Origin of the sequence: Deferribacter thermophilus (genome assembly GCF_049472675.1) — a bacterium.
Taxonomy (GTDB): domain Bacteria; phylum Chrysiogenota; class Deferribacteres; order Deferribacterales; family Deferribacteraceae; genus Deferribacter; species Deferribacter thermophilus.
On sequence record NZ_JAPNXM010000005.1, the window covers coordinates 115343 to 173013 of the forward strand.

56 protein-coding genes (2 of these 56 running past the window's edge) are annotated in these 57671 nt (G+C 30.2%); 37 read left to right on the forward strand and 19 right to left on the reverse strand.

Annotated elements, in window-relative coordinates:
- From OWM07_RS06275 to OWM07_RS06290, 4 genes are all read right to left on the reverse strand, one after another.
- Positions 1–1404: the 5' portion of a RelA/SpoT family protein gene (locus OWM07_RS06275; protein WP_423302823.1), read on the reverse strand. The gene continues 729 nt to the left of window position 1, outside the view; only the first 1404 of its 2133 coding nucleotides appear in the window; it begins with the start codon at positions 1402–1404; the stop codon falls past the left edge of the window.
- A 1-nt stretch (position 1405) separates the two neighbouring features.
- The gene (recJ, locus tag OWM07_RS06280; RefSeq protein WP_423302824.1) at positions 1406–3154 is read right to left on the reverse strand and encodes a single-stranded-DNA-specific exonuclease RecJ; all 1749 of its coding nucleotides are present in this window, start codon (positions 3152–3154) and stop codon (positions 1406–1408) included.
- A 165-nt stretch (positions 3155–3319) separates the two neighbouring features.
- On the reverse strand, positions 3320–5896 hold the full coding sequence (gene secA / locus OWM07_RS06285) for a preprotein translocase subunit SecA (RefSeq protein ID WP_423302825.1): 2577 nt from the start codon (positions 5894–5896) through the stop codon (positions 3320–3322).
- Positions 5893–6804, reverse strand: coding sequence for a phosphate-starvation-inducible PsiE family protein (locus tag OWM07_RS06290; protein ID WP_423302826.1), 912 nt, complete (start codon positions 6802–6804; stop codon positions 5893–5895). Before OWM07_RS06290 ends, secA begins: the two co-directional genes overlap by 4 nt.
- Positions 6805–6906: 102 nt before the next feature.
- On the opposite strand from OWM07_RS06290, the gene hisB reads away from it, so the two are divergent.
- The 23 genes from hisB to OWM07_RS06405 all read left to right on the forward strand — a co-directional run bounded on the left by hisB (position 6907) and on the right by OWM07_RS06405 (position 26020).
- Entirely contained in the window at positions 6907–7488 is a 582-nt protein-coding gene (gene hisB, locus OWM07_RS06295; protein WP_423302827.1) for an imidazoleglycerol-phosphate dehydratase HisB, read from the forward strand.
- A gap of 1 nt (position 7489) precedes the next feature.
- Complete coding sequence (hisH, locus tag OWM07_RS06300) at positions 7490–8104, forward strand: imidazole glycerol phosphate synthase subunit HisH (protein ID WP_423302828.1); 615 nt, start codon at positions 7490–7492, stop codon at positions 8102–8104.
- Positions 8092–8814 (forward strand): 1-(5-phosphoribosyl)-5-[(5-phosphoribosylamino)methylideneamino]imidazole-4-carboxamide isomerase, encoded by a 723-nt coding sequence (hisA, locus tag OWM07_RS06305; RefSeq protein WP_423302829.1) that lies wholly within the window; start codon positions 8092–8094, stop codon positions 8812–8814. Before hisH ends, hisA begins: the two co-directional genes overlap by 13 nt.
- Before the next feature lie 9 nt (positions 8815–8823).
- Entirely contained in the window at positions 8824–9273 is a 450-nt protein-coding gene (locus OWM07_RS06310) for a phosphatidylglycerophosphatase A family protein (RefSeq protein ID WP_423302830.1), read from the forward strand.
- On the forward strand, positions 9270–10487 hold the full coding sequence (locus tag OWM07_RS06315) for a competence/damage-inducible protein A (protein ID WP_423302831.1): 1218 nt from the start codon (positions 9270–9272) through the stop codon (positions 10485–10487). Before OWM07_RS06310 ends, OWM07_RS06315 begins: the two co-directional genes overlap by 4 nt.
- Positions 10477–11034, forward strand: coding sequence for an RNA 2',3'-cyclic phosphodiesterase (gene thpR, locus OWM07_RS06320; protein WP_423302832.1), 558 nt, complete (start codon positions 10477–10479; stop codon positions 11032–11034). Before OWM07_RS06315 ends, thpR begins: the two co-directional genes overlap by 11 nt.
- A 13-nt stretch (positions 11035–11047) precedes the next feature.
- The gene (gene recA / locus OWM07_RS06325; RefSeq protein WP_423302833.1) at positions 11048–12061 is read left to right on the forward strand and encodes a recombinase RecA; all 1014 of its coding nucleotides are present in this window, start codon (positions 11048–11050) and stop codon (positions 12059–12061) included.
- Positions 12058–13176 carry a type IV pilus twitching motility protein PilT gene (locus tag OWM07_RS06330; protein WP_423302834.1) on the forward strand — a complete coding sequence of 373 codons (1119 nt, stop codon included), beginning with the start codon at positions 12058–12060 and terminating at the stop codon, positions 13174–13176. The genes recA and OWM07_RS06330 overlap by 4 nt, the downstream gene beginning before the upstream one ends.
- Positions 13160–13564, forward strand: coding sequence for a regulatory protein RecX (locus OWM07_RS06335; protein ID WP_423302835.1), 405 nt, complete (start codon positions 13160–13162; stop codon positions 13562–13564). Before OWM07_RS06330 ends, OWM07_RS06335 begins: the two co-directional genes overlap by 17 nt.
- Positions 13537–13638, forward strand: coding sequence for a hypothetical protein (locus OWM07_RS06340; RefSeq protein WP_423302906.1), 102 nt, complete (start codon positions 13537–13539; stop codon positions 13636–13638). Before OWM07_RS06335 ends, OWM07_RS06340 begins: the two co-directional genes overlap by 28 nt.
- Positions 13619–14065, forward strand: a complete 447-nt coding sequence (gene rplI, locus OWM07_RS06345) for a 50S ribosomal protein L9 (protein ID WP_423302836.1) — start codon at positions 13619–13621, stop codon at positions 14063–14065. The genes OWM07_RS06340 and rplI overlap by 20 nt, the downstream gene beginning before the upstream one ends.
- Positions 14052–15383 (forward strand): replicative DNA helicase, encoded by a 1332-nt coding sequence (dnaB, locus tag OWM07_RS06350; RefSeq protein ID WP_423302837.1) that lies wholly within the window; start codon positions 14052–14054, stop codon positions 15381–15383. The genes rplI and dnaB overlap by 14 nt, the downstream gene beginning before the upstream one ends.
- Positions 15384–15545: 162 nt before the next feature.
- Positions 15546–16454 (forward strand): UDP-3-O-acyl-N-acetylglucosamine deacetylase, encoded by a 909-nt coding sequence (gene lpxC, locus OWM07_RS06355; protein ID WP_423302838.1) that lies wholly within the window; start codon positions 15546–15548, stop codon positions 16452–16454.
- Positions 16455–16643: 189 nt separating this feature from the next.
- Positions 16644–17402, forward strand: coding sequence for a DUF4198 domain-containing protein (locus OWM07_RS06360; protein WP_423302839.1), 759 nt, complete (start codon positions 16644–16646; stop codon positions 17400–17402).
- 2 nt (positions 17403–17404) lie between these two features.
- Entirely contained in the window at positions 17405–17971 is a 567-nt protein-coding gene (gene cbiM, locus OWM07_RS06365; protein WP_423302840.1) for a cobalt transporter CbiM, read from the forward strand.
- The gene (locus tag OWM07_RS06370; RefSeq protein ID WP_423302841.1) at positions 17968–18462 is read left to right on the forward strand and encodes a hypothetical protein; all 495 of its coding nucleotides are present in this window, start codon (positions 17968–17970) and stop codon (positions 18460–18462) included. Before cbiM ends, OWM07_RS06370 begins: the two co-directional genes overlap by 4 nt.
- Positions 18459–19112, forward strand: coding sequence for an energy-coupling factor transporter transmembrane component T family protein (locus OWM07_RS06375; protein WP_423302842.1), 654 nt, complete (start codon positions 18459–18461; stop codon positions 19110–19112). The genes OWM07_RS06370 and OWM07_RS06375 overlap by 4 nt, the downstream gene beginning before the upstream one ends.
- On the forward strand, positions 19109–19768 hold the full coding sequence (locus OWM07_RS06380; RefSeq protein WP_423302843.1) for an energy-coupling factor ABC transporter ATP-binding protein: 660 nt from the start codon (positions 19109–19111) through the stop codon (positions 19766–19768). Before OWM07_RS06375 ends, OWM07_RS06380 begins: the two co-directional genes overlap by 4 nt.
- 37 nt (positions 19769–19805) lie before the next feature.
- Positions 19806–20537, forward strand: coding sequence for a DUF547 domain-containing protein (locus OWM07_RS06385; protein WP_423302844.1), 732 nt, complete (start codon positions 19806–19808; stop codon positions 20535–20537).
- Positions 20538–20545: 8 nt separating this feature from the next.
- Positions 20546–22567: a methyltransferase domain-containing protein gene (locus tag OWM07_RS06390; RefSeq protein ID WP_423302845.1), complete on the forward strand. Its 2022-nt coding sequence runs from the start codon at positions 20546–20548 to the stop codon at positions 22565–22567.
- The gene (locus OWM07_RS06395; RefSeq protein WP_423302846.1) at positions 22568–23230 is read left to right on the forward strand and encodes a TVP38/TMEM64 family protein; all 663 of its coding nucleotides are present in this window, start codon (positions 22568–22570) and stop codon (positions 23228–23230) included. It begins immediately after the preceding gene.
- Positions 23217–24737, forward strand: a complete 1521-nt coding sequence (locus tag OWM07_RS06400) for a mercuric reductase (protein WP_423302847.1) — start codon at positions 23217–23219, stop codon at positions 24735–24737. The genes OWM07_RS06395 and OWM07_RS06400 overlap by 14 nt, the downstream gene beginning before the upstream one ends.
- A complete protein-coding gene (locus OWM07_RS06405) occupies positions 24713–26020 on the forward strand; it encodes a TIGR04283 family arsenosugar biosynthesis glycosyltransferase (protein WP_423302848.1) in 1308 nt (435 codons plus the stop codon). Before OWM07_RS06400 ends, OWM07_RS06405 begins: the two co-directional genes overlap by 25 nt.
- Positions 26021–26206: 186 nt before the next feature.
- On the opposite strand, the gene OWM07_RS06410 is transcribed toward OWM07_RS06405, so the two are convergent.
- Positions 26207–28120: a peptidase associated/transthyretin-like domain-containing protein gene (locus tag OWM07_RS06410; protein ID WP_423302849.1), complete on the reverse strand. Its 1914-nt coding sequence runs from the start codon at positions 28118–28120 to the stop codon at positions 26207–26209.
- Positions 28117–28821, reverse strand: a complete 705-nt coding sequence (locus tag OWM07_RS06415; protein ID WP_423302850.1) for an acyl-[acyl-carrier-protein] thioesterase — start codon at positions 28819–28821, stop codon at positions 28117–28119. Before OWM07_RS06415 ends, OWM07_RS06410 begins: the two co-directional genes overlap by 4 nt.
- 51 nt (positions 28822–28872) lie before the next feature.
- Between OWM07_RS06415 and OWM07_RS06420 the strand changes: the two genes are divergently transcribed.
- Genes OWM07_RS06420 through OWM07_RS06485 form a run of 14 tightly spaced genes read left to right on the forward strand, consistent with a single transcriptional unit; the run spans position 28873 to position 39307 of the window.
- Positions 28873–29358: a roadblock/LC7 domain-containing protein gene (locus tag OWM07_RS06420; RefSeq protein WP_423302851.1), complete on the forward strand. Its 486-nt coding sequence runs from the start codon at positions 28873–28875 to the stop codon at positions 29356–29358.
- Positions 29358–29939 carry a GTP-binding protein gene (locus OWM07_RS06425; RefSeq protein ID WP_423302852.1) on the forward strand — a complete coding sequence of 194 codons (582 nt, stop codon included), beginning with the start codon at positions 29358–29360 and terminating at the stop codon, positions 29937–29939. Before OWM07_RS06420 ends, OWM07_RS06425 begins: the two co-directional genes overlap by 1 nt.
- A gap of 14 nt (positions 29940–29953) precedes the next feature.
- Entirely contained in the window at positions 29954–31477 is a 1524-nt protein-coding gene (locus OWM07_RS06430; RefSeq protein WP_423302853.1) for an Rne/Rng family ribonuclease, read from the forward strand.
- A gap of 13 nt (positions 31478–31490) precedes the next feature.
- Entirely contained in the window at positions 31491–32084 is a 594-nt protein-coding gene (locus OWM07_RS06435; protein WP_423302854.1) for an RlmE family RNA methyltransferase, read from the forward strand.
- Complete coding sequence (gene larB / locus OWM07_RS06440) at positions 32077–32838, forward strand: nickel pincer cofactor biosynthesis protein LarB (protein ID WP_423302855.1); 762 nt, start codon at positions 32077–32079, stop codon at positions 32836–32838. Before OWM07_RS06435 ends, larB begins: the two co-directional genes overlap by 8 nt.
- The gene (locus OWM07_RS06445; protein ID WP_423302856.1) at positions 32828–33076 is read left to right on the forward strand and encodes a hypothetical protein; all 249 of its coding nucleotides are present in this window, start codon (positions 32828–32830) and stop codon (positions 33074–33076) included. Before larB ends, OWM07_RS06445 begins: the two co-directional genes overlap by 11 nt.
- A 54-nt stretch (positions 33077–33130) precedes the next feature.
- The gene (locus tag OWM07_RS06450; protein WP_423302857.1) at positions 33131–33628 is read left to right on the forward strand and encodes a rubrerythrin family protein; all 498 of its coding nucleotides are present in this window, start codon (positions 33131–33133) and stop codon (positions 33626–33628) included.
- Positions 33629–33643: 15 nt separating this feature from the next.
- Positions 33644–33949, forward strand: a complete 306-nt coding sequence (locus OWM07_RS06455; protein ID WP_423302858.1) for a c-type cytochrome — start codon at positions 33644–33646, stop codon at positions 33947–33949.
- Complete coding sequence (locus OWM07_RS06460; protein ID WP_423302859.1) at positions 33946–34758, forward strand: SCO family protein; 813 nt, start codon at positions 33946–33948, stop codon at positions 34756–34758. Before OWM07_RS06455 ends, OWM07_RS06460 begins: the two co-directional genes overlap by 4 nt.
- Positions 34751–36376 carry a cytochrome c oxidase subunit I gene (gene ctaD, locus OWM07_RS06465; RefSeq protein WP_423302860.1) on the forward strand — a complete coding sequence of 542 codons (1626 nt, stop codon included), beginning with the start codon at positions 34751–34753 and terminating at the stop codon, positions 36374–36376. Before OWM07_RS06460 ends, ctaD begins: the two co-directional genes overlap by 8 nt.
- Positions 36360–36959: a cytochrome c oxidase subunit 3 family protein gene (locus OWM07_RS06470; protein ID WP_423302861.1), complete on the forward strand. Its 600-nt coding sequence runs from the start codon at positions 36360–36362 to the stop codon at positions 36957–36959. Before ctaD ends, OWM07_RS06470 begins: the two co-directional genes overlap by 17 nt.
- Before the next feature lie 12 nt (positions 36960–36971).
- Positions 36972–37253 carry a cytochrome C oxidase subunit IV family protein gene (locus OWM07_RS06475; RefSeq protein WP_423302862.1) on the forward strand — a complete coding sequence of 94 codons (282 nt, stop codon included), beginning with the start codon at positions 36972–36974 and terminating at the stop codon, positions 37251–37253.
- Between the two features lie 13 nt (positions 37254–37266).
- Entirely contained in the window at positions 37267–38472 is a 1206-nt protein-coding gene (gene coxB, locus OWM07_RS06480; protein ID WP_423302863.1) for a cytochrome c oxidase subunit II, read from the forward strand.
- Positions 38426–39307 (forward strand): UbiA family prenyltransferase, encoded by an 882-nt coding sequence (locus OWM07_RS06485; protein WP_423302864.1) that lies wholly within the window; start codon positions 38426–38428, stop codon positions 39305–39307. Before coxB ends, OWM07_RS06485 begins: the two co-directional genes overlap by 47 nt.
- A gap of 27 nt (positions 39308–39334) precedes the next feature.
- On the opposite strand, the gene wrbA is transcribed toward OWM07_RS06485, so the two are convergent.
- From wrbA to OWM07_RS06550, 13 genes are all read right to left on the reverse strand, one after another.
- The gene (wrbA, locus tag OWM07_RS06490) at positions 39335–39949 is read right to left on the reverse strand and encodes an NAD(P)H:quinone oxidoreductase (RefSeq protein ID WP_423302865.1); all 615 of its coding nucleotides are present in this window, start codon (positions 39947–39949) and stop codon (positions 39335–39337) included.
- 111 nt (positions 39950–40060) lie between these two features.
- Positions 40061–40654 (reverse strand): peroxiredoxin, encoded by a 594-nt coding sequence (locus OWM07_RS06495; RefSeq protein ID WP_423302866.1) that lies wholly within the window; start codon positions 40652–40654, stop codon positions 40061–40063.
- Positions 40655–40814: 160 nt separating this feature from the next.
- Positions 40815–41552 (reverse strand): GGDEF domain-containing protein, encoded by a 738-nt coding sequence (locus OWM07_RS06500; RefSeq protein ID WP_423302867.1) that lies wholly within the window; start codon positions 41550–41552, stop codon positions 40815–40817.
- Positions 41553–41863: 311 nt separating this feature from the next.
- The gene (locus tag OWM07_RS06505; protein ID WP_423302868.1) at positions 41864–42397 is read right to left on the reverse strand and encodes a hypothetical protein; all 534 of its coding nucleotides are present in this window, start codon (positions 42395–42397) and stop codon (positions 41864–41866) included.
- Positions 42398–42508: 111 nt separating this feature from the next.
- Positions 42509–44986: an outer membrane protein assembly factor gene (locus tag OWM07_RS06510; RefSeq protein WP_423302869.1), complete on the reverse strand. Its 2478-nt coding sequence runs from the start codon at positions 44984–44986 to the stop codon at positions 42509–42511.
- A complete protein-coding gene (locus OWM07_RS06515; RefSeq protein ID WP_423302870.1) occupies positions 44955–48350 on the reverse strand; it encodes a hypothetical protein in 3396 nt (1131 codons plus the stop codon). The genes OWM07_RS06510 and OWM07_RS06515 overlap by 32 nt, the downstream gene beginning before the upstream one ends.
- Positions 48351–49991: an N-acetylmuramoyl-L-alanine amidase gene (locus OWM07_RS06520; RefSeq protein ID WP_423302871.1), complete on the reverse strand. Its 1641-nt coding sequence runs from the start codon at positions 49989–49991 to the stop codon at positions 48351–48353. It lies immediately after the preceding gene.
- Positions 49978–52791: an excinuclease ABC subunit UvrA gene (gene uvrA, locus OWM07_RS06525; protein ID WP_423302872.1), complete on the reverse strand. Its 2814-nt coding sequence runs from the start codon at positions 52789–52791 to the stop codon at positions 49978–49980. The genes OWM07_RS06520 and uvrA overlap by 14 nt, the downstream gene beginning before the upstream one ends.
- Complete coding sequence (locus OWM07_RS06530) at positions 52784–54313, reverse strand: DUF342 domain-containing protein (protein ID WP_423302873.1); 1530 nt, start codon at positions 54311–54313, stop codon at positions 52784–52786. The genes uvrA and OWM07_RS06530 overlap by 8 nt, the downstream gene beginning before the upstream one ends.
- Positions 54314–55462: an ATP-binding protein gene (locus tag OWM07_RS06535; protein WP_423302874.1), complete on the reverse strand. Its 1149-nt coding sequence runs from the start codon at positions 55460–55462 to the stop codon at positions 54314–54316.
- Positions 55455–56501, reverse strand: coding sequence for a cyclic dehypoxanthinyl futalosine synthase (mqnC, locus tag OWM07_RS06540; RefSeq protein ID WP_423302875.1), 1047 nt, complete (start codon positions 56499–56501; stop codon positions 55455–55457). The genes OWM07_RS06535 and mqnC overlap by 8 nt, the downstream gene beginning before the upstream one ends.
- Positions 56491–57177, reverse strand: coding sequence for a metal-dependent hydrolase (locus tag OWM07_RS06545; RefSeq protein WP_423302876.1), 687 nt, complete (start codon positions 57175–57177; stop codon positions 56491–56493). Before OWM07_RS06545 ends, mqnC begins: the two co-directional genes overlap by 11 nt.
- Before the next feature lie 77 nt (positions 57178–57254).
- A protein-coding gene (locus tag OWM07_RS06550; protein ID WP_423302877.1) for a tetratricopeptide repeat protein crosses the window boundary here: on the reverse strand, positions 57255–57671 show its 3' portion. It continues 1005 nt past the right edge of the window; only the last 417 of its 1422 coding nucleotides appear in the window; its start codon lies off the right edge, out of view; it ends in the stop codon at positions 57255–57257.

Consider the following 57671-nt stretch of genomic DNA (forward strand, 5'->3'; position numbering starts at 1 on the left):
CCTATTAGTTTTGACAAAGTTTAACCAGTCCCTTCTTGGCTCTTGATTTGGGGATGTTAGAATCTCAACTTTTTCACCATTTTTCAGTTTATATTTTAAAGATACCATCCTCCCATCAACCTTTGCCCCAACACACCTGTGCCCCACTTCTGTATGGATGGCATAAGCAAAATCAATAGGTGTTGAACCAACAGGTAATTCTACAATATCACCATTAGGTGTAAAAACATATATCTGAATAGGTAAAATATCCTCTTTTAGAGCTTCTACAAACTCTTTTGGATCCTTTAAATCCTTTTGCTCTAACAATTGTCTAAGCCATACAAATGTAGTATCCTCTTTTGGATCAAAAACTTTCCCTTCTTTATATTTCCAATGAGCAGCAATCCCTTCCTCAGCAATTCTGTGCATTTCGTATGTTCTAATTTGAAATTCAACCCTCATCCCTTTAGGACCAATCACTGTAGTATGAAGTGACTGATACATATTCGATTTGGGCATCGCTATATAATCTTTAATCCTACCCTGAATAGGTTTCCATAAATTATGGATTATACCTAAAACAGCATAACATTCTCCAACAGTATTAACCAGTATTCTTAAAGCCAACAAATCGTATATCTCTTCGAAGGTCGTTTTTTTCCGTATCATCTTTGAATAAATACTGTAAAAATGTTTTGGCCTTCCAGTTACTTCTGCTTTAATCCCCTCTTTTTCGAGAGCATTCTTTACAATCTCAATTACTTCTTTTAAAAACTGCTCCCTTTCGCTTCTTTTTAGCTTAACCTTATTATAAATTTCATAATATGCCTCAGGATTTAAAATCCTAAAGGATAAATCTTCTAACTCCCATTTTATCCATGCTATCCCTAATCTGTGAGCTAAAGGGGCATAAATTTCTAAAGTCTCTTTAGCAATCCTTTTCTTTTTCTCATCAGAAAGAAAATTTATTGTTCGCATATTATGTAATCTATCAGCAAGCTTAATCACTATTACCCTGATATCCTTGGACATGGATATGAGCATTTTACGAAATGTTTCAGCTTGCTTTTCCTCATGTGATTTAAAATCAATTCTACCTATTTTAGAAACACCATCTACCAAAAATGCCACATCTTCTCCAAATAGATTTACAAGCTCCTCATAGGTGGCATCTGTATCTTCCAAAGTATCGTGCAATAATCCTGCAACAACTGTATCCAAATCCATATTCATTTCAGCCAAAATATATGCCACATTTAATGGATGAGAAAGATAAGGCTCTCCACTTTTGCGAAGCTGCCCTCTATGTTTTGTGGCAGCATAAACATAAGCTTTGTGCAACTTTTCTAAATTAGTTATACCATTTGCCGTTAATTTTTCCTGAATATCTAATAAGCGGACTGTTTTTTTATGTTCTGGCATTTTAGACCTTTTTGAAATCTTTCACCTTGAGTAAAATTGACCTATCACCAAACCATTGATTTATCTCAGGAGTGAATAAAATATCAAACACATCATTTTCTCTTAATAATTGTTTATACTCTTTCATACCATAACCTACAATTTCAAAAATATACCCATTTTTTTCAACAAACCCTCTTACATTTGCCCTATCTTTCCCAGTAAAGCCAAACTGCTGATATTTTCTAACCCCTTTCATACAAAAAACTGGTTCTGGATTACCCTGTCCAAAAGGTTTCATCTTCTCTATCCAGTTCATCAAATCCATGTTTATATCTTTAGGCTCTATTATGGAATCTATCATAATGGTAGGCTTTTCTGAACTATCAACTCTCCTCTTATTTACAATATCATGAAAACGCTTTTGTAGTGTTTTAATATCCTTTTCATAAAGTTGCAAGCCTGCAGCATACTTATGCCCACCAAATTTAAGGAATAGATCCGATAACTCTTTTAAACAATCATATAAATGAAAATCAGATATACTTCTTGCTGAGCCTTTTCCAATACCATTTTCAATGGATATAACTATCGTAGGTTTATTATATTTTTCAGCAACTCTTGAGGCTACAATACCTATTATACCAGGATGCCATTTATCCGAAAACAAAACCATGCCTGCGTATTTTTCTGCAAGCTTTAGCTTTTCAATCTTTGTAAAAGTATCATTTAAAATTCTTTTTTCCATCTCATGTCTAAATCTATTTTCAATATCTAACTCCTCAGCCAGCCATCTTGCTTCATTTTTATTCTTTGTTATCAAAAGTCTAACCCCTCTATCACTTTCTCCAAGCCTTCCAACAGCATTAATTCTTGGGGCTAAAACATACCCCACATGAGAAACCTCAATATTTGTATTCAACAATCCAGTAACCCTTTTTAACTCTTGTAAACCTACACGGACATCACGCTTTGATAAAACATGTAAACCGTGCTTTACAAAAATTCTATTTTCATCAACCATTGGCACAACATCTGCTATGGTACCTAAAGCAACAATATCTAAATATTTCTTTAAGTTTGGTATTTTATCTTTGAAATAGTTATTAATTGATAAATAGTATCTGAGCCCCATTATAAACTTAAAAGCAACACCTACACCAGCCAAACTTTTAAAATCGTATGTATCACCTTCCTGTAAGGGGTTTAAAATACAGTAAGCTTCAGGCAGTTCATCCAAAGGCTTATGATGATCTGTAATTATAACATCAAGGCCTATACTTTTTGCATATCTTATTTCATCCAGTGCAGTAATCCCACAATCAACAGTTATGATTAATCCCACATTTTTATGTTTTAACTCATCAATAGCATCTCTATTAAGACCATACCCTTCATCAATCCTATTGGGTATGTAATAAACAACATCAGCCCCTACCTCTTTTAAAAATAGATAAATAAGTGCTGTAGAAGTAACGCCATCAACATCATAATCACCATAAACGCATATTCTTTCACCTGCAATAATCGACTGATAAACTCTTCTAACAGCTTTTTCCATATCTTTCATATTAAAAGGGTTTTTTAAGCTTTGAAGAGGTGTATTAAAAAATGTATAAAGATCGTTTGATGTCAAAACCCCTCTTTTAAACAAAGTTACACCAATAGGCAACGGTAAACGCCATTTATCTATCAAATCAAAGAGGTTTTCTATATTTACCTCTTGGATTACCCACCTGTATTTATCAGTTTTTGCTACCTCTTTAAGCATAAAACCTCATTTAAAATCTTTATAAATTATGATATATAGTTTTGATAATTAAATCAACTATATTATATATCTGCTACTATCAAGATAAATTACAAATTTTTTATGAAACTTTTACTAATCTTTAATTCTCTTTATAAAAACCTCTTTAAACAGAATATCAATCTATTACTCATTCATACCACAGCACTTTTTATATTTTTTCCCACTACCACATGGGCATGGGTCATTTCTTCCAACCTTAGGGTTAACTCTTCTTATCGGTTTTTTCTTCTCTTCTTGTTGTTCACTATCTGAAAAGATATCCCTTCTCTCTTCTTTTATATTTTTATTCTCCTGTTTTAAATCTAATTCTTCTTCCTTTTCCACCTTTACATGTATCAAGAACTCTACAAATTCAAAAGATATTCTATTCATCATATCTGTAAATAAGTTATAAGACTCTCTCTTATATTCAATAAGAGGATCCTTTTGACCATAACCTCTTAATCCTACAGAATCTCTAAGATAATCCATATTTAAAAGATGTTCTTTCCATCTATTATCAAGTATATTGAGTAGCAGAAACCTTACAAAACCGTAATAATGTTCCCCTATTTCCTCTTTCTTTGCATTTATTTTTTCATTTACGCTATCAATTATCTGTTTCTTTATCTCATCAATATCTTTTTTAGAATAATTACCAGACAAATCTATTTGAATATCCAGAATCTGCTCCAATTTTTTTGAAAAACTTTCAAAATCTGGATGGTCTGGTGCATCAATAAAATCACTAATTAGAGTATCTATAACATTCTCTATATGCTCAGAAACAATTTCATCAAGATCTTTGCCCTCTAAAATAGTCCTTCTCAAAGTGTAAACCACTTGTCTTTGTTGATTCATCACATTGTCATATTCTAACAAATGTTTCCTTATCTCAAAATGCATTGCTTCCACTTTCTTTTGAGCGTTTTCAATAGCTCTTGAAATAAGTGGGTGTTCAATAGGTTCCCCTTCTTTCATCCCCAATTTATTCATTATGGCAGAAATTTTCTCTGAACCAAAGATACGCAAAAGATCATCTTCTAAACTCAAGAAAAATCTTGACGAACCTGGGTCTCCTTGTCTACCTGCTCTACCTCTTAACTGATTATCAATTCTTCTTGATTCATGCCTTTCTGTTCCTAAAATATGAAGACCACCAAGCTCTGCAACCCCAGGACCTAATTTGATATCTGTACCTCTACCCGCCATATTTGTAGCAATAGTAACAGCCTTTTTCTCACCAGCTTTTGCAACAATTTGTGCTTCTTTTTCATGATATTTTGCGTTTAAGACTTCATGAGGAATCCCTTTCTTCCTCAATAACTTACTTAAATACTCTGACTTTTCTATCGATGTAGTACCAACAAGCACCGGTCTTCCAATCGAATGCATCTCCACTATTTCTTGAACAATTGCTTCATATTTCTCCTTTGCAGTCCTATATATAACATCTGGATAATCTTTTCTTATCATAGGCTTATGCGTAGGAATCACAATTACATCAAGCCCATAAATTTCTCTAAACTCTTGAGCCTCTGTCTCTGCTGTACCAGTCATACCTGCAAGCTTTTCATACATTCTAAAATAATTTTGAAATGTGATAGAAGCTAAAGTCTGATTTTCACTTTCAATTTCAACACCCTCTTTCGCTTCTAAAGCCTGATGTAACCCTTCTGAAAATCTTCTACCAGGCATCAATCTACCTGTAAATTCATCTACAATAATAACTTTTCCATCCTGAACAACATAATCCACATCCCTTTTAAAAAGAGCATGTGCTTTTAACGCATTATTTACAAAATGCAGCGTATCAACATTTTTTACATCAAAGAGGTTATCAATATTAAGAGCCTGCTCGATTTTATTGATACCAGAATCTGTTAGCTTTACCGATCTACTTTTCTCATCTACTGTATAATCTTCATCTTTTTTTAACTGTCTAACCACTCTATCTATTTCATAATACTTATCTATCTTTTCATCTGTTGGGCCACTTATAATCAGAGGAGTTCTAGCCTCATCGATTAAAATACTATCCACCTCATCCACAATTGCATAATAAAGCTCTCTTTGTACATAATCTCTAATATCATATTTCATATTATCTCTTAAATAATCAAAACCAAACTCGTTGTTTGTTCCATAAGTAATGTCAGCCTGATAGGCTGTTTTTCTATCGCATTCTACAAGCCTTGTTGTAAATTTTTCCTTATTATCCCATTCTACAAGATAGGAAACCTCATGCTGAATAACACCGACAGTTAATCCTAAAAAAAGATATATAGAACCCATCCACTGAGCATCTCTTCTGGCTAAATAATCGTTTACAGTTACTAAATGAGCTCCTTTTCCAAGTAGCGCATTTAAGTAAAGTGGCAAAGTTGCAACAAGCGTTTTACCTTCCCCAGTTTTCATCTCAGCTATTTTACCTTTATGCAAGACATAACCACCCAATATCTGAACATCAAAATGTCTCATATTTAAAGTTCTTTTAGCCACTTCTCTTGTTACAGCAAATGCATCCACTAAAATATCATCAAGACTAGCTCCATCTTGTAATCTCGCTTTAAACTCAATTGTTTTTTTACTTAATTCTTCATTGCTTAAAGCCTGTATTTCAGGTTCTTTGGAATTTACAGCTTCTAAAATAGGCCTAATTTTTTTTAGATATCTATCATTATAAGAACCAAAAATCTTTTTAGCTAAAAATCCTATCATCTTGAACCCCTTTTAACATTTTCAATTTTTTCCAATCTCGCAGTAAGCCAATATATTAGCCCTAGAATTAATATTGATGCAAGAACAAAAATAGTCCCTTTATTTATTGCTTCATGTTTTAATGTTATAATCAATAAATCTCTTATAAATGCTATCAGAGCAACCCCTATAAAAATACTTATTTTAAATTTCCCCCCTTTTAATAGTTGTATTTCTGTATGCAAAAGTTCAATTAAAACCCAGAGAATTAACATTGAACCTAAAGCAGTTATCAGCAATTTACCACTTGAATGACTATATGCTTCTAATAACTCTGAAAAAAATAGATAAGCAGCATTGATTGTTAAAATAACGAGAAAAATAATCAATAAAGAGTTCATTACAAACATAAACCTTTCACTAAATGAAATAACCATATCTTTAAAAGAAAAAATAGATGTAAATTTCTTTATCTGTTCATTATGATAAGCCATACTCATTATTGCTGCATTCATGTCCAACGCTTTATGAACACTAATAAGTATCTCTTTTCTTTTATAATCATCATTGATTATAAAAAAGATCTTTTCATGAAACCATCTTCTCAAAAAACTAAACATCACATTGATAGCAGTTTCCTCTATTTTCAAATCAACATGTTTGTGGCTGGCATTTATCAAATATTGGAAATAATCATTTTTAAAATTTGCATCAAAAAACTTTTCATACCATAATTTAAGTTTTTCTCTATGAACAATAAACTTCTCTTTTTCTATACGCTCTGTAAAATCAAATTTTTTATTCATGTAATTATAAAAATCTTCTACAAACTCATTTTTAAACTTTATCATTTCATCTTTAATCGATCTAATATTTTCTCTATCCTTTTCGCTCAACTCATAAAGTGGAGTAATTTTTCGGATATTCATAGTTCCCCCAAAAATTCTATTTATTTTTATATATTTTGTTGTAAAATTTATATAGTAATTTATACTATTTAAGCAAGATATTATTTAATTAAGGGGATTTTAATGAGAACAGCAAAACTAACAAGGGAAACTAAAGAAACTCAAATTTTTTTAGAGTTACATCTTGATGGGAGTGGCAAATACGACATTGAGTTAGAGGTCGGCTTTTTAAAACACATGTTAGAACTTTTTTCTCATCACTCACAAATTGACCTTACTCTAAAAGCAAAAGGGGATACCTATATTGATTATCATCACCTTGTTGAAGATATTGGAATATTGTTGGGAAAATCGTTTTATCAAGCTTTGGGTGATAAAAAAGGGATAAAAAGATATGGTCATGCCGTAATTCCAATGGATGAAGCACTTATTGAAACAGCTGTTGATTTTTCTGGTAGATCATATCTAGTATACAATGTGGATTTTTTTACAGAAAAAATAGGTAATTTTCATACAGAGCTATTAGAAGAATTCTTCCAAGCTTTTACACAAAATGCTAAGGTAAATCTGCACATAATAAAGCGTTATGGGAAAAACTCACACCACATCGCAGAAGGGATTTTTAAGAGTCTCGCTAAAAGTATAAAAGAGGCAATAAAAGTTGAAGGTGATGCAATTTCATCAACAAAAGGGGTGTTAGAATAAAATGATAGCAATAATCGACTATAACTCAGGGAATGTTAGAAGTGTTCAAAAAGCTTTTGAGTATGTAGGCTTTGATGCCGTTATCACTAACGATAAAAATATTATAAATAATGCAACACATTTAGTACTACCTGGCGTTGGGGCATTTGGCGACTGTTATAAAAATCTACTAAATACCGATTTAATAGAAACACTCCATGATAATATTAAATCAGGCAAACCGTTTTTAGGGATTTGTGTAGGGATGCAACTACTTTTTGAAAAAAGCTTTGAGTTTGGGATACATGAAGGGTTAGGCTATTTTGATGGTAACATAAAAAAATTCCCTGAAGAAATTGTAAAAGAAGGGAAAAAAATCCCTCACATGGGGTGGAACAGTATTAATATTGTAGCAGATCACCCTATTTTAAAAGGTATTAAAAGTGGAGATTATTTTTATTTTGTTCACTCCTATTATGCTCCAATAAATGATAACACAATTGTAACTTGTAACTATGGAGTTGAATTTACTGCAGCAGTAGCTAAAAATAATATCGTAGGGGTACAGTTTCATCCTGAAAAAAGCGCTGAAAATGGCTTAAAAATTATAAAAAACTTTGGTGAATGGCAATGTTAATAATACCAGCAATCGATATACTAGAAGGTAAAGTAGTTAGATTAAAACAGGGGATAATGGAAGACGCAAAAAAGTATTATGATAACCCTCTTGATGTGGCAAAGATGTTTGAAGATTTAGGCGCAAAAAGGGTTCATATAGTTGATTTAGATGGAGCTAAAAAGGGTACAACAGTTAACTATAATATAATAGCAAAAATTGTCTCTAACACAAAATTGGAGGTTGAAGTTGGCGGAGGGATTCGTGATTTTAACAAAGCCAATGGTTATTTGGATCTTGGTGTTAACTTCATTATCATAGGCACTGCTGCTGTAAAGAATAAAGAATTTACAAAAGAGTTGCTCAAACTACATAATAATAAAGTTATTTTAGGTTTGGATTGTAAAGGCGAATTTATTGCTACTGATGGCTGGTATAAAAAGAGTGAAACAACTATTTATGATATCATAGACTTTTATAAAGATACAAACCCTCATGCAATTATCTATACTGATATAGAAAGGGATGGAATGCTAACCGGTCTTAATTTAGAAATGTTGAAAAAACTTACAAGTTATTCAAATATCCCTGTCATAGCTTCTGGAGGAGTAAAAGGGGGTGAAGATATAGAAAATCTCAAAGCAATACCTAATATATATGGGTGTATTATCGGTAAAGCTTTTTATGAAGGGAAAATTGACCTAAAAAAAGCATTTACATTACAAAATTAAGGAGCTGTTATGCATACTTTTTTAAAACTGGTAGCAACTGGGCTTAATGTTGGATTTATAACAGTTGCACCAGGAACATTTGGAACATTGGCGACAATACCATTAATAATTATTACTCTCAAATTATCTATATTTTGGAAATTTCTTATATTTATCACTCTATTAATTGTAGGAATTATTGCTAGCGAATATTATGAGCACTACTATGATAAAGGAGACCCCTCAGAAGTAGTTATTGATGAAATTGCTGCGTATTATCTTGTAATGATATTTACCCCTTATAATTTGCTAAACCTCTTTTTGAGTTTCATAATATTTAGGTTTTTTGATATACTAAAGCCCTACCCCATTAAAAACTTAGAAGATAATCTCAGTGGTGGCGTAGGGATTATGCTTGATGATATTGTTGCTGCTCTTTATACCATTATTGTAATGTTAATTTTGAGGATTTTTATATGAAATGCGCTATCTTCGCAATTGGAAACGAGATATTAGAAGGTAGCATTGTCGATACAAATTCAGCTTTTTTAGCTAAAAGCTTATCTGATTTGGGTTTTAATGTTTGTGAAATAAAAGCTTTACCAGATAACAAATCAATCCTTGTAGAAAATTTTAAAGATGCTTTAGAAACTTATAATCTAACAATAACTACAGGTGGTTTGGGCCCAACATTTGATGATCTTACTGCAGAAGCAGTAGCGATTGCTTCAAATAGGAATTTTGTTTTTTACGAAGAAGTTTATAAATCTATTGAAGAAAAACTAACATCTCGTGGGGTATCAGTGAAAGAAAGCCACAAAAGGCAAGCCTACTTACCAGATAACTGTCTACTTTTCAAAAATGACAAAGGCACTGCTTTCGGTTTTGGAGTAAATAAAGGGGGTAATTGGATAATTTCTCTACCAGGAATCCCTTATGAAATGCATCATATGTTTTTAAACTATGTAAAACCATTTATTTTAGATACTTTTAAATTAAAACAAATATATAAAAAAGACTTAAAGTTTACAGGGGTCCCAGAATCAGATGTAGATACCACAATTTTAGAGCTCAAAAAAGGGGAAGATCCAGAGGTTATCATCAATACATCTAAAGGGATGATTATTGTAAGAATTAGAAGCTTTAACAAAGAAGTTTTAAATGAATTTGTAAATAAACTAAAAGAAAAATTAGGCAATTATTACTTTGGCGAAGATGACGATACTTTAAAATCAGTAATCCTAAAAAAACTTATATACAACAATCTCACCCTCTCTACAGTTGAAAGCTGTACAGGTGGACTTATTGCAAAAAAGATTACTGATATTCCAGGCAGTTCAAAAGCATTTCTGGGTAGTATAATAGCCTATAGCAATGAAGTAAAAAATAAAATATTAAATGTTTCATATAATACACTCGAAAATTTTGGTGCTGTCAGTGCTGAGTGTTGTAAAGAGATGATATCAGGTTGTAGTAATATTTTTAATAGCGACATTGTTATTGCCACAACTGGTATAGCTGGACCAGATGGCGGATCGGATGAAAAACCTGTCGGAACTGTTTTTATAGGGATAAAATTCAAAAATAATATAGTTATCAACAAATACCATTTCAACGGAGACAGGGAAACTATCAGAGAAAGAACTGCTAATACAGCTTTTAGGTTATTACTGGAGCTTTTGAATGAAAGATAGTCTAAGGTTATTTATAGCTGTAAAATTTAGTAATCATATAAATAATATTGTTGAAAAAGCAACATTAGGTTTGGCAAACTATGCCACTTTAAAACCTGTAAAAAAAGAGAATATGCATGTAACATTAGCTTTTTTAGGAGAGCAAAAAAACAATAAGATTGATCAAATAATTTCATCTATAGAGAATATAGATTTTGGCCCAACCAAAGTAGAATTTAATAACTTTGCTTTTTTTGAAAGAAACGGTATCCCTGCAGTATTTTATCTAAAAGGGGAATCTGATACACTTTGTAGACTTGCAGAAGCTTTGAGAAACAACTTAAAAAATAATAAAATATATTACGATAAAAAGAAATTTATTATTCATCTCACAGGCGCTAGAATCAAAAAAATTCTTGACAAAAAAGGGTTATACGATTTTTGTTTAAAAATAAATGATCAAATGAAATCTATTTGTGATGAAATTCGTGAAATAATACTTTATAAAAGTACATTGACAAAAGAAGGGCCAATTTATTCACCAATTTATATAAAAAAATCTGCTTAGGAGGAATTATATTATGGATGAAAACAAAAGAAAAGCCTTAGAACTTGCTATGAGTAAAATCGAGAGAGATTTTGGTAAAGGTGCAGTAATGCGCCTTGGTGATAAAGCTATTGAAAAACCACCCGTAATACCAACTGGCGCGCTCTCTTTAGATTTAGCACTTGGGGTAGGGGGTATCCCAAGAGGCAGAATTACGGAAATATACGGAAGCGAATCTAGTGGTAAAACAACAATTGCTCTACATGTAATAGCAGAAGCACAAAAAATGGGTGGTGTAGCAGCTTTTATTGATGCAGAGCATGCTTTAGACCCAGTCTATGCTGAAAAAATAGGTGTTAATACAGATGAGCTTTTAATAAGCCAGCCAGATAGTGGTGAAGCTGCATTAGAGATTGCAGAAACCCTTGTTCGTAGTGGTGCAGTAGATGTAGTAGTAATAGACTCTGTGGCTGCACTTACTCCAAAAGCAGAAATAGAAGGGGACATGGGTGATGCCCATATGGGGCTACAGGCAAGACTCATGAGCCAAGCACTCAGAAAACTCACAGCAATTGTTAATAAATCTAAAACCGCTTTAATATTTATCAATCAAACAAGGCAAAAAATAGGTGTAATGTTTGGAAATCCAGAAACTACCACTGGTGGCAATGCTCTAAAATTTTATGCAACTATAAGGATTGAAGTTAGAAGAACCACATCATTAAAAGATAAAGATCAAGTTGTTGGCAACCAGGTTGTCTGCAAGGTAGTTAAAAATAAAGTAGCCCCCCCTTTCAAACAAGCAGAATTTGATATACTTTTCGGTGAAGGGATATCTAAAGAAGGGGTTTTAATAGATATGGGGATTAAAGAAGGGCTAATTAATAAAGCTGGAGCATGGTTTAGCTATAGTGATATTAGATTAGGACAAGGGAAAGAAAATGCAAGAGCATACTTGAAAGAAAACCCAGATATCGCAATAGAAATTGAAAATAAAATCAAAGCAAAATATGGTTTATTAGAAAATAATGAAGAGAGTGAGTCATGATACCATTAAATGAAGTTTTAAAAAAAGCTATAATTAAAAAAGCTTCCGATATCCATTTTAAACCTGGGAAACCACCTGTTTTTAGAATTGACGGTGAGTTAATGCCTCAACCAGAATTTGAAAAATTAACTCCTGATGACACACTCCAAACAATTGCAGCAATAATGCCAAATCAGATTAAAGCAAAATTTAAAGAGACAAGAGAAGCGGACTTTTCTTACAGTGCTAAAGGGCTTGGAAGATTTAGGGTAAATGCTTATGTACAAAGGGGTTCTGTATGTATTGTAATGAGATCAATCCCTATGGAAATACCAGATATTGATAAACTGAACCTTCCTGAAGTTATAAAAAAGATAGCATTAGAAGATAGAGGGTTAATATTAGTAACAGGGACTACAGGAAGTGGTAAATCTACTACTTTAGCATCAATGATTAAACATATAAATGAAAATAAAAGCGTAAATATTATTACTATTGAAGATCCTATAGAATTTTTACACAAAGATGTTAAAGCTATTATCTCTCAAAGGGAAGTGGGCACAGACACTAACTCTTTTTATGAAGCCTTAAAGCGTTCTTTGAGACAAGATCCAGATGTAATATTAGTGGGTGAAATGAGGGACTTAGAAACAATTGAAACTTCTATATTGGCAGCTGAAACAGGTCATTTGGTAATGTCAACACTTCATACAATTGATGCTCCAGAAACTGTAAACAGAATTATTTCTGTATTCCCGCCATATCATCAAAGACAAATCAGGATGCAACTAGCTTCTATTTTAAAGGCTGTAATATCGATGAGGCTAATACCTAGAGCCGATGGAAAGGGGAGGGTTCCTGCAGTGGAAATTATGATAAATACCCCGACTATTAGAGAATGTATTATAGATAAAGAAAAAACTCACCTTATTAATGATTATATTGAAAAAGGTAGAGATGTTTATGGCTCACAATCTTTTGATCAATCACTATTTGATTTATATACGAAGGGTCTGATTACATTTGATGAAGCAATAAGGAGAGCAAAAAGACCTGATGATTTCAAATTAAAGGTCAAAGGGTTTACAGGCGATACCGGTTTAGATTGGGACAATTCAGATGAAAAAAATGAGTGAATCACCTGAAAATTATATTTTAAATATATTAAATAGGAAAGATTATACTGAATTTGAGTTAACTCAAAAACTAAAATTAAAATTTAATCTATCAAATGAAGAAATAACCAGTTTAATAACAAAATTTAAAAATTTAAACTTTATTAATGATAAAAGATATAAATCTCGTTTTATAATCAATAAATTATTAAACAAAGAAGGCCCTTATCTTATAAAACAAAAATTAAACCAAAAAGGGATTGAGGTAGAAATAAGCGAAATTAACGAAATAGCAAACAAAGAAAATATATCAATTGAGCAAAATGCCAAAGAGCTTGTGGCAAAAAGATTATCAATTTACAAAAAAGAACCATACCCAAAATTAAAAAAAAAGTTTTTGAATTTTTAATTAGAAAGGGGTATGAATACGATCTTGCCAATAAAGTTATTATGGAGGTAATTGATGAAAGTAATTTTTCTTAAAGATGTAAAAGGGGTAGCAAAAGCTGGAGAGATAAAAAATGTATCAGATGGATATGCTAGGAATTTTTTACTTAAAAAGAATTTAGCCGTAGAAGCAACTCCAGCTAACATAAAAAAATTAGAAGAGAAAAAACTAAGGATGCAAGAAGCAGAACTTCAAAAACAACAAGATGCTGAAAATACCGCAAAAAAATTAAAAAGTGTTACTCTTACACTTTCAAAAAAAGCTGGTGAAAACGGTAAGCTTTTTGGTGCTGTAACTGCTGCAGAATTAGAAGAAGAGCTAAAGAAAAAAGGGGTTAATATCGATAAAAAACAGATAGATTTAAGTGAACCTATAAAACAGGTAGGTGAATACACTATAAAAGTTAATTTATACAAAGAGATAAAAGGTGAATTTAAGGTTGTTATAAATGCAGAAAACTAATCTACGAACCCCACCTCACAATTTAGAGGCAGAACAAGGGGTTTTAGCATCAATACTCATAGATGAAAAAGCGTTAGATAAAGTTATACATATACTACAGCCTGATGATTTTTATCACCCATCACATAAAATAATTTTTTCAACGCTTATGAAATTAGCACAAGAAAACAAACCGTTAGATATAGTCACTCTAATATCAAGATTAACAGATGAAAATAGGCTCGAATCTGCTGGTGGCATCGAATATATAAGCTCCTTAACCGATATAATTCCTAACTCTGCAAATGTTAGTTATTATGCTAACATTGTTAAAGACAAAGCACTACTTAGAAATCTCATTGAAGTTAGTAGCAAAATAAGCAGTAAAGCTTATGATTATACTGGTGATATTACCGAGTTTCTCGATGAAACAGAAAAAGAGATTTTTAAACTTGCTGAATATAAACTAAAAGGTGATATCAAATCAATTTCTGAGCTTATCTCAGAAAATTTTGAAATCTTACAAAAACTTTACGAAAAAAAAGCGGATATTACAGGGATCCCTTCTGGTTACACAGATCTTGATAGGTTAACAAATGGCTTTCAAGATTCTGATCTAATAATTGTTGCAGGAAGACCTGGAATGGGTAAAACTGCATTTGCTCTAAATATAGCATTAAATGCTGCATACAAGTTTGATAAGTCTGTTGCTATATTTTCACTTGAAATGTCTTCAAACCAGCTTGTCCAAAGGTTGCTCGCTACAGAATCTAAAATAGAGTTTTCAAAACTTAGAAGTGGTAGATTGAATATGGAAGAGTGGAACAGGTTAGCCTCAGTTGGTGGAGAGTTAAACGATTTAAAGCTGTTTATAGATGATACCCCAGGTATTTCCGTTATGGAACTTAGAGCAAAATGCCGTAGATTAAAAAAAGAACATGGACTTGATATGATTATTGTTGACTATTTACAGCTTATGTCCGGTGGTAACTCAGAATCAAGAGAACAGCAGATTTCAGAAATCTCTAGATCTCTAAAATCTTTAGCAAAAGAGCTTGATATACCTGTTATAGCTTTATCACAGCTTAATAGAAGCGTAGAAAATAGAAGTGACAAAAGACCTCAGCCTTCAGACTTGAGAGAATCTGGAGCAATTGAACAGGATGCAGACCTAATAATATTTTTATATCGAGATGAAGTTTATCATAAAGATAGTAAATATCAGGGGCTATGTGAAGTCATTATTGCAAAACACAGAAATGGTCCTACAGGTAGTATTTATCTAGCGTTTCTAAAAGAATATACACGCTTTGAAAATGCAGAACTTAGAAATGTATAATTTTTTATACACCTCATATAATAAAATGTTCAATTTTCTTTACACTCTAGAGTTAGTCAAAGATAAATTATTTATTAATAGTCAGTTACGATACTTATTTTTTAGTTTGACAATGGCATTAATATTGCTATATTTTATTGGGTTTTTGGAGGTTAATATACAATGTTTCAAACAACTATAAAAGATAAGTTGATTTTTAGTGGAAAAGGGCTTCATTCAGGTAAATTTGTAAAAGCAGTAGTTTATCCTGCATTACCAGATAATGGTATTACTATAAAAAGAGCAGATATACCTGGTTCTGAAATTGTGAAGCTTTCCCCTTATAATGTAACATCAACAGTTTTGGCTACGACTGTAAATTGTGGTTCTTATAAGATTTCCACAGTTGAGCATATATTATCTGCTGCATACGGCTTAGGTATAGATAATTTACATATTGATGTTTTTGGTGAAGAATTACCTATTTTAGATGGTAGTGCTTCAGCTTATGTGGAACAATTTCTAAAAGTTGGGATTAAACAACTTAAAAAGAAAAGAAAATATCTAAAGTTTACCAAAAGGATAAGGATTGAAAAAGGTGACAAATGGATAGAGCTCATACCATCTAGATTTTTCAAAGTAACCTTTAACATCCAATTTGATAATAAAATTATAAACGAACAAAAAAAGTTTATAAATCTGACTCCAGAAAGTTATGCTAAAGAAATTGCCAAAGCGAGGACTTTTGGCTTTAGAGACGAAGTAGAAATGCTCTGGAAAATGGGGCTTGCAAGAGGCGGATCTCTTGAAAACGCTATCGTAATAGATAAAGATAAGATTTTAAATGAAGATGGACTAAGATATGATGATGAGTTTGTAAGACACAAAATCCTTGATTTAATAGGAGATATATCACTGCTGGGGTACAGATTTTATGGACATATAAGAGCTTACAAATCTGGACACGAATTAAACAACCAATTTGCTAAAGCTCTTTTAGAAGCTAAAAACTGTTACAAAATAGTAGAATTGGGTGAAGATTATAATTACACACCTTATAAGACATTAGTTTTAGAACCACAGGGGACATAATTTATCTTGGGGCAATCGGCCCCACTTCTCTCTAACTTACAACTAAACTTTTTATCAAAACTATTCATGTAATTTTTTAAATTCTTTTGATTTAGTTATCTATTTATTACTTTATAGAAAATCTTGACTTAACCGATAAATAGTGTTACTGTTATCTTCAATAGTAACACCACAAAAAAAGGGGGAATTATGAAAAAGGTCTTTTTCACAATACTCGCTTTTGTTTCAATAAATGCTTATGCACATTTTCAGTTAATTTTACCAGAGAACGATACCATTACAAATATTAAAGAATATAACTTATTAATAAAATACATTTTTATGCACCCATTTGAACAAAACTATATGAATATGGAAAAACCTATTGATGCCGGATTTTTTTTAAATGGGAAAAAGTATTCTTTGTTAAAAAACCTAACAAACTATAAAATAGAAAATTTTAATGCATGGAAAACAAATTTTAGATTCAAAAGGCCTGGCGATTACATTTTCTATGTTATACCAAAACCTTATTTTGAGCCTGCAGAAGAAAAATTTATTCAGCATATAACCAAAGTAACTGTAAACGCTTTTGGCTTACAAAAAGGGTGGGATAAACCTGTGGGATTAAAAGCAGAAATTGTGCCTCTTACAAGACCTTACGGTTTATGGGTAGGAAATTGCTTTCGAGGAGTTGTTTTAAAAGATGGCAAGCCAGTACCAGATGCTGAAATTGAAGTGGAATTATATAATGACAAAGGGATAAAAGCTATAAGTGATCCTTTTATCACACAGGTAATAAAAGCTGATAAAAATGGTGTATTTACATATTCATTCCCATTTGCAGGGTGGTGGGGGTTCTCAGCTCTATTAGAAGGGGATAAACCCATTGAAAAAGATGGGAAAAAATACCCAGTGGAACTTGGAGCAGTTTATTGGCTAAAAGTTTATAAAGCAAAAAGTGAGTAAATATGCATATTGCAGATGGAGTTTTAAGTAAAACAATTGTTATTAGCTCAGATATTATAGCAGCTTTTCCTATAGCAATCTCTTTAATTAAAATAACCTATAAAGAAATACCAAAAACAGCCTTGCTTTCAACTATCTTTTTTATAGCATCCTTTATACATATACCCCTTGGTCCCACCTCAGTTCATCTTATTTTGAACGGATTATTAGGGATACTATTAGGCTTACACTCTTCATTAGCTATACTTGTTGCGCTTTTATTACAATTTATCCTTTTTGGTTATGGAGGGTTAACTACTCTTGGGATAAACACATTAATCATGTTTTCTGGAGCCCTAATTGCCTATCTAATTTATAGAGGTAATAATTTTACTGGTTTTCTATCTGGATTTTTATCTGTGTTTGTGTCCTCATTATTACTTGCAATCTCACTTTCTCTTAGTGGGAAAAACTTTTTTGAAATAGCGATCTTATCCTTTATTGCATATTTACCTATAATGTTAATCGAAGGTATCATCACAATGTTTACCTTAAACTACTTGCAAAAAATTGGAGTAAACGTAAAATGAAAAAAGTTTATTTACTAGTGTTGTTTTTGCTGTTTTCTCATATTAGTTATGCACACAAATTAAATGTTTTTGCCTATCTTGAAGATGGAAAAATAGTTATCTCTTCTTATTTTGTTGATGGAAACCCTTGTAAAAACTGCACTATTTCTATTTATAAAGATGAAAAAGTTGTTTTTCAAAGTATAACTGATAAAAATGGGGAATTAATTACAGAAAATAGTTGGGGGTTGCCTCTTAAAATAGTTTCAAATGAAAGTTTAGGGCATAAAGGGGAATTTTTATTATCTAATGAAGAAATAAATGATAAAAATATCTCAAACAACCAAAACCAAAAAAATATTGACTCTAAAAAAGTATCATTTTCAAAAGGATTTGTTGAAGAAATTGTTAAAAAAGAGATAGAAAAAGCATTAAAGCCTTATAAAATCTACATTGGCATTGCAACACTTTTTGGATTATTTGGAATATTAATGGTTTTTAAAAAACGATGAACTTTAATTGCTTACTACTAGCACTAATTTTTTATGCATTTACTCTGTCATTTGCTAATAACTTTTCATTTATACATTTGCTGCCAATTTTATTGTTATCGATTTTATATTTTAACAAGATAAATTTTTATAAGTTTTTTAAGAAATTAATAAAGCTCAATATATTCATAGCATTAATATCCCTTTCTCTAATTATTTTTCATAAAGATTATTTTTCAGCTATGCTGATATTTTATAGGGTAAATCTTATACTAATTTTCAATGTATTAACAACCAGCTCACTTACAAATGATGATATTTTTAAAAATTTAACTCAACTAAAACTGCCATGGAAAATTAAATCCCTCCTTATTTTTTCGTATAAATATATCGATATTTTACTAAAAGAAAAAGAGAAACTGGATGAAGCACTAAAAGTGCGCTATTTTCATGGGAAAACAAACCTAATCTCTTATAAAACCCTCGCTTTTATTCTTGGTGCATTAATAAATAGATCAATAAATAGAGCAAACCTTCTTCAGGATGCTTTAACAATGCGATATTTTAAAGGAAGATTCTATACTCTAACACCTAATAATATAAATTATAAAGACATTATAATTGTGCTTGCAACTATCACAATTTTTGTTTACGGTTTATATCCACTATGAGCTGCTCATTAAAATTGATTAATATAAGCTATAGAATTAATAGTGATTTTCTATTTAAAGATGTAAACCTTCATTTAAAACATAAAGATAAAATAGCAATTATTGGCCCAAATGGAGCTGGTAAAACAACTCTTTTAAAAATAATTTCAGGACTAAAAAAGGCGAACAGTGGATCTATTGAAATTTTTCATGAAAGAATAGTTTCTGAAAAAGAGTTCGAAAAAGTAAGAAAAAAGATAGGATTACTTTTTCAAAATCCCGATGACCAACTAATTTTTCCAAATGTTAAAGATGATATCGCCTTTGGACTTTTTAATCTTGGCTTTGATAAGGCTACAATACAAAAAAGGGTAGATAATGTTATCAAAACATTACATATCGAGCATTTAGCAGATAAAGTTACTTTTAAACTTTCAGGTGGAGAAAAAAAGCTTGTTGCATTAGCAGGGATTTTGGTATGCGAGCCTGAAATTTTACTTTTAGATGAACCATCAGCTGGATTAGATAATAAAAGTATGGAAAAAATAGGAGAAATCATCAAAAGTTTAGATAAAACTGTTTTAATAGTTTCTCATAACTTAGAATTTGTAAAGCAAATTACAGACAAAATTTTTCAATTAACTTCCAATGGATTAAAAGAGATACAATCTCTTTAATTATTGAATAAATAAAATAATTTATTATAATTCTAATATGACTAAACATATCACTTGTACAATAATTTTTTTCCTTTTAAGTTTACTTATAATCAACCCTGCTTATTCTTATGAAGATATTCACAATTCTTATGATAAATTATTAAAAAAAGTTGTATCAGATGGCCTTGTTAATTATAACCTACTTATAACTAATCAACAAATTTTAAACAATTATTTAAAACGCTTATACAGAATAAAAAAAGAAGAGTATGAAAAATGGGATGCAAACGATAAGCTGGCTTTCCTTATTAATCTTTATAATGCTGCTACATTAAAACTTATTATTGATAACTATCCTGTTAAATCTATTAAAGAAATCGGTGGTATATTTTCTAGTCCGTGGAAGAAAAAATTTATCACACTTTTTGGGAAAAAAGTATCTCTTGATTTTTTAGAACATCAAGTCATTAGAAAAGAATTTCATGAGCCAAGGATACATTTTGCTTTGGTTTGTGCATCAAAGGGGTGTCCACCCTTAAGAAATGAAGCATATAAAGGGGAATTGTTAGACAATCAGTTATCAGAACAAACAAAACAATATCTATCCTCTCCAAGAGGTTTGATTATTGATAAAAAGAAAAAGCTTGCTTATCTTGCTGCCATTTTCAAGTGGTATAAAGAAGATTTTGAAGATTTAATCGGTTTTATAAAAAAATATTCTGGGGTTGATATATCTAATTATAAAATAAAATGGCTAAAATATGACTGGAGTTTAAATGAAAAATAGGAGGTTTTATGCAAAAATTGCTCAGAGATTATGAGTATCATATTAACGACTTTGATTGGAAATTTACGAAAAGCGGGGATTTAAGGGAATACATTGAAACAGATAACTTGAAAGAATTATGGTTTCATACAGGAACTATCTGTAATCTAAATTGTCCAGTATGTTTTGAAGGCTCATCCCCTAAAAGTAACAGAATAGAACAACTATCACTTGAAGATATAAAACCTTATATTAAAGAAGCATTAGAAATCGGTGTAAAGCAGTTTTCTTTTACTGGTGGAGAGCCTTTTGTAAATAAAGATTTTATTAATATTCTTGATTATGCACTAAATTATAAAGATTGTCTTGTTCTTACAAACGCAACAGAACCTTTACTAAACAAATTAGACGAAATAAAAAAGTTTAAAAATAAACCATACAAATTAAAATTTAGAGTAAGTCTCGATTCTTTTGATGAAAATATCCACGACAAAATTAGAGGAAAAGGCAAATTTAGATTAACAATTGAAGCTATGAAAAAATTAATTAATTTAGGATTTGAAGTTTCTGTTGCCACTCAAAGTTTTCAAAATAATCAGTCCAATATATACGAAAATTTCCAAAAACTTTTCAAGCAGTATCAACTACCTGAATTTATTGATGTTATCCCCTTTGAAGATTTAAAAAAGCCACACCAACAAATAAAAACACCTGAAATTTCAAAAACTGAATTATATAAAGTAAAAACAGCTGAAGAGATATCAAACATCATGTGTTCCTTTAGCAGAATGGTTTTAAAGAAAAATGGACAAACCTATGTTTATGCTTGTACCTTGGTTGATGACGACGAAAGATATAACTTAGGAACAACTCTTCAAGAATCAGTTAATAAAAAAGTAGTTCTCAAACATCACAGATGTTATTTATGTTTTACAAACGGTATTTCTTGTAGTGAATTGCTTGATAAAAAAATTAGGTCAACCAAAAATATTCTAAAAGAATCACCAACCAAAGTAAATAGAAACAACATAAAAGAGTATTATGGTCAAATATTAAAAACTAAACAAGATTTAAAAACCAGTGCTTGTTGTTCTGCTGAAGCTGTACCTGAACACATAAAAGAGATCCTTCCTTTAATAGAAGAAGAGATTTTGGATAAGTTTTATGGTTGTGGCTCACCAATACCATTAGATATTAGTGGCTGCACAGTTATTGATCTGGGTTGTGGAACTGGCAGAGATAGTTATATAGTTTCAAAGTTAGTTGGTGAAAATGGTAAAGTAATTGGGATTGATATGACCGATGAACAAATCGGTATTGCTAAAAAATATTTAAATACTATGATGAGAAAATTCGGTTATCAGGAAAGCAACATTGAATTTATAAAAGGTTATATAGAAGAACTTGATATATTAGGAATTCCTGACAATTCTGTCGATGTGATAATTTCAAATTGTGTAATAAATCTTTCCTTTGATAAAGAAAAACTTTTAAAAGAGATTTTTAGAGTTTTAAAACCTGGTGGAGAACTTTATTTCTCTGATATTTTTGCTAACAGAAGGATACCAGAAGAGTTAAAAAATGATCCTGTGCTAATTGGTGAATGTTTGGCTGGTGCATTCTATACTGAAGATTTTAGACGAGCTGTGTCAAGATTGGGGTATCCAGATGTTAGGATTGTTTCCTCAAAAAAAATTGAGATTTTTAATCCAGAAATAAAAAGAAAGTTGGGGAGAATAGAGTTTTATTCTCAAACAGTTAGAGTTTTTAAAATAGACGACTTAGAAGATAGATGTGAGGACTATGGACAGATCGCAATCTATAAAGGGGCAATTCCAGAATCACCACATTACTTTGAATTAGATGACCATCATATTTTTGAAAAAGATTTACCAGTGAGAGTTTGTGGAAATACTGCATCTATTTTAACAAAAAGCAGATATTCAAAACATTTCAATGTAATTGGGGATAGGTCAAAACATTATGGTCTTTTTAACCTAAATCCATCAATAAAAACGGATACCAACGAAAGTAATGGTTGTGGTTGTTAAATGAAAAAATATGTTAAAGCTATTGTTGCTATCATAATAATTTTGACTTTAATATACGCTGGCAAAAAATTAGGACTAAGTGGAAAAGTAGGTGAATTTAGAGAGTGGATTGCCTCAAAAGGAAGTTTAGGCCCATTAATATTCATTTTTGTATATGCTGCTGCAACAGTAATGGCAATACCTGGTTCGGCGTTAACCATTTTGGCTGGAGCTATGTTTGGTTCTTTCATCGGAATAATCACAGTAATAATAGGTGCTACTCTTGGTGCATCTATTTGTTTCTTACTTTCCAGATATCTTGCAAGAGATCTAATTTCAAATATCTTTCAAAAAAATGAAAAATTTAAAAAATTAGACGATCTTACTGAAAAACATGGTGCAATAATAGTTGCAATAACTAGATTAGTGCCAATTTTCCCCTTTAATCTGCTCAATTATGGATTTGGCTTAACAAAAATCCCATTTAAAGTGTATGTTTTATGGTCATTTTTATGTATGTTGCCAGGTACTGTCCTATATGTGGTAGGAGTTGATGCTATCGTTACTGCTATTACTAAAGGTGAAATCCCATGGGTACTAATATTCATTATACTGGTCGTTTTTGTAATTCTGTTTTTCGTAGTAAAAAAAGCAAGAAAGAGGTTAAAAGATGAGCAAGTTTGATATATATCCAATAGACGAATTTAACCGAAAATTGTTAAATAATGTACATCCAGAAAATTGGGAAAACCCGACCCCAGCAAAAAAATATAATCTCGTGGTAATTGGTGCTGGAACAGCTGGGCTTATCTCATCCATCATAACGGCATCACTCGGAGGTAAGGTTGCCTTAATAGAAAAGGAACTGATGGGTGGAGATTGTCTAAATGTAGGATGCGTTCCCTCAAAAGCTATTTTAAAATCAGCTAAAATTGCTCACTATTTAAAAAATGCAAGTAAGTATGGCTTTGATAACAAAGAAATCTCATCAAACGATTTTCCCAAAGTAATGGAAAGAGTGAGAAAAATTAGAGCTCAAATCAGCAAAAATGATTCTGTTAAAAGATACACAGATCTTGGGGTTGATGTATTTTTGGGTACAGCCAAATTTTTAAATGAAAACCAAATCGAAGTTGATAACAAAGTCTTAAATTTCAAAAAAGCTATAATTGCTACTGGAGCAAAAGCTTATGTTCCTGATATACCAGGATTGAAAGAAAATGGTTATTTAACCAATGAAACAATTTTTAATTTAACCACACTTCCAAAACATCTACTTATTATTGGCGGAGGGCCAATAGGCTGTGAAATGGCTCAAGCTTTTAGAAGATTGGGTGCTAAAGTAACAATTGTGGAGTATTCTAGATTACTTGCCAGAGAAGATATTGAAGCATCAGAAATAATAAAAAAAGTATTTTTAAATGAAGGGATAAATATTTTAGAACATTCTCAAGTTATAAAAGTATCACAAACAAATAATGAGGACAAAATAATAACAGTCAAAAGACAAAATGAAACTGTTGAAATAGTTGCTGATTATATTTTAGTAGCAGCTGGCAGAGCACCCAATGTAAAAGATTTAAATCTTGAAGCAGCAGGCATAGAGTATGACGAAAGGTTTGGAATAAAGGTTAACGACTTTTTACAGACAAGCAATAAAAATATTTATGCTGCTGGCGATTGCTGTATGAAATGGAAATTTACTCACGCTGCTGATGCGGCAGCACAAATTGCAGTACAAAACGCCCTTTTTAAAGGGAAAAAAAGGTTAAGCTCTCTCATTATGCCCTGGTGCACTTACACTGATCCTGAAGTGGCTCATGTGGGGATGTATGAGGAAGAAGCATCAGAAAAAGGGGATCAAACAACTACCTATAAATTTGATATTTCTGAAAATGATAGAGCACAAACTGAAAGCGAAACCACAGGATTTGTGAAGGTGTTAGTAAAAAAGAATACAGACAAAATATTGGGAGCAACAATTGTATCCTCTCACGCAGGAGAAATGATTAATGAATTAACTTTTGCTATGGTAAACAATATAGGTTTAGGTAAGATAAATAATGTAATTCACCCTTACCCTACCCAATCAGAGGCTATCAAAAGGGTAGCAGGCTTATACAACAAAAGTAGATTAACCCCTTTCGTTGCAAAATTAATCGGTTGGTGGCTAAAATTTCAGAGAAGATGAGTTCTATAAATAACCAAAATGACAACTTAATACTTATCTTTACAAGATATCCAACTCCAGGAAAAACAAAAACCCGATTAATACCAGCATTAGGTGCTGAAAAAGCTGCTATTTTACAAAAACAAATGACTGAATTTGTAATAAAAGAGGTAAAAAAAGTTCACTGCCCCTTTATAATCTGCTACACAGGAGCAACTGAAAAAGAGATGAAAAAATGGCTTGGGGAAAATTTATATTATCTTGAGCAAAGAGGGGAGAATTTAGGGGAAAGATTAACAAGAGCATTTCACTATGGATTCAAACTTGGTTACAAAAAAATAGTAGCAATAGGGATAGATTGTATTGAGCTAAGAGCAAATATTTTACAAAAAGCTTTTGATTTGCTTGATAAAACAGATTGTGTCATAGGTCCTGCAGATGATGGTGGATACTACCTTATAGGAACTAAAAAGTATCAACCAGAACTTTTTGAAGACATCGATTGGGGAACTGAAAAAGTATTTAAACAAACTGTTAATAAAATAAAAAACTATAAGCTTCTGCCAAAATTAAAAGATATCGATTATCCAGAAGATATCCCTGAAAAAATTTCTGTAATTATACCCACACTAAATGAAGAAAAAAATATTCTTGAAACTATAAAAAATGTTAATAACGGATTTAATATCGAAATCATTATCGCTGATGGTGGTAGTACAGATAATACCTTGAAGCTTCTCAAAAACAAAAATGTAAAAATAGTAAAAACAAAAGCAAATAGAGCCATCCAAATGAACAAAGGGGGTTCAATTTCTACAGGCACAATTCTACTTTTTTTGCATGCAGATACCATTTTACCAAACAACTGGGATATATATGTTCGAAATTTTTTTAAGCAACACGGCGATAAATCACTTGGCTTTTTTAAATTTCAAATAAAAGAAAATTTTTATTTTAAGAAAATTATAGAGTTTGGAACAAACATTAGGTCAAATTTTTTCAAATTACCTTATGGGGATCAAGCTTTCTTTATAAAAAAAGATTTATTTATAAAAATAGGAGGATTCCCAGAAGTCCCTATTTTAGAAGATTATCTTTTTGTAACCTATTTTAAAAAATTTGGGAAAATACACCCTCTGAATATAGCGATTAAAACCTCAGGAAGAAGATGGTTGCAAAATGGGATTTTAAAGACAACAGTAATAAATCAATCTATTATTTTAGCATACAAAATGGGTTATAATTTAGAACTTTTAAAAAAAGCTTATAAGGCTGGCAAGAACCCTTTTTTCTATAAACCATAAGTACATAATGAAAAAAATCCAAAATAATCAAAGGTTGAAAATTAGTTTTTTCTCTTTTTACCCTTTTTCAATTTTTTATCCTCTTTGTATCGATCCTCGATACTACAGGCATCGATACCTCAGCCACCACCCTTTGAAAAACTCAAAAAGATTATAACCACTGCAAAAAGTATTAGACCGATATATTCACTTAGCCCCATTATCCACCTTCACTTTAAATTCGCTATTATTTATATTTAAAATAACATATGTTTTGTTTTTATCCATTAGATTTGAATCAGCAATGTAAAGTTCAAAACTTTCACCCTTTTCATCAAGATTTATATTAATTCTTTCTGAATTAATATATTTACCATTTCTAAAAATAGCTACCACTGGATAAATATCTGAAGGATTTAAATTCCAAATTATATTCAAAACCCCTTCAGAAACAACTTTTATATCCGATAATTCACCCCTAACATTCTTTATTTTTAATTTGATGAGTAAATCTTTTTTACCATCTTTTATAGGTTGATTTTTAAAACTGACAATATCTCTATCAGTCTTTGCAAACTTAGCATATATATCCGCAATCTGAGTATTTACATCATCATTGTAATTAACCACTTCAATTTTGGCGTTATCCAAATCAACCTCCCTTTCATTTTTTGAGAAAACTAACAAAAAATTTCCATTTGAAAAATTGCTCTTACTAATTTTAATCTCAATTTTTCCATCAGAAGGTTTAAATTTGCCAATAAAATCTCCAAGTTTGAAAACTTTTTCATCTCTATTTATTGTGTAAACCGAAACACTATTTTGGTTACTATATAGGAAAGAAATCTTTAGCTCATGTAAAAAATAATTATTAATCTGCGAGCAATTTATAAAAACTGAATTCAGATCGGAATTATCCAAAAGCTCAAATTCTATTGGGATATTTGAAGGGTCATTTATATTATTAACCTCACAAATTTCTTTTAAATTATAACTCTTATTTTTAAATTTTTTTAAAGCTACTCCTTCTATTTCACCTTTTTTCGTATTCATTTTCCAAAGACCTGCAACTTCACCATCTTTATTAACACTGCCTGAAACTGTTATCCTGCAATCACCAAATAATCCTTCTCCACAATTTAGAGAAAATCCAATGTTTTCGTCATTAAATATAAAATCATCAGCAAATATAGTCTCAACTTTTTCATTTTTTTTGGTAAAAACTAATTTTCTATCAAAATCCACAAACACATTCTCAACTAATTTGTTATTTTTTAATGAAATATAGAAAAACTTCTCTTTTTTATCTTCAATTTTCTCTTTTTCTAAATATACTTTAAGCTTCAAGATCTTAGATTCTTTTTTCCCTTGATTTAGATTAATAATAAAATCACCATTTTCATCTGTCTTTACTGTGTTAGCAACACTCTCCACTTTAACTTCAACATCTTTTATAGGGTTATCATGATAATCTAAAACTTGACCTTTAATAATAACATTATTACTTAACATATCCTTTAAAAAAACCGCTTTACTTTTTGTAATATATCCTGACTTGATAAATTTTAAATTTATACTTTCTGACAGATAATACTCCAGATTTTTTATGATAAACTCGTTGATACTCTTTTCAAAATACTCTGTAAAATCTACAAGTGCAAAGCCGTCATCAGAATATATTTTCACAACAAAGTTACTTCTTTGAAAAAGTAATGTATACTTTGCATTATAGCCATTCCCCCCTTTATTTGCAAAAATAACACCTTTATCCCCTACACCCACTTTTTGTTTAAAATCACTTGTTACACTTTTTAAAGAATCAAATATTTTAGAAGCAACAATAGCATTTTTGCAAAAATAAAGATTTACATCAGCCTCAAACATTTTTTTCCTTTTAATATCCAAAATAATATCCTCTTTATCACCAAAATATGTATATTTCTTATTAAAATTAAAGCATCCTGATTGATAATCTTTCACAAAAGCGGTGGTTATCCACTTTTTATCTCCACCTTCAAGCTCAGAAACATCAGGAAAAAGTGCTTTAATATAATCTGAGGGATCAGCAGCAAAAAGGTTTTTGAATAATAATAAAATCAACAAAACAACAATTTTTTTCATACAAACAATTCACCACATGCATAATTTCCTATAAAAAAGAACAATGAATCTCCCTCTTTTTTTAATATTACATTCACTTCTTTAATAGAAGATGGAATTTCCTTCTCATAAATTATCTTGATCTCTTTGATATACTTATCAAAAACTTCAAAAACAATATCCTCGATAAATTCAATATAAACAGCATTATTGAGATGTCTATTCCTATCAAAATCTCTATATCTTAATTTATAAATCTTCTCATAAACTTTTTCCCCTTTATCAAATACCTTAAATTTTAAAATATCTGTGTCAATAGAACTTACAGCTTCAGTAGTATATCTATCAACCATTTCTTTACTAACTCTTACAGGTCTTTTTTTATTAACATCAATTAACAACCATACACCACTACCAGCAACATATATTTTATTATTAACAATCATATTAAAATCTCTAAAAGCAAAATACCCTTTTGCACCTTTACTCCATGTAAAAAAATCATAATTGTCATACAAAACAGGATATTTGAAAATTTTTATATGCAACTTATGCAAAACCCAAGTTAGCCCATTTTCAATAAAAAAATCATTAGTATAACCAACACTATCAGAATGAAAAGTTGCAGATTTCTGCTGTAATCTGGCTATTGTGCTAAGAAAGGTTTTATTATTAAAATCAACATCATCGTAATTAATAGTTGAATTTATTTTGAATTTCATATTAAATTAATATATAATTATTTATCGTTTTGCAATAAAAAGGGATTAATTATGGATAATATTTATTTATATTTAACCGATGAAATCAAAAATGAAATAGATGAAGAACTTAACAAATTAAAAGAGGAATCAAACTCCAAGGCTGTTTTTCTTTTAGATAAAAATGGTCAAATTGTTTCGAGTAGTAAAAATACTGACCAGTATGATAAAGATTCCTTAGGAGCATTGGTTGCAGGAAATGTTGCTGCAACTGGTGGCCTTGCAAAACTTTTAGGTCAGCAAGAGTTTTCTATTCTTTTCCATGAAGGGGAAAATGAGCATATTCATATAAACCTTATTAATAAAAAATTCATTCTCGTTGTTATTTTTGATGAAAGTACATCTTTGGGATTAGTTAGATTGAGGGTTAAAAAGGCAATGAATGTTTTAATGAACATAATTAATAAAATAAAAGAAAACAGTTCAAACAATTTAGAAGAAATTTTAAAAGATATAAACGAAGAAGATATAGAAAAACTTTTTAAGGGTGATCAATAATGTCTTTTATAAACTATTCAACTAAAGAGATAAATTGTAAAATCGTATACTACGGCCCAGGTCTTTGTGGTAAAACTACAAATTTGCAATATATCTATCAAAAAACAGACCCCAAAATGCGGGGGAAAATGATTTCCTTAGCAACAGAAGTAGAAAGAACACTCTTTTTTGACTTTATGCCATTAAAGCTTGGTACAATCAAAGGTTTTAAATTAAGATTTCATCTTTATACCGTCCCTGGTCAAATCTTTTACGATGCTAGTAGAAAGCTTATCCTAAAAGGTGCTGATGGTGTCGTTTTTGTCGCCGACTCACAGGTAGATAGGATGGATGCCAACCTGGATAGCTTTGATAATCTCAGAGATAATTTAAAAGAGCATGGCTATGATCTTGATACTATTCCTCTGGTATTACAATATAATAAAAGGGATTTGCCAAATATTGTTCCTGTAGCTGAATTAGAAAAAGCGCTAAATTATAGAAATGTACCTTCTTTTGAAGCAATTGCTATTAAAGGTGTTGGTGTTTTCGACACACTAAAGGCGATTGTAAAAGAAATAATTTTTAAATTAAAAAGCTAAGTATCTGAAGATAAATGACAAAAGAGCTTATTATAAATTCAACTGTAAACGAAACCAGAGTTGCCATTTTGGAAAATGGCTCAGTATCTGAAATCTACATAGAAAGACATAATAAAAAAGGTGTAGCTGGTAATATCTATAAAGGTAAAGTTGTTAAAGTTTTACCTGGGATGCAATCCGCTTTCATTGATATTGGTCTTGATAAAGCCGCTTTTTTGCATGTGGCAGATCTTATAGCTGAAAACATAAATGAAGATTTATTAGTTCAAAACTTTGATGATGAACATTCTGACAAAGATGATAATGAAGAGCTAAACGGCAAACAACATTCCCCTATAGAAGATATTATTCAAGAAGGGCAAGAAATTGTTGTGCAGGTAGCAAAAGAACCAATAGGGCAAAAGGGTGCTAGACTTACCACCCACTTGACTATCCCAGGTAGATACCTTGTACTGATGCCTTACCATAACCATATTGGTGTTTCTAGAAAGATTGAAGATGAAGAAGAAAGAGAAAGACTAAAAGAGATTTTAGCAGAAATAAAACCAGAAAATATAGGATTAATAGCACGAACTGTTAGCGAAGGTTCATCAAAAAAAGATTTAGAATCTGATCTCGATTATCTACTTAGGATTTGGAATAAATTATCTGAAAAAATGGATAAATCTCATGCTCCAGAATTAATTTACAAAGATTTAGAACTTTTATACAGAACCCTGAGAGATCTCGTAACAAATGACATTTCAAGAATTGTTATTGACAATAAATCTGATTTTCTAAAGTTGAAAACATTTAAACGGGAGTATTTCCCAAATTTAGACATAGAAATAAAACTTTATGAAAACAGTATTCCTATTTTCGATTATTATAATATAGAAATTGAAATTAACAGAATGTTTGATAGAGTTGTTTGGCTTAAATCTGGAGGCTATATTGTAATTGACCAAGCAGAAGCCCTCACTGTCATTGATGTTAACACAGGGAAATTTGTAGGTAAAAGAAACTTTGAAGAAACTGTATTAAAAACAAATCTTGAAGCAGCCAAAGAGATTGCATACCAGCTAAGATTACGCAACATTGGTGGGATAATAATTGTTGATTTCATTGACATGGAAAAGGATGAACACATCGAAAAGGTTTTACAAACATTGAATCAAGAGTTTAAAAAAGATAGGGGGAAAGTCACTGTTGTAAATATTTCTCCATTAGGTCTTTTTGAAATAACTAGAAAAAGAGTAAAAGAAAGCATTACAAAAGCGTTAAGCGAAAATTGCCCCTATTGTGAAGGGAGAGGTTTTATAAAATCAAAGGTTACAATCTGCTATGATATATTAAGAGAGATTAGACGAATTGCCCCTTATTATGAAAAAAAGAAAGTGTTTGTTGAAGCACACTCTGATGTTGTAGATTATATGCTTAATAACGAAAAAGAATCTCTCGACGAAATAGAACTTATGTACAATATCACTATAGAAGTTAAAGCCAACAGCAACTTTCATACTGAATACTATGAGGTAATACCTCTTGAAAAATTTTAAGAGGATCTTTTAAATGTATAACCGTAAAGACAGTTATTACAAAAAAGCAAAACAGAGCGGTTTTCGCTCGAGAGCTGCATATAAAATAATAGAAATTAATAATAAGTATAAGATAATCAAAAAAGGGGATAAAGTTTTGGATGCTGGTTGTGCACCTGGTGGTTGGTCACAGGCTGTCTCATCCATTGTTGGAAATAAAGGGGTTATTGTGGGGATTGATATTTTAGATATGCCCCCATTGGATATAAGCAATTTTCACTTTATAAAAGGTGATTTACTCAAAAATGAAACATTAGATAAAGCAAAATCGATATGTCATGAATACGATGTGGTAATTTCAGATGCTGCACCAAACACAACAGGGAACAGATTAACAGATCATGTTAACAGTTTAGAGCTTGTAACTACAGTTTTTAACTTTACAAAAAAAGTATTAAAAAGTGGTGGGAATTTCCTTTTTAAATTGTTTGATGGTGAAGATAGAGAGGATTTTATAAAAGATTTGAGAAACTTTTTTAGTAAAGTTAAAATAATAAGACCTGATGCCACAAGAAAAAACTCTTTTGAAATTTATGTAGTCTGTCAGGAGTTTAAAAAAGATGGATAATATCTTAGAATTAGTTGATAAACTAAAATCTGGCAAAATAAGTTTAGAAAATTTTATCAAACTTTATGAAGAAAATTACATTTTAAAACATAATGATATACATGTTGACACTTTTAGAAATAAAAGATTAGGTTTTGATGAAGTAATCTATGGCAGAAATAAAACTGTTGAGCAAATTAAAGATATTATCTCACTTTATGAGCAGAAAAAATTAAGGTTTTTCTGCACTGGATTAGACAATCAGAAATTAAAAGAATTAAAATTATCTTTCCCAAATTTAATTATTTGTGAAAAAAGTGGCACCGCTAAAAATTTTTCTAGTTCAAAACCAAGATTTTCTAATTCTGTAGGTGTAATTGCAGCTGGGACTTCCGATTCAAAAGTGGCTTATGAAGCAATAGAAACTTTAAATGCACTTGGAATCCCAAATAAAAAATATATAGATATTGGTGTTGCTGGTATTCATCGATTCTTACACTATATGGACGATTTTAAAAAACATTCGGTTTTAATAGTTATTGCAGGTATGGAAGGCGCTTTGCCAAGCGTAGTTGGTGGGATATTTTCTCAACCAATTATCGCTGTCCCAACTTCAGTAGGTTATGGAACTGCACTTTCAGGATTCACCCCACTACTTGCAATGCTCACAAGCTGTGCAAACGGAATTACAGTAGTAAATATTGATAACGGCTTTGGCGCTGCCATGGCAGCATTTAGAATAATTCAACAAATCGAGAATAAAAATGATCGATAAGATTTTAATTTTTATATCAGGGATGATTTTAGGTGGCTTTATTTATGTTCAAGTGGAGCATAGAATAAAAAACAGAATAACCAACCTTAAAAAATTTGGACAGATTGTAACCTTTTTATCCATTATGTTCATATCGATTAACTATCTCACCCTAAAACACACATTAATCTACGGTATCTTTGCAGGAACCTTGATTTTTAGCTTTATTCCTCAATTAGTTAATAATAATATTGATTAAATTAAAACAGCTTATATATTTATATTTAGTATGATTTTAATTTGGAGGTGAACCATGAAATCTTTAGACCATTTAAAAGAAGCTTTTGCAGGGGAAAGTCAAGCATTTCAAAAGTATACTGCTTTTGCAAAAAAAGCAGAGCAGGAAGGGTTTAAAAATATAGCAAAACTTTTTAAAACTACTGCAGAAGCAGAAAAAATTCATGCTGCTGGTCATTTAAAAGCAATGGAAGGTATCGGCTCAACTGCCGAAAACTTACAAGCTGCAATAGAGGGTGAAACATACGAATTTACCGAGATGTATCCACCAATGTATGAAGATGCTGTAAAAGAGAATCATAAAGCAAAAACTATGTTTAAATTTGCTCTTGATGCCGAAAAAGTCCATGCTGAGCTTTATAAAAAAGCTCTGGAAGCTGTTAAAAATGGAAAAGACCTTGATACTGATAAAATATATCTCTGTCCATTTTGCGGTTATATAGCTATAGAAGAACTACCAGAAAAATGCCCAATATGTAATGCAGATAAATCAAAATTTGTAGAAATTGATTAATAAAAGGGGTTAATTATGAAAAAGTTTGTATTTATAACTTTTTGTCTTTTAACAGCTTTTTTCTTTTCAATTACCACATATTCTTCTGAAAAACTTTTTGCAAAATGTAGCGGTTGTCACGGAAAAGATGGGAGCAAACATGCCTTAGGCGTTTCAAATCCACTAAAAGGGCAAAGCAAAGAAGAAATTATCAAAAAATTAAATGGTTATAAAAATGGCACTTATGGTGGTTCTAAAAAAAGGATGATGGAAAGCCAGGCAAAAAGATTATCTAAGGAGGATATTGAAAAATTAGCTGAATACATCTCAAAATTACAATGAAAAGATTAATACTATTTTTTATTTTTTTCTTTACCCCTCTTTTAGCCATTTCTGACAATACCACACACAAGCATAATATTACTATGAATACTCAATCTGATAAAAGTGTTGGTGTTGTCGAACATTTAGGTGATTATATACCAAAAGATGTTTACTTTTACGATTCAAATGGAAATAAAGTAAATATAATGGATTTGGTTAAAAACGCACCAACAATCATAGCCCCTGTCTATTACAGTTGTCCAAATGTGTGTAACATATTGCAAAGTACTTTATCATCAACAATTAGCAAAATCTCTCTTAAGCCTGGTAAAGACTACCAAATACTATCTGTAAGCTTTGACGAAAATGACACTCCAGAGATTGCTAAGCAAAAAAAGATTAACTATTTGGCTTCATTAAAGAATTTTCCTGATGATGCTTGGAAATTTTTGACCGGTGACAAAAAAAATATTGATAAATTTATGAATGCAATAGGTTTCAAATTTAAAAGACAGGGTAGGGATTTTATACATAGCGTAGCTATAATTGTTTTATCTAAAAATGGTAAAATTGTTAGATATATCTACGGTACACGGATATTACCTTTTGATCTAACTATGGCATTAGCTGAAGCCGATAAAGAGAAAACAGGTCTTTCCGTAAAAAGATTTCTTACATACTGCTTTAGCTATGACCCTGAAGGGAAAAAATATGTTTTTAACATAATGAAAGTATCAGGAACTGTTATTATAATAGGGATAGCTTTAATGTTTTTGATCCTTGTTCTAAAAGGAAATAAGAAAAATATACGAGGGAAAAATGAGTAACAATGTAGAAGTTATACCATTTTTATACGATAGTAAACGCAAAGGGATATTTGGATGGATTTTTTCTACTGATCATAAGAAAATTGGTCTGCTTTATTTGTATTCTACTTTAACACTTTTTATAATTGGTGTAATCTTAGGGCTACTAATAAGATTGGAGCTTATAGCTCCAGGTAAAACTATAGTTGATCCTCAAACCTATAATGCACTTTTTACTGTCCATGGCGTAATTATGATTTTTCTCTTTGTTATTCCAAGTATCCCTGCTGCCTTTGGAAACCTCTTTTTACCAATACAAATTGGTGCTGAGGATGTAGCTTTTCCTAAGTTAAATCTTTTTTCTTGGTGGCTTTATATAATCGGACTTATCCTTATATTAATATCACTTTTCAGTGGAGAAGGAGCACCAGATACTGGATGGACTTTTTATGTCCCATTTAGCGAATTTACTACAACAAATGTTAGTGTAGCTGTAATCGGTGTTTTCATATTAGGTTTTTCATCAATACTAACAGGATTAAATTTTATTACTACTGTGCATAGACTTAGAATGCCAGGGATGAAATGGACAAAAATGCCGCTTTTTGTGTGGTCACTTTATGCTACAGCCTGGATTCAGGTTTTAGCAACCCCCATATTGGGGATAACAGTTTTATTAATTTTTATTGAAAGGATGTTCGGAGTTGGCCTGTTCGATCCTGCAAAAGGAGGTGATCCAATTCTATATCAGCATCTATTTTGGATTTATTCTCATCCTGCTGTATATATTATGGTGGTTCCAGCAATGGGGGTTGTAACAGAAATTATCCCCGTTTTTGCAAGAAAACATATTTTCGGCTATAAAGCAATAGCAATTTCTTCCTTAGCAATAGCTTTTGCTGGCTCACTTGTTTGGGCTCATCACATGTTTACAAGTGGTATGAGCGATACAGCTGTATTAATATTCTCCTTTTTAACATTTATAGTAGCCATTCCAACAGCAATTAAAGTATTTAATTGGGTAGCTACACTTTACAAAGGATCTATAACGATAGAACCACCTTTATTATTTGCTTTATCATTTATCTTTTTATTTTCTATTGGCGGATTAACAGGACTAGTTTTAGGTTCAGCTGGGACTGATATACATGTACACGATACCTATTTTGTAGTTGGACATTTCCATTACACAATATTTGGTGGAACAGGCTTTGGATTCTTCGGTGCAATGCACTATTGGTTCCCCAAAATTTATGGTAGGATGTATAATAAAAAAATAGCTACAATTGCATGGGGCATTTTATTCATTGGATTTAATTTGCTTTATTTCCCTATGCTAATAATGGGTCTTATGGGTATGCCAAGGAGATACTATGACTATCTGCCACAATATCACACTGGACATTTAATATCCACAATAGGTTCATGGATTGTTGCACTTGGACTATTTCTGATGTTTTATAATCTATTTAGAAGTATAAAACATGGTGAAAAAGTAGGGAAAAACCCTTGGGGTGCAGCAACTTTAGAGTGGACAACTCCTTCACCACCACCTACTTCAAATTTTATAGGTGAACCAAAATTAACAAGAGGACCTTATGAATATAAAGGAGTAGAAAACGATGAGCAATATACATAAAGATTACCTTGGCTCTAAATTTGGAATGTGGTTATTTCTTTTTACAGAAATTTTGCTTTTTGGTGGATTATTTATATTGTACAGCTCTTATCTACATAAATATCCTATAGAATTTCATCATGCAGGCAAAGAACTCAATGTCTATTTTGGGACAGGTAACACACTGGCTTTGGTAACAAGTAGTTTCTTTATGGCTTTATCTATTACTGCCATACAAAAAGGGGATAGCAAAAAGTCAAAAATATTCCTTTTCATTACTTTATTACTAGCTTTTGTATTTCTTATAAATAAATATTTTGAATGGGGTGCCAAATTTCATCATGGAATTTATCCAGATTCTCCTCATCTATTAGAAAGGCCAAAAGGGGAAATAATATTTTATGGACTTTATTTTGTCATGACTGGTTTACACGGTTTACATGTTTTTGTTGGTGCATGTATAATTATTTATGCTTTGTATCTTTTAAAAATAGAAAAAATTAATGAAAACGATTTTGTTTTTTTAGAAAATACTGGGCTTTATTGGCATTTAGTTGACCTGATATGGATTTATCTATTCCCATTATTTTACTTAATAGTTTAAAAGGAGATATTTATGTCAGGAGAAAAGCATACGGTCAGTTATAAAGTTTTTACTTTAGTTTGGATTTTTCTTTTAATTCTTACGGCTATTACAGTATTGGTTGCACAAATTGACTTAGGTTTTTTTAATGTAATAGCTGCTTTAACAGTAGCTACAACTAAAGCATTATTGGTAATTTTGTTTTTTATGCATTTAAAATATGAAAATAAATTATTTAAAATTTCAGTTTTTATAGCATTTTTAATTCTGGCTATCTTTATAGGTTTTACATTTTTTGATGTAGCATACAGATAGAAGAGGTGTTTATATGTATCCACAAGTAAATGCTGTTCAAAAAGTAGATTTTGCCTTTATCTTCATTTTCTCAATAGCAATCATAATTTTAATCGGGATTACAATCACAATTGTTCTATTTTTAATAAAGTATAATAAAAATAAAAATCCTGAACCTGCAGATATAAAAGGGAACCTTATAGCAGAAACACTTTGGACAGTAATCCCTACAATTATAGTTATTGGTATGTTTTTTGCAGGATGGAACAGTTTTGTTGCCTTAAGAACTGTTCCTAAAAATGCTATTGAAATAGGTGTAGAAGCAAAAATGTGGTCTTGGAAATTCACTTATCCAAATGGTAAAACAGATAAAGAGTTATATGTTCCCATTAACAAACCTGTAAAATTAAATATTACTTCAAAAGATGTAATCCACAGCTTTTATGTGCCAGCTTATAGAATAAAAATAGATGCTGTACCAGGCTTGGTCACATACGCATGGTTTAATCCAGATAAATTAGGCGATTTCGACATTTTATGTGCTGAATATTGTGGTGTTAGACACGCATATATGATTTCTAAAGTACATGTTGTAACAGTAGAAGAATATATGGCGTATCTTGAAAAGAAAGAGGATGTAGCAAAAGTTAATGACTTACCTACACTATTAGATAAATATGGTTGTTCTGATTGTCACAGTCTTGATGGTTCTGTAATTGCTGGTCCACCTTTAAATAATTTAATGGGTAAGAAAAGAATTGTTATAGAAAATGGAGCTGAAAAAGAGATAATGGTAGATGAAAATTATTTAAGAGAATCAATTTTAAATCCTGCTGCAAAAATCGTAAAAGATTTCGAAAATATTATGCCATCTTACAAAGACGAAATTTCAGATGAAGACTTACAACTCTTAATTGAGCTTTTATTGGGTAAAAAAGAGATTAATCTGAAAAAAATTGGGGAGAAACTGGCTGAAGACGAAGGGTGCACTAGTTGTCATTCTACTGATGGTTCGATACTTGCTGCACCATCATTTAAAAATTTATACAATAAAAAACATATAGTGATTAAAAATGGTAAAAAAGTTGAAATTGTAGCTGATGAAAACTACCTTTATAACTCCATAAAGAAACCTGAAGAGGAAATTGTTGAGGGTTTTGACCCCATTATGCCGCCATACGATTATTTAACTGATGAACAGATCAAATCTCTTATCGAATATATCAAATCTTTACAGTAGGGCTCAGCATATAGCTGAGTTCTACTTAAATATTAAAAAGCTAACTAGACTCAATATCTTTATATTGATACTCTGCTCTACTTACTTCGGTTTTTTGCTCAGCGGATATCCTTTTTCATACAAAACTTTGTCTGTATTATTTGCAGTATTTTTCCATTTTCTTGGAAATTCAATCATAAATCAGTTTCAAGAAAGGAAAACGGATGCCAATTTAGAAAGAACCAAAAATCGACCTTTGGTTACTGGTTATTTTGATCCATACAAGTCTTTAGCTATTGGTATTTTTTTCATTTTTTTATCTTTATTAATTGCACTGATTATAAAAAATCAAAATATTCTTTATCTTTTACTTTTAAATTTTATCATTTATCATTTGATTTATACACCTTTAAAAACAAAAACCTCTTTTGCAATTCTTATTGGTTCTATCTGTGGAGCACTACCACCTTTGATAGGTTGGTTTATCGAAAACAATTATCTAAACTATAAAATAATATTTGTAGCCACAACATTTTATTTATGGCAAGTGCCACACTTTTTATTTTTAACAGAAAAATATGAAAATTCTTACAAAAACTCAAACTATAAGGTTTTAATAAATAATTTAAATAAGAAAAATTATTCACTTATTACAAACCTATGGCTTGCAACCTATTTTTATTCATTGGTTTTTACCTTTTATCATCTGGAAAAAGATTTAAATAAACTTTTGTTATTTGTGTTAATCGAGATTACTATTTTTTATAAAATATTCAAATCAAATAATGCCACTTTGAAATTTATCTTAATCAATTTTTCTATTATTTTACTTATCCTTTTTTACTTGTTTTTATAAAAAAGCAGCCCTTAAGGCTGCAATCACTTATCCTCTTAGCTTTTTAGTTATTTCTGCTACATATTTACCTTGAAATTTTGCTATCTCCAATTCGTTTTCGCTTGGCAACCTGCTTCCATCATGATCAGCCATAGTTGTAGCACCGTAAGGGGTGCCACCAGTTATCTCGTCCATTTTTAGAAGTCTTTGTTCTGAATATGGAACACCAACTACAACCATCCCATGATGAAGAAGGACAGTATGAAAACTTGTTATTGTTGTTTCCTGCCCACCATGTTGTGATGCTGTACTCACAAATACTGATCCAACTTTTCCGATTAATGCACCCTTCATCCATAGGCTACCAGTTTGATCTATAAAGTTTTTCATCTGAGATGCCATATTCCCAAATCTTGTAGGTGTCCCAAATATAACGCCATCTGCATTCCCAAGCTCTTCAACAGTTATCACTGGAACATGAGCAAAACTCTGCTTTGCTTCATAAGCTCCTGCTGCTTTGAGCTGATCCTCTGACATAAGTTCTGGAACTTGAAATAACTTTACATCTACACCATCTACACTACTTGCACCCTCTTTTACTGCCTCAGCAAGTCTATAAGTGTGTCCATATAAGCTATAAAAAACTATATAAAGCTTAACCATAACTTCCTCCACCGTTTTAGTAGGAATTAAAATAAGACTTTTTTGTTTTTATACAAGGTACAAAATAAAAAAGCCCCCAAGAGTGGGGGCAATGTTTGGGAGGTCTTTATTTTAGAAGTGTCCCTCTGGGACCTTTTTAAAGAACTCTTTCATTTTTTCTGGATCTGGAACCATTGTTTCTTTACCTGGCTCCCATCCAGCTGGACATACTTCGCCATGCTCACGGGTATATTGTAAAGCATCAAGGCTTCTTAAAATCTCTTTCACATTTCTACCGATTCCTAAATCATGAATAAGTTCAAATTGAACTACACCTTCTGGGTCAATAATAAATGTTGCCCTAAGAGCCATACCAGCTGGTAATAATACTCCATAATCCTCTGAAATCTTTTTTGTAAAATCAGCAACAAGTGGGTAATTAATATCTCCTAAACCACCTTCTTCTCTTGGAGTATTAATCCAAGCAAGGTGAGAAAATTTACTATCTGTTGATACACCTATAATTTCACAATTTCTCTTCTTAAATTCCTCATAAGCATCACTCAATGCTGTAATCTCAGTAGGGCATACAAAAGTAAAATCCAAAGGATAAAAGAACAGTACAACCCATTTACCTCTGTAATCTTCCAATTTAACCTTTGTAAATTCTTTCTTATAAACTGCATCAGCTTCAAAAAGTGGTGCCTGCTTTGTTACTAAACTCATAACCGCCTCCTTTGTTGTTTTATTTATAATAATTCTAATTTAATTCAATCTTTTTGTCAACACTTTTTTAAGACAAATTTTATCTTATTTAATCTTTTTGGATATAAATTTAGTTTTTACAGATATTTTAACATTTTTTGACTAATTAATACCCGATTTGTTATTCAAAAATGCATCTATTTTTACCCTGCTTTTTAGCTTTATATAGATTTTTATCGGCTTGACTTAATAGAGCATCTAACTCTTCTATTTTATCATTCATTTCTGCAATCCCGACACTAATTGTAACATTTCTATCCAATCCAAAATTGTGTTTACTTACTCTTTCTCTTATTTTTTCAGCAAGAACTTTTGCATTTACTCCATTTGTTTCAGGACATAATATAATAAACTCTTCTCCTCCCCATCTACCAAAACTATCAGATTTTCTTATGCTTTCCTTAACTATGTTTGATACTTCTATCAAAACAAAGTCCCCAGAATTATGACCATAAGTGTCATTTATTGACTTAAAATCATCAATATCGAATAAAATAATTGAAAATACTCGTTTATACCTCTTGTATCTCATAAATTCAGAATTAAGTTTTCTCTCAATTTTTCTCCTATTATAGATTTTGGTTAATTGATCAGTTTCTGACATAATTTTAAGCTCATTATTTAATTTTTGTAATTCAAGATTTTTTTGATAAATAGCTTCTGTAGTCAATTTTTCTAAATAGTTTGCTATCTGCCCTATCTCATTTTCTGGGTATTTATACTCATGTTTTGGCTTTTCCCCTTTTAATATCAACTTAGTTCTATTACTAAGATATGAAACAGGTAATATTATCCTTCCACCTAAAATTTTACTCAAAACCCAACCTGTAAAAGTGGCTATAGATATAACAAAAACCATTGCCAAAAAAACTTTATCTAAAAAGTTTAAAAATATTTCCTTTTTATCTATTTCTGTAATAACTCTCCAATCTACTTTGTTTATGTCATTTATTACATAAAGCCTTTTTGAACTTTTAAAAATACATTCAAAACTATTTTTATAAGTTGCTTCTTTACAAATTTTATAAAAATTTTTTCGAAGAAGCTCTCGGTTTTTATGAATGATAATTGTTCCATTGTTTGTAATAACAAATGTATTTTGAGTCTTAAATAATTTATCATTTTCATTGTTTAAAATATTTATAAGCCTTTGTAAACTTGTATCAATTGCTATAACACCACCGATATTTTATTATCATCTAATAAAACTTTACTGAGTGATACAAGCCACTCTTTTGTTTTGATTTCCTGGTAAGGTAGCCCTTCTGAAATCTCTGGTATATTTTTTAGTGCTATTTTATACCAAGGGCGAACTGTAGCGTTATAATTAGGGGGTGGTTCGTAACCATTAATAATTAATGAACCATCAGGTAAACCAATATAAATATAATTTATATCCTTATCTGCTTTTTCAAAATTTCTTAAAAGTTTTAATACATAATTTTTCCCCTCTTTATTCATAAAAATATTTCTTACTTTTGGATCAGAGCTAATCACCTTTATATAATTATAAAACTTTATAAAATAGCCTTCTATTAAGTATTTATATGATAAGTTTTTCTGAATAAGGTAAGATCTTACCTGATTAATAGTAGTGTCATAAGCAAGTATAGCTATAAATATTCCAAAAGATAAAATTATAATCAAGGAGTTAAAAAAGATAGTCTTAAAAATTTCCCTTTTTATAGATCTAAATCTTGGCATTTTAGATTAACTTAATAAAATTTTCTAATAATTTTAGTTTATTTAAAATAGCATGTCAATATATTACAACATGATATGCTATTTAGTTAACTTTTAATGAAATTACTTTTATTAAAATATTTGTCCAAAACTTATATAAAATGCCTGAGATTTATCTAAATTGTTAAACAAATAATTATTAGCATAACTTAATTTAAAAGGGCCTATTGGTGTCCTAATTTCCAGTTTTGCACCTATATCTTTATAAAAAAATGGGTCAGCAAAATTATCAGTTGCGTTACCTGTTTCGAAAAATACCCCAAAGAGTACATTCTTTACTAAAAACCTTGAAAGCCCTAACTCAAAATATGTTTTAGAATTACCGCCATATACTCTTCCATTTATATCCTTTTTCCCTATTTTTTCAAAACCATAACCTTTCATATAAGAAGGACCACCCAAAGTGTATCTATAGCTCAAAGGCAAGTAATTTTCCCCCATATAAAATTTAGCTATATCTCCACTTATATTTAACAAATAATTTTTAATCCTTTTATAAAAAGTCGCACTTATATTTAACGAAGAAAAAGTTTTATCGCTATAATATAAATTGTTTGCAAGTTTTAAAGAATAACCATTGGATGGATTTAAAGTAATATCAAATTTATTATATCTAACATTAATACCTAAAGCAAATATATCATCTCCATTATACTTTTTCAAATCTTTAATATTGAAATCGATATTATATTCATTCAAATTTTCATAAAACAGCTGTACATTTACAAAATGCTCATTTATTGACTTTGAAAGTTGTAAGTAAACCTTTTTAGACCTAATATCATAATTGACTTTGATCTTTTCACTATAAATAGCCCCTTCTTCATCAAATAAATCTTCTGCCAAAAAGTTATACCCCAATAATTTCAGATGAAACTTAAACTCATTTGAAGATTTAAAAATTAAAGAATTGAAATTGTGATTAAATAGATCAAACCTTCTATATCCTAAATAAAGATTTAAGCCGCTTACATTGGTAAAACCAAAACCTCCATAAATTTGGTTTTTATTCTTTACTTTGTTGTAAATAAGTAAAATACCTTTATCTTCAAAAATTGAAACCTTTACACCACTTTCTGAATAAAACCCAACCCGCTTTAAATAACTTCTAATCTTATTTATTTTTTCCACAGTAATATATTTATCTTTCTTAAAATATCTTTTTATTGCAGGCTTGTATATATTAGCATCATGAAAATAGATTATATCTTTCAAAATAAGTCTTTGGATATCTGAGTTAAAATATAGTCTAAGAGAATCATTACTTTCAGTTTGATTTACTAATTCTACATAAGTGTAATAGTATTTTTTTTCTAAAATTGAATTAATTTTGTATTTAATTTGTTCGTAATCAATTTTTATACCATCCACTTTTGTACTAAAAAGTTCTTTCCCATTTAAAAACACTTTTATCTTTTTAATCTGTTTGTGTATTTTTATATTCACATTGATATAATAAACATTATCTTTCTCTAATACTGATGCTTTTGAAATTGTTGTTTTTAAAAACCCTTCCTCAAAACCTATCTTTCTAAGCTCATTATTTAGTAGTTTAAGATCAAAGTTATATATATCTTGCTCTATAAAATTTAATGCAAAATCATAAATTTTTTTGTTAAAGGGTTCCACATTAACATTTATTTTAATATCTCTATATCTCTTTAAATAATTAACTTTAATTATTATATCATTTTTATAAATAGATACCGTTACATAACCCTTCTCAAACCCCAGTTTATTTAATAGTTCTTTTGCCTTTATTTTAAACACACCAATATTGAAGCTATCAATCTGTTTTACTTCATCAATAAATAGTCTTTTTAGCTTACTTTTTATTTTTTTATCTTTAACCCCTTTTATAATAAGGTCATATTTTTCCCCTTGTTTCATATAAACTTTTATCTTAACAACTTGATGAAAAAAAGGTAACAATGAGAACACGCTAGAAAATATTTTATCTTTATCAAAAAATGGGTAATTATAAGATGTAGGCTCCAAATCGTATGTTAAGATTACATTAAAATACCCATTTTCATTGAGCTTTTTTGTAATATCATCTAATAATTCATTTAGCCGTTTTGTAGTAAAAATATCAAGTTTACTACTTTTATATTCAATTGGCAAATTTACAGCTTCAACCTTGGTAATAACATAGAGTTTCCCCTCATTTATGTTTATAATACAACTATCTTTTTCAATCTTATGAGTAACAACCGTATCCAAATACCCATTTTTAACATAAAAATCTTTAACCCTTTTAACAACTAAATCAATTTTATCACTTCTAATTTCATTATTCTTTATATTAGCTACCCTTTTCAATGTGCTATCAAGATAGACAAGATTACCTTTAAACCTTACTTTACAACTCTTAAAATCTAATCTTTTAACAAAACATTTATTATCTACATCTAAATCCCTAATCTTAAAAAAATCTAATACCTCCCTGGTAAAACCGTAACCATAATTATTGCATATATTTTTTATTTCATTTATTTCTAAAGCATAACAAAATGTATTAATAATTAATAAAAAAAGTAATACCCGCACCAGCGCCCTCTAAATTTGAATAATTCACATTTAATTTTAACCAATCAAAAATTAAATATTCCCCTGTTAGATAGTCACTACCTGCACCATCTGTATCAACTAAATATTTTACCTCAAATCTATCTGAAAACTTACGACCAATTTTAAAATAATCTTTCATTTGAGAACCCGAAACAGATGTTTCCTCTAATCCAATCCTATTAATACCAAAGATTTTTTCTGTATATCTTGTCAGCTCTCTTAAGAGTGTACCTGTAAAAAATGAAGAGATTACATTTTTTGACCTTATTTCTGACCTGTTATAAATTGACTCACTGCTATTTGGATTTAAATCTTCAATAAAAATTGTATATTCTGGCAAATAACCATAAACTGTTATAAATAGATTATTAAAATTTCCACTTCCAGAAGCTTTAGTATAAATATAAGGTGGTTTATTTTTATCAATCAGTAGATACCCATCTTCCACATAAAATCTTTCACCAGCCAATATTAAATAGGATTCAAAAGACTCTATCTTTCCTGAAACTTCAAATTTTTTATCTTTATATTCAATTTTTAAATTTATGTTTGCTTTAGCATCAACAAACTTATCTTTTAAAATTGTAGGGTTCACAGTATTTATTTCAACATCAATATCAAAAGGTAGATCAATCCTTCCACTTTCGTTATTTGAGACCATATTCATCTTTTTAAAATCAAAAACACTTTTATTTACAAAAATATCCCCTTTTACAAGTCTACTATCTGCTTTTTTCTCTAAGCTATAGCTTAATGTTCCTGCAAACCCACTTTTTGAAACAAAAATATTCTCGCCATTTACTAAAATCTTAAATTTAGAAATATCTAAATAATCTATAGAACTTACTGAAACAATTACTTTCTCATCAAGTTTTTTTGCAAATAAATTAGCTTTCAACTCTTTATTTAAAATTGATATATTAAGATATAGAATATCCAGATCCACACCATATTCTGGTAGATAAATACTACCATTTCCGTTTAAATCAGCTGTTAAATCCACATTTTTATAATCACTTAAAAGAATTATATCACCTCTAAAGTTTGCTATTAATTTATCTTCCAAGTTTAATTGTTGGGGTAGCAATATCAGCTTACAGTTATCTTTATCAAATTGTGCCATTTTAATTTTTACTTTTTTAATATATCGACTATCGATGGTACCACTGTTAATATATAGCTTATTGTTTTTAAACTCCCCTTTTAGATTTCTAAGAGTTATTTCTTCATTTTTATAGTAAATCAAAGAAAGATAAGAGCTTAAACTTATTATTTTTAAGTCGTTACTCTCTAAATTTATAATTGAGCTAACCTCAATATCATCATTTACCTTATATTTTTGAATATTTATTGACCCAGTTAATAATTTTAGCTCTTTCAAAAACAGTTCTGCAAAAACATCTTTACCTTTTAGCTTCACCACACCATGCAACAATTTTAGATTGCCATCAATTCTTCCATCAAACGCATTTCTTTCATAATTGCCTTCAAATCTTGATGAGATTTCAGGATTATTAAGTTTACCTTTAATGTTTAATGAAAAATTATCCAAACATAACTTGTCAAATAAGCAAATAGTTTGATCTTCTTTTATTGAAGCTTTTACACTATTTGTTTTAAAATTGATATATCCAACATCCTTGTATAAAAATTTGTCATAAATAAGGTCAGTAAAAAGAAGCTTTTTATCCCTATATTCAAAGAGTATCTTTGTTTTTTCAATACTTTCAATCTTTGAGACCTCACCAATAACATATATATCATTATTTACTTTTAATACATTTACCTTACCATCAACCTTATTATCTATCTTTGTTTGTACATCAAAATATTTTAGAACATTACTAAACTTTACATTTTTTAAATAAATATCGAAAGATTCTCCATTTTTATCCATTATACCATTTAAAATCAAAGTTCCATCTTCTATACTTGCTTCAGTAAAAATTTCTAACGCATTACCATCATAGTTTAGACTCCCCCTTAATCTACGAAGAAGTAACTTGTGATAATTTGTCTTACCTTTCTCATTAAAACTGGCTTTTAAATTAATTTTATCATTTTGATATTTTACTTTTATTGTTACATCTAAATTATGGTTTATATCTAAAACTTTTTTCAGATCCGAATTATTCTTGACATTCCCAGAAAGTGAAAATTTCACTTCTTTATTTAAATAAGTACCATTACCCATCAAAGAAGCTGTTTGGCTTAATATTTTGAATTTTTCAAAAATCAATCCTTCTCTAAAATATTTAAAATTTGAGACTACCTTGTATTTCTCATCACTTTCCACATCTAGCTCTAATATCCCAAAGAAATTAACTAAATCTAATTCATATTTTCCTCTTTTAAGTAAAAAATGAAATTTTTTATCTTTATATATAAAAAACTCATTTAAAGCTTCAAACTCACCCTTAATCTTTCTAAAATCACTCCATCCTTTAGATTTAAAAGATTTATTACCGATAGCCAGCTGTTTTATTTTGTAAGAAATTTTGCTTTTATCCCCTTCAACTTTTGCTGATAATTTTATCAATTCATCACGATATTTGATATTATTGGTAATCACATCTATTTGAAAAATACCATCTCTACTTTCCCCTTTTAATGATAATTGTCCAGATAGGTGGGGATTTAAAATCTTAAAAAATCCTTCATCTAAAAAAACATAAAACTTACCACTGTAAGTATCTTCATTTAACAAACCGTTTAAATCAAGCTTAATATCTTCCCCATTGGCAATTAACTTTTTAACATGAAGCGTTTTTTCAGATATCGCAAAATCAGCTATAATATCAGAGATATTACTCTCAATACCCCCTTTTTTAACTTTTATATTCTCTAAATAAAGTTTTTTATACTTTTTACTGTTTAATAAAAGGCTCTCATCTCTTATTAATAAGTTATTAACTTTATCTTCATAAACAAAATTATTAATACTTAACTCTTTTATAAAACTTAAATATCTTAATGTTGATATATCAAAATCATCACTTTTATTTCCATGCTTTAAAATAGTAATATAAGGGGATTTAATTTTTGCACTAATAAAAGGTTTATTTTGAAAATATTCTTTAATACTTACATCCAAGCTTACATCTTTTATTACTAACTTGAATTCATTGGTAGTTATCACCAAATCAGACAACTCAATGTAAAATGGGATTAAGGTTTTGCTAACTTTTCCAACATTAACATTTATCCCCTCAATAAACTTATTATTAATGTAGTTATTTATCAGATTTTTAGAAAAAACATTTATCAATAAAACCAATGTAAAGATAAAGAGTATCAAAATTACAATAAAATGTATAAATTTTAAGAGTATCTTTTTGACCATTTAATTGCCATTATATTTTTTTATATATGCTATCAATCCATTATATATCCCTTCAGCAATTTTTGCTCGATAATTTTTGTCTGCAAACTTCTTCGCCTCATATTTATTACTCAAAAACCCTGTCTCAATTAAAATTGAAGGCATCCTTGCACCAACTAAAACATAAAATGGAGCTTGTTTTACACCAAGATTAACACTTTTAAGATTTGAAACCAAATTATCTTGAACATCTTTGGCTAACAACAAAGATTCTTCAAGTTTTGAGTTGAGCATGATATCTTTTAATATCCCCTGTAGATCTGATAAAGATTTTTCTGTAGCCTGATTTTCAAATGCTGCTACTTCCAGTGCTGATTTATCCTTTGTAACATTAAGAACATAAGTCTCTACACCTTTTGCCATTTTATTCCTACTTGCATTAACATGTATTGAAACAAATATGTCAGCTTTATGTTTATTGGCAAAAGCTGTTCTTTCTTCTAATGGAATAAATATATCTCTATCCCTTGTCAGTAAAACTTTTAAGTTCGTTTTACTTTTCAAAAGATCCCTCAAATATAGAGCTATATCCAAAACGATATCTTTTTCTTTTAGGCCATAATAGTTACATCCAGGATCTTTCCCGCCATGTCCTGGATCTATAACAATTGTTTTAATTTTCAATCCAAAAACAGAAGCAAGGGTATCATTATAATTGCTCTTATCATCTATGTTTTTAACAACATAACTCTTTAATCCACCTTTACTTGATACATCTATAACAATCCTCGCAGGGTTTGTAAGCTGAAAGACTGTAAAATCATCCACTGATATTGTATCCAAAACAACTCTAATAACATTATCTTTAAATTTCCCCCATCTAATGCGACTAATTAGACCATCTTTTACATCTATTGTGTTGGGTATTTTTTTTGATACATCAGAATCAAAAATATCGACAAACAATCTTGGGGGGAGATTTAACTTTTTATTCTCTTTAAGCCAGTGTTTTTCAAATTTTGCTTCTTCATTTAAATCTATAACTATTCTTGTGTAATCTTTATTTGACCAATATCTAATTCCTTCAATTAATACCTTATTAGTTTTTTTTACATATTTTGAACTGTTATTAGTATTTTTATAAGAAGTCTTTTTTGTCACTTTGTTCTTACTTGTGTCATTTTCAATCTTTGCTAATAAAATATTTGCTTTTTTTATTACTGAACTTCTTGGATATTTAGATTTAAGCTTTTTTATCATATACTTACTACTCATATAATCTTTTTTGATATAATAGATATATGCTGCTTGATAATAAGCATCAGCTGCCCATCTGGATTTATAATTTGCAGCAAGGAGTCTAAAATATTTTAAAGCACTATTTAGATCATTTACATTTTTAAACCTTTCATACGATTTTAAGTAAGTTTTTGCACACAAATAAAGTGCATCATCAGCTAATGAAGATTTGGGATATTTACTGTAAATTTCATAAAACTTTTCTGCAGTTAAAATATAGGACTCTCTAGAAACATTTTTTGACTTTTCTATATACAACAAATCCTTTTTAGCATTTTTATAATCAGAAGTTATATCTGCATATATACTTCCACAAAAAGTAAAAAATATAAAAACTATTAATAAACTTTTAAACCTTTGCATGTAATTTACCTTTTAGATATTGTCCAGTATAAGATGTTTTACAGTTTGCACACTCTTCTGGTGTACCACAAAATACTATATTACCCCCTTTATCACCACCTTCTGGTCCAAGGTCAATTATATAATCAGCACATTTTATCACATCTAAGTTATGCTCAATAATAATTACTGTATTTCCAGCATCTACCAATCTGTAAAAAACATCAATTAGTTTTTTTACATCATCCATATGCAAACCAGTTGTAGGCTCATCAAATAAATATAAAGTCTTACCTGTCATCTTTTTCATTAATTCTCTTGCAAGTTTAATCCTTTGAGCTTCGCCACCTGATAATGTTGTAGCTGGCTGTCCTAACTTTATATAACCAAGCCCAACATCTCGCAAAATTTGTAGCTTATTTTTTAGCTTTGGTATATTTTCAAAAAATTCATAAGCTTGATTTACCGTCATATCTAAAACTTCTGCAATATTTTTCCCTTTATAGGTTATATCCAGCGTATCCCTATTATACCTTGCTCCATGACAAACATCACATTTTACATACATATCTGGGAGAAAATGCATTTCAATCTTTATATACCCCTCCCCTTGACAATGCTCACATCTACCACCTTTTACATTAAAACTAAATCTACCCATTTTATAGCCGCGCTTCTTTGCATCAACTGTCATGGCAAAAATCTCTCTAATATCTGTAAAAACACCCGTGTATGTAGCAGGATTTGATCTAGGTGTTCTACCTATTGGGCTTTGATCAATATCAATTATTTTATCTATATTTTCAATACCTAATAAATCTTCACAATTCTCTTTCTTAACATTTTGACCTCTCAGCTTTCTAACAACAGAGTCATAAAGCACATCTATTATAAGTGTCGATTTGCCAGAACCACTAACCCCCGTTACACAAATCATAGTCCCAAGAGGAAAAGCCACATCGATGTTTTTTAAGTTATGCCTTCTAGCATTCTTTATTTTTATATATTTACCATTCCCTTTTCTTCTTTCATGCGGAATATCAATCGTAAGCTTACCAGATAAGTATTTTCCTGTTAATGATTTTTCACACCTTATCAACTCTTCAGGAGTTCCAGAAAATACAACTTCACCACCATTTCTACCAGCATGAGGACCCATATCGATTACCCAGTCAGAGGATAAGATTGTATCTTCATCGTGCTCTACAACTACTACCGTATTGCCAATATCTCTTAACCCTTTTAATGTTTTTATAAGTCTGTCATTATCCCTTTGGTGCAAACCGATACTGGGCTCATCCAATACATACAACACTCCAGTCAAGCCTGCTCCTATTTGGGTAGCAAGCCTTATCCTTTGAGATTCCCCTCCACTTAAAGTTCCAGAGCTTCTATTTAATGTCAAATATTCTAAACCCACATCTACTAAAAACTTCAACCTTCTTTCGATCTCTCGCAAAACCCTTTCAGCAACTTTAGCCCTAAAACCATCAAACCTTAATTCTCTAATAAAATCGTACAACTCTTCAATTGTCATCCCAGATATTTCTGCAATATTTTTACCCCCTATTTTTATAGCCAAAGATTCCTTTTTCAGTCTTGTGCCGTTACACAATTCACAATGCATTTCAGACATAAATTGCTTTGCAAAATCCACATCTGACTTACTTGTTGAATATAATTTCTCTTTTAAATACCCAAGGACACCAGCAAATTTCTTTTTATAAAAAATTTTCTTATCACCTTTGAAAGTGTACATTTCTAAAGGCTCTTCTAACCCATATAATAAAATATCCAATTTATCCTTTTCCAATGCATCAACAGGTTTATTCAAATCAATATTATATTTTTCACTTAAAGTTAAAAGTGTATTGTAAAAATAAAAATCATCAACCCCTTCCCAAGGCTTAATTGCTCCATCCCTTATGGACAATCTTTTATCTGGTATGATCAAATCTAAATCAAAGATCATTTTACTACCTATACCATCACATTCGGGACATGCACCATAGGGGTTATTAAATGAAAAAATCCTTGGCTCAATTTCAGCAAAACTTACACCACAATCAACACATGAAAATTTTTCACTAAAAAGCTTCCTTTCATCTCCAGATTTTACAATAACCAAACCATCAGATAATCTTAGCGCTACTTCTACAGAATCTGTTATTCTCCTTTTGATATCCTCTTTAATAATTACTCTATCAACTACAACTTCTATATCATGCTTTATATTTTTATTAAGTTCTGGAGCATCTTCAAATCTAATAAGTTCCCCATCAACATAGCCTCGCACAAACCCTTCTTTTAATAAATTTTTAAACAGTTGTTTGTATTCACCCTTTTTCCCTCTTACAACTGGTGATAATACCTCTAGTTTTGTAGAAATAGGGTATTCTAATATCTTATCAACAATCTGCTGCACTGTATACTTCTCAATCCTTTTTCCACACTCTGGACAAAAAACATCCCCAACTCTAGCAAACAACAGCCTCAAATAATCGTATATCTCCGTAACGGTTCCAACCGTAGATCTTGGATTACTACTAATTGTTTTTTGCTCAATACAGATAGAGGGGGATAAATACTCTATAGAATCCACATCAGGCTTTTCCATCAATTCTAAAAATTGCCTAGCATAAGCAGAAAGAGATTCCACATACCTTCTTTGCCCCTCTGCATAAAGAGTATCTATTGCAAGTGAAGATTTACCTGATCCGCTGACACCTGTAATTACTACCAGCTTATTTTTAGGGATATCAACATCTATATTTTTTAGATTATGTTGCCTTGCCCCTCTAACAATAATTTTATCACTCATCAATTTCGCTCAACCCTTCTAAACTAACCCAACCAACTTGATTGTATTTTGGTTCTAAAAAGAACAAAACTTCTTTTACTTCTTCATTTACCTTATAAATAGCATCACAAATTTTAATATCAAGACCAGAATGAACAACCCCTTTTACCCTTATTTTTGCTTTTTTATTAAATAGTTTATTTTTATACTCATTTATATCTTTTTTCAACTCATCAATTTTCTCTAATATTTTCTTTCTTATTATTAAAGTTTTCTTTACCTGTTCACTATTTCTTACACTTTTGTTACTCAAATCAATTTTTTTGAGCGTATCGTCTATTTTATTTAGATTTATCAAGTATTTATCTAACTCTCTTTCTTTTTCTTCAATATATTTCAAAAAAAACGGATTTATACCAACAATCAAATTAAACTTCTCACTACCAACACTACCAAGCTCTAAACATTCTACACCATTAAAGCTTTCTAATACACCTCCAGCTATCTGCCCTTTATTTTCAACAGCCACTATCTTTCCACCTGATTTCAAATGACAGTTTAGCGCATAATTTTTTATAACTATATCCCCTTTTGCTTCTATGATTGCATTTTCTGCAAATCTTAAAATAAAATTTTTTTCTGCATACATTCTATTTTTTAATTTCCCTTTTACACCTTGGTTTATAATTATATTTTCTCCAGCCTCAAGTTTTGCATCTTCACAAATACCATCTATAATAATATCTTTTGAAGCTTTAATGGCAAAATCACCTAAAACATCACCAATTACATGGACTGTACCCACAAAGTCGATATTACCTGTAGAATAATCCACCTGCTTTACTGTATATACGGGATAAACTGCTAATTTAAAATTTTCAAAAACAACATATCCATCGATAGATGCCACATATTTTCTGCCATTATCTAATACTTCCACCCCTTCTAAAACAACTATCTCAATATCTTTACCTTCTTCAGAAGGGATCACACCCCCTTTTACCGTAACACCAGGAACACCTTTGGTAGCAGGTATTTTTGTAATAAGTAACTCACCCTTTTTAACATTAATTATTTTAGAAATATCTTTGTAATCTATTTTTCGTTGTGTATCTTCTTTATCTTTTTTCATCTTCTCTTCAAAATGCAAAATTAATTTTGCATCTTTCCCTTTTATCGGATGAATCCCTTGTGCCACTGTAATGTTTCGAACAACAAACCTTTTATTATAAAGTTCAAAGGCTTCTTTCAGTCTCTCAGTGTAAATATCCTTTATATTTTCCTCTGTAAGAATTTCCAAAATATCGTTTAAAGTATAACTTTTACCATTTAGATCAGGATATAGCGAAATTTTTAAAATCAAATCATTGTTTAAATACTCTAAATTTACCTTTGAATCAAAAACTATTTCTCCATTAATTTCAGCTAAAAGATAATCTGATTCCTCTTTTATAGTATAATTATGACTCTTTAAGTTATAAACTTTTTCTAAAATTTCTTTAAATTCTTCTTTCTTTTCAACTTTTAAATATTTTAATATCATCTAAATTGGCAACTTTATTATAAATTTAGTATATTCACCCTCTACAGAATCAGCACCAATTTCTCCTCCATGAGCTTGTATAATCTCTTTAGCCACAGCAAGTCCAAGTCCAGTCCCCTTTATTTTTCCAGCAGTAAAAAACGGATCAAATATTTTATCTATATTTTCTTTTTTTATCCCAGGCCCATTATCAAAAAACTCAAATACAGCTAGCTTGTCATCAACCTCAACTGTGAGTTTAATCAACCCTTTTTCATTTAATGCTTCAATAGAGTTACTCAATAAGTTCATGAAAACTCTAAAAATCTTTTCTTTATCAATAAATAACTCAATATCACTATTATAATAAATTTCAAAATTAATTTCTGTGAATCTAAGCATAATATTAGCATGTTTGGTTATTAAATTAAGTAGCTCGCTTAATAATACCTTTTCCTTTTTCAGCAGAATATTTCTTTTAGAAAAGTCTAAAATATCCAGTGTAAGTCCATGAATCAATTTTAATTCGGTTATAATTGAATCAGTATATTCTTTTATATCAGGATTATCTTCAATCTCAATCTCCATAAGTTCTAAATACCCCTGAACTATATTCAACAAGTTTTTTATATCATGAGCAATTGCTGAGGTAAATTTCCCAATTAGTGCCAACTTTTCATTCCTTTTTTCCTCTTCGTATAAATTGTATCTTTCTATTGCCAATGCACACTGAGATGAAAGGTATTTTCCTATTTTTATATCATTCTCATCAAAATAATCATCTATTTTATCAGTAATATTTAATACTCCGATGACTTTCTCTTTTACTTTCAAAGGGATACACATATAAGATTTAGCTTGATATCCAAAATCTTTATTTGGCTCATTTATCTCATTTATTATTAATGGTTCACCAGTTTGTGCAACTTTACCACTTGCTCCATCACCTATTTTTACCTTAAAATCTTTATAATCAAAATTAAGCCCTGCACCTGCTACTATTTTTAAACAATCACCTTCTTTCAACATTACAGAGACTCTTTGTACCTGCAAATATTCCTTTGCAAGCTCAACTATTCTTTTAAGCAATGAATCAATATCAGTTATCATGTTCATTATTTCAGATATTTCAACAAGGATATCCAAAAAATCTTTGTTTTTACTATTCATCAAAAATCCTTAAAATATTATACTGCATATCCCTTTGGGCCGGTATAAAACCAGCTCTTTTTATATAATGTATTATCTCATCTAAAGAAATCCTATATGTTGCTCCACAAGCAGCAACAACATTTTCTTCAATCATTAAACTTCCAAAATCATTCCCACCAAAATAAAGGCCTATTTGCCCAATTTTAGGCCCTTGTGTGACCCAAGAGACCTGTATATTATCAATATTATCAAAATAAATTCTCGATAGTGCTAAAATTTTTAGGTATTCATAGGCAGTAACATGTTCTCCACCAAGCTCAGTATTATCAGGCTGGAAAGGCCATGGGATAAATGCTGTAAAACCACCTGTAATATCTTGTAAATTTCTAACTTTTTCCAGATGTTCAACAATCAATTCAATCGGATCATTTTTTTTAAACATCATGGTAGCAGTAGTTCTCAGTCCCAGCTCATGAGCAACCCTCATAACTTCAAGCCATTGGGATGAATTTATTTTATTTGGACTTATTTTAGCTCTTTCACTATCTACAAGAAGTTCTGCACCACCACCTGGGATAGAATCTAATCCAGCTTCAATCAATCTTTTTAAAGTATCCTCAATAGTCAAATTGGATACTTTAGCAATATGATAAATTTCTGGTGGTGAAAAACCATGAACCCACACACCTTGTTCTTTTATGAACTTTAGCATATCCTCATAAAACTCAATATCAAAATCAGGGTGTAATCCACCTTGAAGCAAAATCTGAGTACCATTTAGCTCTTTTGTTTCATCAATCTTTCTCTTCAATGTTTCTTTATCAATAACATATGCATCAGGTTCATCCTTACTGCGATAAAAAGCACAAAACTTACATTTACAAACACAGATGTTTGTATAATTTATATTTCTATCAATGACAAATGTTACAATATTATCAGGGTGTTTCTCTCTTCTAATATTATTAGCCAACTCACCAAGCTCTAATAAATCAAGCTTATTATAAAGCTCTATGGCATAATCACTATCAATTCTTTCAGTTATCTTATAATTCATATTCACCATTTACCTCTAATATAATTGGTTCTAATCCATTATCTATACATTTTGTCTTGAAATCACTAATATCTACTGTAATTATATCCCATGTATTAAAATGAATCGGTATAATCTTTTTTACTTTTAACAGCTTAGCTGCATAAATAGCCTCTTCAGTATTCATGGTAAAGTTATCCCCAACAGGTAGTATAGCTAAATCCGGTTTTAATAGCTCACCAATTAATTCCATATCTTTAAAAAGTGCTGTATCACCTGCTACATATATAGTTTTTCCATCGATATTCACAACAAATCCAGCTGGATTTCCCGCATACAAAATTGTACCCTCATCATTTATAGATGATGAATGTACTGCAGGAACCATTTTTACCCAACCAAAGTCAAAATCTTTTTTACCACCTATATTCATAGGGATAATATCTGTAAGCCCCTTTTTTTGTAGATAATTTGTTATTTCAAATATAGCCACAACAGGTATATTCCTCTTTTTTGCTAGATAAACTGTATCACCTATATGGTCTGGATGTCCATGAGTAACAAGAATCAAATCAGCCTCTACATCATCAAGACCTATTTTTGCAGCTGGATTCTCTTTAATAAAAGGATCTATCAATAGCTTTTTACTACCTAAAATTTGTATAGAAGCATGCCCTAACCACTTTATTGTTGGCATAATACACCTCCAAGTTTCTTATATTTAAGATTAACATATATAATGGTAATTTCAAAGTTTATTTTCAATCATAAAAGTTAGTTGATTAATTTTTTAATCCTTTTCTTCCCAATAATTTTATAAAAATTAAAATCCCTGTAGACCGTGTTATTTTTAATACCTTTAATACCACTTAAGTAATTAGAACTATAAAAGTGTTCATTAATTTCATTGTTTACATATGTTATAATATCATACCCAACAATAGCTTCAAAATTTGGTTCCATATTGTAAAACTGTTTGTAACTATAATAAAAATTTTTATTATCTTCACTACACACCAAACACACAGGTGTAACTATGATACTGCCCTTAAAATAACTATAAAAATTTTCATCAAACAATTTTGTATCTAAAAAATCAGTCCCAACAAAAAGATTTATATTATCAGGATATTTAGCAAAATATTTAATTAATGGCACCTTTTCAAATATTTTATCGTACTTACCAACATA

Excerpts from the sequence above, each read along its gene's own strand:
- recJ (WP_423302824.1), bottom strand. The coding sequence starts at position 3,154 with ATGCTTAAAGAGGTAGCAAAAACTGATAAATACAGGTGGGTAATCCAA.
- secA (WP_423302825.1), bottom strand. The coding sequence starts at position 5,896 with ATGATAGGATTTTTAGCTAAAAAGATTTTTGGTTCTTATAATGATAGA.
- OWM07_RS06290 (WP_423302826.1), bottom strand. The coding sequence starts at position 6,804 with ATGAATATCCGAAAAATTACTCCACTTTATGAGTTGAGCGAAAAGGAT.
- hisB (WP_423302827.1), top strand. The coding sequence starts at position 6,907 with ATGAGAACAGCAAAACTAACAAGGGAAACTAAAGAAACTCAAATTTTT.
- hisH (WP_423302828.1), top strand. The coding sequence starts at position 7,490 with ATGATAGCAATAATCGACTATAACTCAGGGAATGTTAGAAGTGTTCAA.
- hisA (WP_423302829.1), top strand. The coding sequence starts at position 8,092 with ATGGCAATGTTAATAATACCAGCAATCGATATACTAGAAGGTAAAGTA.
- OWM07_RS06310 (WP_423302830.1), top strand. The coding sequence starts at position 8,824 with ATGCATACTTTTTTAAAACTGGTAGCAACTGGGCTTAATGTTGGATTT.
- OWM07_RS06315 (WP_423302831.1), top strand. The coding sequence starts at position 9,270 with ATGAAATGCGCTATCTTCGCAATTGGAAACGAGATATTAGAAGGTAGC.
- thpR (WP_423302832.1), top strand. The coding sequence starts at position 10,477 with ATGAAAGATAGTCTAAGGTTATTTATAGCTGTAAAATTTAGTAATCAT.
- recA (WP_423302833.1), top strand. The coding sequence starts at position 11,048 with ATGGATGAAAACAAAAGAAAAGCCTTAGAACTTGCTATGAGTAAAATC.
- OWM07_RS06330 (WP_423302834.1), top strand. The coding sequence starts at position 12,058 with ATGATACCATTAAATGAAGTTTTAAAAAAAGCTATAATTAAAAAAGCT.
- OWM07_RS06335 (WP_423302835.1), top strand. The coding sequence starts at position 13,160 with ATGAAAAAAATGAGTGAATCACCTGAAAATTATATTTTAAATATATTA.
- rplI (WP_423302836.1), top strand. The coding sequence starts at position 13,619 with ATGAAAGTAATTTTTCTTAAAGATGTAAAAGGGGTAGCAAAAGCTGGA.
- dnaB (WP_423302837.1), top strand. The coding sequence starts at position 14,052 with ATGCAGAAAACTAATCTACGAACCCCACCTCACAATTTAGAGGCAGAA.
- lpxC (WP_423302838.1), top strand. The coding sequence starts at position 15,546 with ATGTTTCAAACAACTATAAAAGATAAGTTGATTTTTAGTGGAAAAGGG.
- OWM07_RS06360 (WP_423302839.1), top strand. The coding sequence starts at position 16,644 with ATGAAAAAGGTCTTTTTCACAATACTCGCTTTTGTTTCAATAAATGCT.
- cbiM (WP_423302840.1), top strand. The coding sequence starts at position 17,405 with ATGCATATTGCAGATGGAGTTTTAAGTAAAACAATTGTTATTAGCTCA.
- OWM07_RS06370 (WP_423302841.1), top strand. The coding sequence starts at position 17,968 with ATGAAAAAAGTTTATTTACTAGTGTTGTTTTTGCTGTTTTCTCATATT.
- OWM07_RS06375 (WP_423302842.1), top strand. The coding sequence starts at position 18,459 with ATGAACTTTAATTGCTTACTACTAGCACTAATTTTTTATGCATTTACT.
- OWM07_RS06380 (WP_423302843.1), top strand. The coding sequence starts at position 19,109 with ATGAGCTGCTCATTAAAATTGATTAATATAAGCTATAGAATTAATAGT.
- OWM07_RS06385 (WP_423302844.1), top strand. The coding sequence starts at position 19,806 with ATGACTAAACATATCACTTGTACAATAATTTTTTTCCTTTTAAGTTTA.
- OWM07_RS06390 (WP_423302845.1), top strand. The coding sequence starts at position 20,546 with ATGCAAAAATTGCTCAGAGATTATGAGTATCATATTAACGACTTTGAT.
- OWM07_RS06395 (WP_423302846.1), top strand. The coding sequence starts at position 22,568 with ATGAAAAAATATGTTAAAGCTATTGTTGCTATCATAATAATTTTGACT.
- OWM07_RS06400 (WP_423302847.1), top strand. The coding sequence starts at position 23,217 with ATGAGCAAGTTTGATATATATCCAATAGACGAATTTAACCGAAAATTG.
- OWM07_RS06410 (WP_423302849.1), bottom strand. The coding sequence starts at position 28,120 with ATGAAAAAAATTGTTGTTTTGTTGATTTTATTATTATTCAAAAACCTT.
- OWM07_RS06415 (WP_423302850.1), bottom strand. The coding sequence starts at position 28,821 with ATGAAATTCAAAATAAATTCAACTATTAATTACGATGATGTTGATTTT.
- OWM07_RS06420 (WP_423302851.1), top strand. The coding sequence starts at position 28,873 with ATGGATAATATTTATTTATATTTAACCGATGAAATCAAAAATGAAATA.
- OWM07_RS06425 (WP_423302852.1), top strand. The coding sequence starts at position 29,358 with ATGTCTTTTATAAACTATTCAACTAAAGAGATAAATTGTAAAATCGTA.
- OWM07_RS06430 (WP_423302853.1), top strand. The coding sequence starts at position 29,954 with ATGACAAAAGAGCTTATTATAAATTCAACTGTAAACGAAACCAGAGTT.
- OWM07_RS06435 (WP_423302854.1), top strand. The coding sequence starts at position 31,491 with ATGTATAACCGTAAAGACAGTTATTACAAAAAAGCAAAACAGAGCGGT.
- larB (WP_423302855.1), top strand. The coding sequence starts at position 32,077 with ATGGATAATATCTTAGAATTAGTTGATAAACTAAAATCTGGCAAAATA.
- OWM07_RS06445 (WP_423302856.1), top strand. The coding sequence starts at position 32,828 with ATGATCGATAAGATTTTAATTTTTATATCAGGGATGATTTTAGGTGGC.
- OWM07_RS06450 (WP_423302857.1), top strand. The coding sequence starts at position 33,131 with ATGAAATCTTTAGACCATTTAAAAGAAGCTTTTGCAGGGGAAAGTCAA.
- OWM07_RS06455 (WP_423302858.1), top strand. The coding sequence starts at position 33,644 with ATGAAAAAGTTTGTATTTATAACTTTTTGTCTTTTAACAGCTTTTTTC.
- OWM07_RS06460 (WP_423302859.1), top strand. The coding sequence starts at position 33,946 with ATGAAAAGATTAATACTATTTTTTATTTTTTTCTTTACCCCTCTTTTA.
- ctaD (WP_423302860.1), top strand. The coding sequence starts at position 34,751 with ATGAGTAACAATGTAGAAGTTATACCATTTTTATACGATAGTAAACGC.
- OWM07_RS06470 (WP_423302861.1), top strand. The coding sequence starts at position 36,360 with ATGAGCAATATACATAAAGATTACCTTGGCTCTAAATTTGGAATGTGG.
- OWM07_RS06475 (WP_423302862.1), top strand. The coding sequence starts at position 36,972 with ATGTCAGGAGAAAAGCATACGGTCAGTTATAAAGTTTTTACTTTAGTT.
- coxB (WP_423302863.1), top strand. The coding sequence starts at position 37,267 with ATGTATCCACAAGTAAATGCTGTTCAAAAAGTAGATTTTGCCTTTATC.
- OWM07_RS06485 (WP_423302864.1), top strand. The coding sequence starts at position 38,426 with ATGAACAGATCAAATCTCTTATCGAATATATCAAATCTTTACAGTAGG.
- wrbA (WP_423302865.1), bottom strand. The coding sequence starts at position 39,949 with ATGGTTAAGCTTTATATAGTTTTTTATAGCTTATATGGACACACTTAT.
- OWM07_RS06495 (WP_423302866.1), bottom strand. The coding sequence starts at position 40,654 with ATGAGTTTAGTAACAAAGCAGGCACCACTTTTTGAAGCTGATGCAGTT.
- OWM07_RS06500 (WP_423302867.1), bottom strand. The coding sequence starts at position 41,552 with ATGGTTTTTGTTATATCTATAGCCACTTTTACAGGTTGGGTTTTGAGT.
- OWM07_RS06505 (WP_423302868.1), bottom strand. The coding sequence starts at position 42,397 with ATGCCAAGATTTAGATCTATAAAAAGGGAAATTTTTAAGACTATCTTT.
- OWM07_RS06515 (WP_423302870.1), bottom strand. The coding sequence starts at position 48,350 with ATGGTCAAAAAGATACTCTTAAAATTTATACATTTTATTGTAATTTTG.
- OWM07_RS06520 (WP_423302871.1), bottom strand. The coding sequence starts at position 49,991 with ATGCAAAGGTTTAAAAGTTTATTAATAGTTTTTATATTTTTTACTTTT.
- uvrA (WP_423302872.1), bottom strand. The coding sequence starts at position 52,791 with ATGAGTGATAAAATTATTGTTAGAGGGGCAAGGCAACATAATCTAAAA.
- OWM07_RS06530 (WP_423302873.1), bottom strand. The coding sequence starts at position 54,313 with ATGATATTAAAATATTTAAAAGTTGAAAAGAAAGAAGAATTTAAAGAA.
- OWM07_RS06535 (WP_423302874.1), bottom strand. The coding sequence starts at position 55,462 with ATGAATAGTAAAAACAAAGATTTTTTGGATATCCTTGTTGAAATATCT.
- mqnC (WP_423302875.1), bottom strand. The coding sequence starts at position 56,501 with ATGAATTATAAGATAACTGAAAGAATTGATAGTGATTATGCCATAGAG.
- OWM07_RS06545 (WP_423302876.1), bottom strand. The coding sequence starts at position 57,177 with ATGCCAACAATAAAGTGGTTAGGGCATGCTTCTATACAAATTTTAGGT.